The organism is Streptomyces sp. NPDC014733 (assembly GCF_043083385.1).
Classification (GTDB): domain Bacteria; phylum Actinomycetota; class Actinomycetes; order Streptomycetales; family Streptomycetaceae; genus Streptomyces.
In genome coordinates, this window is record NZ_JBIBYO010000021.1 from 1 (window position 1) to 56,510 (window position 56,510).

Consider the following 56,510-nt stretch of genomic DNA (forward strand, 5'->3'; position numbering starts at 1 on the left):
GTTCGTCCATGAGGAGGACGGGTGGGTCGGCGGCGAGGGCGCGGGCGACGCCGACGCGTTGGCGCTGGCCGCCGGAGAGCTGGTCGGGGTAGCGGTGTCCGTAGACGGTCGGGTCGAGGCCGACGAGGTCGAGGAGTTCGGCGGCCCGCTCCCGGCCCTTCTTCCGCGGGATGCCCAACAGGTGGGGAACGGTCGCCGTGTTGTCCAGCACGGTCTTGTGCGGGAAGAGCCCGGTCTGCTGGATGACGTAGCCGATCCGGCGGCGCAGCTCCACGGGGTCGGTGTCCGCGATGTTCTCGCCGCCGACGTGGATGGTGCCCTCGGTGGGGTCGATGAGGCGGTTGACCATCTTCATCGTGGTGGTCTTGCCGCAGCCCGACGGGCCGACGAGGGTGACGAGTTCGCCCTCCGCGACCTCGAAGGAGAGATCGTCGACGGCGGTCGTCCCGTCCGGGTAGCGCTTGGTGACGTGCTCGAAGCGGATCATGCATTCCCCCGTTGTGGACGGTCCCCATTGTGGGCAGCGGCGCGTGAACGCGGTGTGGCGGACGTATGGCGGGCCGGTCCGGATGTCAGTGCCGGGGGATAGGGTCGCAGACAGTCACCGAAAATGTGAGCGACAGGGCGGGGGAGGTGACGGCGGATGAGCGTGCCGTGGAGCCTGACGGCGGCCGCCTGGCCGTCCGGACAGGTGCCGGCGGATCCGGGCGGTCCCTGGGTGCCGCAGGCCGCGGCGCCGGGCGGCGCCGACTGTCTGGTGGCCAACGACTGGATCTGCGGCGCCTATCTGCGCACCCGCAGCCATGAGTTGCTGGCAGCCACCGTGCAGCACATCGGCATCACCGTGGCGTCCGTGGCCCTCGGGCTGCTGATCGCCTTCCCGCTCGCGCTGCTCGCCCGGCGGCGGCGCGCGGTCGCGGGCGCCGTGCTGGGGCTGACGACGGTGCTCTACACCATCCCGTCGCTGGCCATGTTCGCGCTGCTGACCCCGGTCTTCGGCGTCTCCGTCGCGGTCGTCGTCACCGGCCTGGTGCTCTACTCCCTGACGATCCTGGTCCGCAACATCCTCGCCGGGCTCGACGCGGTGCCCGCCGAGGTCCGCGAGGCGGCCCGCGGCATGGGATACGGCCCGGCCCGGCTGCTGTTCGGGGTGGAACTCCCGCTGGCGCTCCCGGCGCTGGTCGCCGGGGTACGCATCGCCACGGTCTCCACGGTCGCGATGACGACGATCGGTTCCGTCGTCGGCTTCGGCGGTCTGGGCAATCTCATAGCCAGCGGGCTGGAGGGCTTCTTCAAGGCCGAGGTGCTGACCGCCTCCGTGCTCTGCGTGCTGCTGGCCGTCGCGGCGGACCTGCTGCTGATGGCGGTGCAGCGGCTGCTGACGCCGTGGACCCGGCCGCACGCCGGTTCCCGGCCGGGCGGCCGGCGCACCCGGGCGACGAAGGCGGTGGCCTGACGATGGACGCGCTCACAGGTGCCTGGCAGTGGCTGACGACGGCCGCCAACTGGGCGGGCGACAAGGGCGTCTGGCACCGGCTGGCGGAGCATGTGCAGATCAGCGCGGTCTGCCTGGCACTCTCCTGCCTGATCGCACTGCCGGTGGCGCTCTGGCTGGGCCATATCGGCAAGGGCGGGGCCCTGGCGGTCAACCTCTCCAACATCGGGCGGGCCGTCCCCACGTTCGCCGTGCTGGTGCTGCTGACGCTCGGTCCGCTCGGCAGTCAGGGGGAGTGGCCCACGGTCATCGCGCTGGTGCTGTTCGCGATACCGCCGCTGCTGACCAACGCCTACCTCGGGATACGCGAGGCCGACCGGGACGCCGTGGAGGCGGCCCGCGGCATGGGCATGTCCGGCCCGCAGCTCCTGTTCCGCGTCGAACTTCCCCTCGCCTATCCGCTGCTGATGACCGGAGTGCGCTCCGCGGCCGTCCAGATCGTCGCCACGGCCACGCTCGCCGCGATGGCCGGCGGCGGCGGACTGGGCCGCGTCATCACCGCCGGATTCGGCAACTACGACACCGCGCAGGTCGTCGCCGGGGCCGTCCTGGTGGCCGCGCTGGCGCTGGCCGTCGAAGGCGTGATGGTCGCCGTCGACCGGCTCTGCGACCCGGCCCGTGGCCGCCGCCGGGCCGCCCGGGCAGCCCGGAGCGGCCGCGCGCCGGGGGAGCGGCGCGGTGCGCGGGATGACGATGCGGTAGCGATCGGCGGCGCGGCCTGATGCGCGGCGCCGCCGCCCGCGTACCCTGCACCGGCCCGCCCGGCGCTCCGGGCCCGGCGGCACCCGCGGGGCCCCGGCCCCGCACCCGTACCGGACAGATCCGAGCACGGCACTCCGAACCGACGAAGCGAAGGACGATTCCATGAGCAGCACGTCGCGTGGGGCGCGCACCGCGCTCGCCGCGGGCACGGTGGTCGCGCTGGCGGCGACGCTGGCCGCCTGCGGGGGCCAGAGCCTGGAGGACAAGGGAGCGGCGCACGGAAAGGGCGGCGGCAAGGGCGAAATCGTCGTCGGCTCCGCCGTTTTCACCGAGTCGAAGGTGCTCGCGCAGATGTATTCCCAGCTGCTGGGAGCCGCCGGATACGACGCCCGCATCCAGACCCTCGACAATCGTGAACTGTATGAACCGGCCCTGGAGAAGGGCCAGATCGACGTCGTCCCCGAATATGCCTCCACCCTCGCGGAATTCCTCAACGCGAAGACCAACGGCGCGAAGGCGAAGCCCGTTGCCTCCGGTGACATCGACAAGACCGTCAGCGCGCTGAAGAAGCTCGCAGGTCCGCGCGGACTCAAGGTGCTCCCGGCCGGCGCCGCCGCAGATCAGAACGCCTTCGCGGTCACCGCCGAATTCGCCGCGAAGCACAAGCTGAAGACCCTGTCCGACCTCGGCGCCTCCGGCCAGAAGGTCACCCTCGCCGCCGGTGAGGAGTGCGAAACCAGGCCGTTCTGCAAGCCCGGGCTGGAGAAGACGTACGGCATATCGGTCGCCGGTATCGACCCGAAGGGCGTGGGCTCCCCGTCGTCCAAACAGGCCGTCAAGGAAGGTACCGATCAGGTGGTTCTGACGACCACCACCGACGCCACCCTCGACAACTTCGGGCTGGTCCTCCTCACCGACGACAAGAAGCTGCAGAACGCCGACAATGTGCTGCCCGTCGTGAATGCCAAAAGCGCAGGTGACAAGGGAATCGAGGCGGCGCTCGACAAGCTCACGGACGTCCTCACCACCAAAGATCTGATCAACTTGAACCGTAAGGTCGACGCCGAGCGGCTCAAGCCCGAGGAGGTCGCGCGGACTTATCTGGAGGCCAAGGGCCTGCTGAAGAAGTAACCACCGGGAAACGGATTGGTGGGCGGCGCCCCATCGGCCTCGGGCGCACGGTAAGTTTCTGGCCATGCCACGAGGACGCCACCGCCATTCACCACCCCTCCACCGGCTGCTTCCTCCCTCCTCGGTCGCCGGCGCGTCGATCGCCTGCGCCGCCGGGACCTGGTTCGTCGGCGACGACCTGGTGCAGCGGGTGCTCGCCGCCGGGGCCGCGGGTGCCGCGGTCACCGGCGCGGCGCTGCTGCGCGCCTGGGACCGCAAGGCCGGCAAGCGCGTCGCCGAGCTGGGCCGCGCCCGCGTCCGCGACGAGTGGCGCACCGAGGAGCGGATCGCCGAACTCGAGTCGGACGCCGAGGAGTCCCGCGAGATCCGCGCCGCCCTGGACACCAAGCTCCGCGCCAAGCGCGCCGAGCTGGCCAGACTGCGCACCGAACACGCGGACCTGCTGCGCCGCTACGCCACCTCCGAGACCGAGCGGGCCGGTGTCCTGGAGCACCGCCGTCAGCTCGCCATAGGGGCGACGGCGCCCGCCGCGGCGCTGCCCGCACCCGCCGGCGCCCCGGCGGCCGAGCGCACCGCACCGGGCGCCACCGGCGGCACGCCCCGTCAGGACGTCGCGGTGCGCCGCGGATCCGGCGTCGCGGCCGGGCCCGGTCGCCCCGCCCCGGCGACGTTCGCGCAGGCCGACCGCGCACTCCGGGAGCTGGCCCGCAACGCCGCCCGGCAGCGCGCCGCCCGCACGGAGCCGCCCGGCGGCGACCGCCCACGCGGCAGGCACGCCGCCCCGGCCGCCGCCGGCCCCGAGGCGACCCCGCCCGCCGGGCCGTCGCTGCGGCCCGTCCCGGCAGCCGCGGCGGCCGTCGCCCCGCCCGCCGCGCCCCGGCCCCCGGCCTCCCGCGAGATCGGCGGCTTCGACTTCTTCGGCAACGCGACGCCCCCGGCGCTGCCCGCGCCCATGGAGGAGGACCTGGCCGATGTCGTCGGCGACGAGGCCATAGCCGAGCAGACCGTCCGCGCCGCGGCCCGGCTCCGTCCGGCGGAGTCGGAGACGACCGGCGGCACCGGAGCCCACCGTTCCCCGGCCGAGGCCCCCGTGACCGGCCCGCAGGGCGCCGAGGCCACCGCGGAAACCACCGCTCCCGGGGCCGAGGCCCCGGCCCCGGGCACCGCCGTCGACGCCGCTCAGGACGCGGAGCCCGAGGACACGGCCACGGACGGCCCCGCCACGGAGCGCCCGGCTCCGGAGGCCACCGCCCCCGAGGCGACGGCCACCGACGACACGGCCCCCGAAAGCGCCTCCGACGAGGGTGGCGCCGAGCAGGGCACCGCCGACCCGGACGCCACCGGCAAGGACGCCACCGGCAAGGACGGCGTGGGTGAGGTCATCGACCTCACCGCCCACGACGAGACGGAACAGCTCGACCTGGCCGGCCTCCGCACCGCCATCTCGTAACCCGGACCCGTCACCCCGGCCCGTACAGCGGAAACACCGGCCCCTTCCCGAAACTCCGGGGAGGGGCCGGTGCCGTGGGCGCGCGATGCGCGCGGGGCTACTTGTCGATGTCGCCGACGACGAAGAAGAGCGACCCCAGGATCGCCACCATGTCCGCGACGAGCGTGCCCGGCAGCAGCTCCGTCAGGGCCTGGATGTTGTTGAACGAGGCGGAGCGCAGCTTCAGGCGGTACGGGGTCTTCTCGCCCTTGGAGACGAGGTAGTAGCCGTTGATGCCGAGCGGGTTCTCCGTCCACGCGTACGTCGCGCCCTCGGGGGCCTTCAGCACCTTCGGCAGCCGCTGGTTGATCGGGCCCGGCTCCAGTTCCGCCAGCCGGTCCAGGCACGCGTCGGCGAGGTCGAGGGAGTTGTGGCTCTGCTCCAGCAGGCACTCGAAGCGGGCCAGGCAGTCGCCCTCCTCCCGAGTGACGACCTTCAGCGTGTCCCGCAGCTCCGCGTAGGCGAGGTACGGCTCGTCGCGCCGCAGGTCGAAGTCGACGCCGGACGCCCGCGCGATCGGCCCCGACACCCCGTACGCGTGCACCGCCTCCCGGGAGAGGACACCGATGCCGCGGGTGCGGCCGCGGAAGATCTCGTTGCCCAGCACCAGATCGTCGAAGACGGCCATCCGCGACCGCACCTGCGCCACGGCGTGCCGCGCGCGGCCCGGCCACCCCGCGGGCAGGTCCTCCTTGAGGCCGCCGACGCGGTTGAACATGTAGTGCATCCGGCCGCCGGAGATCTCCTCCATGACCGTCTGCAACTCCTCCCGCTCCCGGAACGCATGGAAGACCGGCGTGATCCCGCCCAGCTCCAGCGGGTACGAGCCGAGGAACATCAGATGGTTGAGGACGCGGTTCAGCTCCGCCAGCAGCGTCCGCGTCCACACGGCCCGCTCGGGGACCTCCATGCCGAGCATCCGCTCGACGCCGAGGACCACCCCCAGCTCGTTGGAGAACGCCGACAGCCAGTCGTGACGGTTGGCGAGCATGATGATCTGGCGGTAGTCACGCGCCTCGAACAGCTTCTCCGCGCCGCGGTGCATATAGCCGATCACCGGCTCCGCGTGCTGGATCCGCTCGCCGTCCAGCACCAGACGCAGCCGCAGCACGCCGTGCGTGGAGGGGTGTTGCGGGCCGATGTTCAACACCATGTCGGTGCTCTCCGCCGCGCCGCCGATGCCGACCGTCGTCTCCGTCATGGGAACAGTCTCGCGCACGCCGCACGACGGCCGGAAACGCGGGCCCGCCCCGGCCCGTACCGCTCACGCCTGCGGACGCAGCAGTTCCGCACACTCCCGACCGACCGGCTCGACGAGCCAGCCGAAGCCGCCCAGACCCGCCGGATCGGTCAACTCCGCGGCGGCCCCCGCGGCCGACAGCGCCCGTACGTAACCGGCCGGATCGGTCGAGGCCAGCGTGAGCGGCGGACGGCGGCCCGTCACACCCAAGGAGCGCAGGGCCGCCCGCTGGGACAGCAGATGGCCCGTCGGACCGGCGCACGCGTCGAGCGCCACATGGGCGGTCACATCCGCCGACCCGTCCGGGACCGGCGCCACCTCACGGCCCGCACGGAAACCGGTGAGCGTCCCGAACGGCGGGCGGTCGGCCCGCGTGTGCGCATAGTCGGCGGCGACCGCCAGCCCGGCGCGCAGCGAACGGACCGCCCGCGCCCACGCCGCGTCCCGGGGCCGCCCGATCTCCCCGCGCGTCCCCGGCGCGGGCGGCGCCGCCCCCGGCGGACGCAGCGCCTCCGGGGCCAGCGCCGGCCACCACCGCGCGAGCCAGTCGGCGTCCGGCCCCTCGACCGGCCCGCCCGGCCGCTCCGCACCGTCCGCCCGGACCAGCACCCGCCGCACCCCACCGTCCGCATCCGCCGCCACGACATCGACGGGAACGTTGTCCAGCCACTCGTTCGCGAAGAGCAGCCCCACCACCGAACCCGGCTCCGGCAGCCGCGCCGACCAGCGGATCCGCCCGTCGAGACCGGCGGGGCGACCGGCGCGCTCCACGGCGTACGGGCACAGCCGCGCCGACAGACCGCGGTCCGCGTCCAGGGCGGCGAGCACACCGGTCAGCAGCTCACCGCGGCCGGCGCCGACGTCGACGAGCGCCAGCTCGTCCGGGTGCCCGAGCGCCCCGTCCACCTCCCGCAGCAGCCGCGCGACCGCCCCGGCGAACAGCGGCGAGACATGCACCGACGTGCGGAAATGGCCCGCGGGGCCGGGGCCGCCGGGCCGGGTGTAGAAACCGTCGGGCCCGTACAGGGCCGCCTCCGCCGCATCCCGCCAGCCGCACCACTCACTCGTCACGGGGCCACGGTACGGGGCACCGCACGGCGCACCGGCAGGGCCGGGCGGGGCGTGCGCGGCAGCCCGCGCGCCCCGCGGCCGGTTCGGTCTCCTCCCCGCCCGCGCCCCGTCTCCACCTTCCGGAGTAGGGCGGTCCGGCAGGATCGCTCCTCCGGTTGACCTCACCGGCGACCCGCCCTGCCTACGCTGGGTGACGTGCAGCGTCTCTACGACTTCTTCCGCCGGCACCCCACGGGGGTGGACACCTTCTGGGCTGTCTTCTTTCTGGCGTTCAACGGTCTGTGGGTCGTCTCGCCGCACGAGGGGACGTCGACCCTCACCGCCGTCCTCATCACCTTCGCCCTCTGCACCGTCATCGCGCTGCGCCGCAAATGGCCCGAGCGGATGCTGCTGTTGTCCGTCCTCGTCGGCCTCGCCCAGCTGATCCTCGACGTGGGCTTCAACCCGGCCGACTTCGTGATGCTCGTCATCGTCTACACCGCCGCCTCCGGCACCACCCGCTGGGCGTCCCGGCTGGCGCTGACCGGTGCCTGCCTCGCGCCGAGCCTCTTCCTGATGCGCTTCGGCGAGCCGACCCCCGCGCGGCCCGTCTGGGAGGCGGCGTTCGTCACCGTCCTGTTCACCGCCCCCTTCATCCTCGCCTGGGTGCTCGGCGACTCCGTCCGCACCCGGCGCGCGTACTGGGCGCAGGTCCAGGAGAAGGCGGACCGGCTGGAGAAGGAGCGTGAGGCGCAGGCCCGCATCGCCGTCGCCGCCGAACGCGCCCGCATCGCCCGCGAACTCCACGACGTCGTCGCCCACAACGTCTCCGTCATGGTCGTCCAGGCCGACGGCGCCGCCTACGTCCTCGACAGCGCGCCCGACCAGGCCCGGCAGGCGCTGGAGACCATCTCCGGCACCGGACGGCAGGCCCTGGCCGAGATGCGGCGGCTGCTCGGCGTGCTGCGCACCGGCGAACAGCCCGAGGGCGGCGAGTACGTACCGCAGCCCGGTGTGGAGCAGCTCACCGACCTCATCGAGCAGGTGCGCGGCGCCGGACTGCCGGTCGACTTCCGCGTCGACGGCACCGCGCGCCCGCTGCCCAGCGGCGTCGCGCTCACCGCGTACCGCATCGTCCAGGAAGCGCTCACCAACACCCGCAAGCACGGCGGCCCGGACGCCGGCGCCACGGTCCGCGTCACCTACGGGGACGCCGAACTGGAACTCCTCATCGAGGACGACGGCCGCGGCGCGCAGAGCGAGCTGTACGAGGAGGGCGGGGCGGACGGTCTCGGCCACGGCCTCATCGGTATGCGCGAGCGGGTCGGCATGGTCGGCGGCAGCCTGGAGGCGGGGCCGCGCGACGGCGGCGGCTTCCGTATCGACGCGGTGTTGCCGCTGCGGCCCGAACGGTGAGGCCCGTGGCCGGATGCCGGTGGTGAGCTCCACCGGTGAGTTCCGGGGGGCCGCCGCGGCGGCCGCCGCCCGGGGCGTGGTTCCATGCGTCCGTCCCCTCCCGTTCCTGCGCTCCGCGCCCCGTCGTTCCGCGCCCTCTCCTTCCGCGCACTTCCGTTCCGCGCCCCGCCGTTCCGCATCCGAAGGGAACCCCCTGCCATGACCATCCGCGTGATGCTCGTCGACGACCAGGCGCTCTTGCGCACCGGCTTCCGGATGGTGCTGGCGGCCCAGCCCGACATGGAGGTCGTCGCCGAGGCGGGCAACGGTGTGGAGGCGCTGGAGGTGCTGCGGGCCACCAAGGTCGACGTGATCCTCATGGACGTCCGGATGCCGCACCTGGACGGCGTCGAGGCGACGCGGCGGATCTGCGGCGACGGCCGCGCCGCGGACGCGCCGAAGGTACTGATCCTCACCACCTTCGACCTGGACGAGTACGCGTTCTCCGCGCTCAAGGCCGGGGCCAGCGGCTTCATGCTCAAGGACGTGCCGCCGGACGAACTGCTCACCGCGATCCGCGCCGTGCACAGCGGCGACGCGGTCGTCGCGCCGTCGACCACCCGCCGGCTGCTGGACCGCTTCACGCCGATGCTGCCCGCCACCCACGCCGAGCCGACCCGCCCCGAACTGGGCCGGCTGACGGAGCGGGAACGGGAGGTCCTGCTACTGGTCGCCCAGGGCCTGTCGAACGGGGAGATCGCGGCGCGGCTGGTGCTCTCCGAGGCCACGGTCAAGACCCATGTCGGCCGCATCCTCACCAAGCTGAACCTGCGCGACCGCGTCCAGGCCGTGGTCCTCGCGTACGAGTCGGGGCTGGTGCGGGCGGGGGGCGGCGGAGCCGCGGGCTGAGGTGCGGGTCGAGGGGTGGGGACACCGCGTCGTGGGAGCGTGCGGGCCCGTCCGCCGGGCGGGCTGCGGGCCGTGCTCCGGGCGGGCGCCGACGCGTGCTCCGGGCGGGCGATCCTGGCGGGCCGGCCGACGGCGCCCCGTGCGACTCCTTGACGGGGACACGTAAACGGGAGCAGATTGGGCCCGCTCGGTAAGGAAACTTTCCTAATCGAAGGGTTCCCCAGTGCGGACAAGAAACCTTGCCCTCGCCACCGTCGCCGGCGCCGCGCTGCTCACCGCAGCCGCCCTGCCGGCCTCCGCCCAGGCCACCGCGCCCACCGCCGCAGCCCGGGCCCACCCCGTCCAGGAAGGCAGCGTCAGCGCCGCCGACCTGCTGGCCAAGCTCAAGGACTGCCACCAGATCTCCAACGGCAAGTACCGCACCGACGCGGAGACCTCCGCCACGGTCCCCGTCTGCGGCACGAACGGCGCGGTCTTCTGGAAGGCCGACATGGACATCGACTGCGATGGCCAGATCACCGACCAGTGCAACGAACGGACCGACCCCTGGTTCCAGGACGACACCCGCTTCCACCAGTCGGACGGCAAACCGCTCAGCGCCGCCGAACTGCCCTTCGTCGTCGTCCCCAGCTCCAGCAGCATCTGGGACTACACCAAGGACGGCATCGACGGCGGCGGCGTCGTCGCCGTCATCTACAACAACCAGGTCGAATACGCCGTCGTCGGGGACACCGGACCCGACAAGATCATCGGCGAGGCGTCCTACGCGACCGCCAAGAGCCTGGGGATAGACCCCGACCCGGAGACCGGCGGCGCCGACTCCGGCGTCACCTACCTCCTCTTCAAGAACTCCAAGGCGTCGCCCATCGAACGCCACTCCCCGGCCTACACCGGGGGGGACGCGGTGCCAAACATGTTCCGGCTGCATAACTGGGGGGGGGGGGGGGGGGGGGGGGCTCCCCCTCCCCCCCCTGCCCCCCACCCCTCCCTCCCCACCACCCCCTACCGCAGGACCCCCTCCAGGAAGTCGCTGCCGAGGCGTGCGACCACCTGGAGGTCCAGCTGGTGCAGCACGTAGCGGCCGCGGCGCCGGGTCTGGATGAGCCCGGCCTTCTTGAGCGTCGCGATGTGCCGGGACACCTCGGGCGACGTGATGCCGAACGCGTTCGCCAACTCGCCGGTCGTGTGCGGTCCGCGCGACAGCGACCGGCACAGCTTCATCCGCATCGGGTGCGCCAGCGCGTCGAGCCGCTGGTGGACGAGTTCCAGCGTGGCCGGCGCCGGCAACTCGGGGCTCGCCACCGGGTACTGGATCACCGGCCGCCAGCCCGGCGCATGGCTGACCAGCAGATGAGGCCAGCCGAACGACGTCGGGACGAACGTCACCCCCGGGTCGTCGCCGTCCTCGAACGCAGTGGTGCGGCCCCCGGCGAGCTTGTCGACGAGGATGCGTGCGGTGCCGCCCGGCCCGCTCTCCAGGGAGAGCGCGGTCGAGGTGGCAGGCAGGGTCTCGGCGAGGCCCTTGCGGCGCAGCAGCTCCGTCTTGTGCCGGGCGTCGGCGGTGAGCTGTATGCCGACGCGTCGCCAGATGTCTCCGAAGAACGCCTCCTCACAGTCTTCGAACAGCCTCCTGAGCCAGATCCGCAGCCCGTCCGGGTCGGTGAGCATCCGGTCGGTGAACGCTGCCTGCCGCGGTCCGCGGGCCGCGGCCATCTCCCGTACGCGGGCGCGCTCCTCCGCGTCCACGAGGGGCGACGGTGTGCAGCGGGCGTACGAGGTGGAGCAGGTGATCTCGAAGGCGGCGGCCACGAACCGTTCGTCGTCGATCGTGTCCATCGCATCGAGGTCGTCGGCCAGCGTCGCTCCCGGGCGGGCCGGCAGCAGCAGGTCCGAACGGGCGGACCGCCACAGGAAGTCCGCCTCGCAGAGCCGGTCGGCGAGGTCGGTCTTCAGCGCGGACGAGGTCGCCGTGACCCAGCCGTGCAGCCCCGGGTGATGGCCCGGTTCGGACAGCGCGTGGAGCGCGGCGCCCAGCTCCGCGAGCGGCGACGGCGAGAAGACGATGCGCTCGGGCGGCAGCCCGGTGATGTCGATGACGTTGGCCATGTCCTCATCATGCGTCCGCCCGGGACCTGCGGGAACGTCGTTTGACCGCTTCCGTCAATCGATGCGCGCCACCGCCCGGGGCGGCCCCACAGTGAAGCCATGAACGCCAACCAGCAGCACCTTCTCGACGCCTACCGTGCCGCACAGCGGGGCGAGGCCCCGCCCGTCCAGCCGGGCGCCGGCACCGTCCGCGCCGTCCGCGAGGTTCTCCTGTGGAGACGGTTCGCCTCCGTCGTCACCGACCCCGCCGATCGCTTCCCGGCCCGCGCCCTGCGCGCCGTCCGGAGCCTGGGGGCGTCCCTCCGCCGTCCCCGTCCGCTCCACCGCGATCCGTCCGCGTCCGGCGCCGTCGTGCGGCCCGCGGCCGGGCACCCGGTCCGCACCGGGCGACCCGCCGGGACCGATGCCCGCCGCGCCGCCTCCCCGTGCAGCTGAGGGGTGCCACCGACGCGGGCCCGGCGCCGTACCCTGCCGCCCACCGGACCGGGCCCGGACCGGACCAGCCCGGACCGGCCGCTCAGGCGGCGCCTATCCGCGTGATGAACTCCGCCGACGCCGTCCGTATCTCGTCCGCCGTCCACTCCAGTGCGGGTGCCTGCACCGTCACCTCCGTGGTCGCCAGGCCCGGGGTGGCGTCCTCGAACCAGGTCGGGAAGAGGCTCGTCCCCGTCTCCCGCGCCTGCCGCAGACCGGCGTCGTTCAACGCCTGCGCCGGATAAGGCAGCCACAGCCGGAACTGATGGGTGTGCGGTTCCTGCGGATGTATGCGGAACCACGGCGCGGACGACCCGGACAACCCCTCCGCCAGGGCCTGTGCGACGACCTTCGCCTGCGCGACGTAGCCGGGCAGGCGCGGCAGTTCGGTGTCCAGCCCGATGAGCGCGGTCAGTGCCGTGGGCCACTGCTGGAAGAGCTGTCCGCCGTAGCGGTGCCGCCAGGCGCGGGTCTCCTCGATGAAGCTCTCGCTGCCCACCAGGGCGGCTCCGCCGATGCCGCCGAGCGACTTGTAGAACGAGACGTAGACGCTGTCGGCGAGGGCGGCGATCTCCGGGAGCCCGCGCCCGAAGTGGGGCGTGCACTCCCACAGGCGCGCCCCGTCGAAGTGGACCACCGCGTCCCGCTCCCGGGCCGCCTCGACGGTCGCCGTCAGCTCCTCCCACTCCGGCAGCACGAATCCCGCGTCCCGCAGCGGCAGTTCCAACGCCAGGGTGCCGAACGGCTCCTGCAGGGCGTGGATCTCGTCGGCCGTCGGGGGGCGCGGATCCGCGGTCGGGTGGATCATCCGCAGGCCGCTGACCGTGGCGTACGCGTCGCGCTCGTGGACCTCCAGGTGGGACAGCGGGTGGCCGGCGACGGTGGCGTTGCCGGTGCGCCCGGCCCAGCAGCGCAGCGCCACCTGCTGCGCCATCGTCCCGGTGGGGAAGAACGCGGCGGCCTCGCCGCCCAGGGCTTCGGCGGTGCGGCGCTCCAGCTCGCCGACGATGCCGTCGTCGTTGCCGTACTGGTCGGGCCAGGCGTCGAGGTCGTAGGCGCCCGGGGCGCTCGCGGCGAGGGCGTCGAGGCGTTCGCGGAGGGTCTGCGGCCGGGCGGCCAGGGTCCGCCGCGCGCCGTGCGCCGCCGTGAGCCGGCGGTGCCGGCCGGCACCGGGCCCTCCGCCAGGGCCGGTGTCCGCCTCGGGAGGTGTGTGCCGGTCGGGCTGCCGGGTGGGCTGGTCGTGGTCGTGCCGGGTGTTGCCATGCATGGTGTCCCCCGTCCGTGCCGGTCTCCGCCGAGCCGGTGCTCCGCGGCGTTGCCTCGATGATGTCGTACGCGGCGCTGCCGCCGCCCGGCCTGTGGACAAGTCTCCGGAGAGCACCGACGACACGTCTCTGACCTGCGGGAATCGTCCGTCAAGGGTGTTGCGGAAAAATGGTGGGGCGGGCGTCGCGGGCTCGCGGGCGGCGCCCGTCGGCGGGTCCGGCGGCGGCCGGGCGGTGCCGATCGCCGGGCCCGGGCCGGGCGGAGACACTCGCGTAGCATGGCGATGAATCGTCCGGTACCCCCTGAGGACTGGAACGGAAGGCCATCGCCACGTGAACGCAATCCCGCCCATCGAGGCCCAGGACCGCCCGGCCCGACTGACCGTCGGCGTTGTCGGAGCCGGTCGCGTCGGCCCCGCTCTCGCCGCGTCGCTACAGCTCGCCGGGCACCGTCCGGTCGCTGTCTCGGGGGTCTCCGACGCCTCCGTACGGCGCGCGGCGGCCCTGCTGCCCGAGGTGCCGCTGGTGCCGCCGGCCGAGGTGCTGGCCCGCGCCGACCTCGTCCTGCTGACCGTCCCCGACGACGCGCTGGCCGGGCTCGTCGCGGGCCTCGCCGAGACCGGAGCCGTACGCCCGGGGCAGCTGCTCGTGCACACCTCGGGCCGCTACGGGACGGCGGTGCTGGACCCGGCCACCCGGGCGGGCGCGCTGCCGCTCTCGCTGCACCCGGCGATGACGTTCACGGGTACCCCCGTCGACGTGCAGCGGCTGGCCGGTTGCTCCTTCGGGATCACCTCGCCCGAGGAGCTGCGGATGGCCGCCGAGGCCCTGGTCATCGAGATGGGCGGGGAGCCCGAGTGGATCGCGGAGGAGTCCCGTCCGCTCTACCACGCGGCGCTGGCGATCGGCGCGAACCACCTGGTCACGCTGGTCGCGCAGGCGATGGAGCTGCTGCGCACCGCCGGGGTCGGGGCGCCGGACCGGATGCTCGGCCCGCTGCTCGGCGCGGCCCTCGACAACGCCCTCCGCTCCGGTGACGCGGCCCTGACCGGCCCGGTGGCGCGCGGCGACGCCGGCACCGTGGCCGCGCACGTCGCCGAGTTGCGCAGGCACGCGCCGCAGGCCGTCGCCGGCTACCTGGCGATGGCCCGTACGACGGCCGACCGGGCACTGGCGCACGGCCTGCTCAAACCGGAGCTGGCCGAGGACCTGCTCGGCGTCCTCGCCGACCCCGCGCCCCGTGGGGACAAGGGCTCCCAGAGTGAAGAAGGACCTGAGGGAGACGACGCCCGATGACCACCGCCACCCCGGGCCCGCACCCGGCTTCCGCCCCAGCTCAGGGCGGTGTCCCCCGCCTCCTCCACACCGCCGCCGCACTGCGCGCCACGGCGCGCGGCGACGGTCCGCGCGCCGTCGTCATGACCATGGGCGCCCTCCACGAAGGGCACGCCACCTTGGTGCGCGCCGCCCGGGACCGGGTGGGGCCGCGGGGCCAGGTGGTCGTCACGGTCTTCGTCAATCCGCTGCAGTTCGGCGCGGGCGAGGACCTCGACCGCTATCCGCGCACCCTGGACGCCGATGTCCGCATCGCCGCCGCGGCGGGCGCCGACGTCGTCTTCGCCCCGTCCGTCGAGGAGGTCTACCCGGGTGGCGAACCGCAGGTCAGGATCGCCGCCGGGCCCATGGGCACGCTCCTGGAGGGCGCCAGCCGCCCCGGGCACTTCGACGGTGTCCTCACCGTCGTCGCCAAGCTGCTGCATCTGACCGGCCCGGACGTGGCGCTCTTCGGCGAGAAGGACGCACAGCAGCTCGCCGTCATCACCAGGATGGCCGCCGACCTGAACTTCCCGGTGGAGATCGTCGGCGTCCCCACCGTCCGGGAGGACGACGGGCTGGCCCGCTCCAGCCGCAACCGCTACCTCTCCGCCGATGAGCGCCGTACCGCCCTGGCGCTGTCCACGGCGCTGTTCGCGGCCCGGGACCGGCTCACCGCCGAGGAGGCGCTGCGCGCCCGCGCCGGGTCCGACGGGCCCCGCTCACAGCGCCGCTCCGAGGCGCTCGCCGCCCTCGGCGAGGAACGGGCCGCCGCGGACGCCCACGCCGTCGCCCGGGCCGCCGCGAGGCGCCCGGGTCCCGCCGTGGCGCGCGCCGCCGCCCACGCCGTCCTCACCGACGCCGCCCACCTCGAACCGCCGCTGGAGCTGGACTACCTCGCGCTCGTCGACCCGTCGGACTTCACCGAGGTCCCCGAGGGCTACGAGGGCGAAGCGGTCCTGGCGCTCGCCGCCCGGGTCGGCACCACCCGCCTCATCGACAACATCCGCCTCCACTTCGGGCCCCGCACCGCCCCGGCGGACGCGCACACCCCGGGCGCGGGCGAGGGGGCCGTGCGCCCCCGCGGCGGGACGGCCGTAACCTCACCGCAGGCCCCCGGCGGGGCCCCGTCCGACAAACCCCAAGGCCCCCTCGGAGCGTCCTGATGACCGCCACCGGAACAGGCACCGTCCCCGGCCCCACCGGCATACGGCTGACCGCGCCCGCCCCGGGCTGGGCCATCGACGCCGATGTGGTCGTCGTGGGCTCCGGCGTCGCGGGCCTGACCGCCGCGCTGCGCTGCGCCGCCGCCGGACGCCGCACCGTCGTCGTCACCAAGGCGCGCCTGGACGACGGCTCCACCCGGTGGGCGCAGGGCGGCATCGCCGCCGCCCTGGGGGAGGGCGACACCCCCGAGCAGCACCTGGCGGACACCCTCGTCGCCGGCGCCGGACTCTGCGACGAGGAGGCGGTCCGCACCCTCGTCACCGAAGGGCCCGCCGCCGTGGGCCGCCTGATCGAGGCGGGCGCCCGGTTCGACACCACCCCGGGGGGCGAGGACATCGCGCTCACCCGGGAGGGCGGCCACCACCGGCGCCGTATCGCGCACGCCGGGGGCGACGCGACGGGCGCGGAGATCTCCCGGGCGCTGGTCGCCGCGGTCCGCGAAGCCGGGCTGCGCACCATCGAGAACGCGCTCGTCCTCGACCTGCTGACCGACGGGCGGGGCCGGACCGCGGGCGTCACCCTGCATGTGATGGGCGAGGGCCGCCACGACGGCGTGGGCGCCGTGCACGCCCCCGCCGTGGTCCTCGCCACCGGCGGCATGGGCCAGGTCTTCTCCGCCACCACCAACCCGGCCGTCTCCACCGGCGACGGCGTCGCCCTCGCCCTGCGGGCCGGGGCGGAGGTCTCCGACCTGGAGTTCGTGCAGTTCCACCCGACGGTCCTCTACCTGGGCGCGGAAGCGGAAGGGCAGCAGCCGCTCATCTCCGAGGCGGTCCGCGGCGAGGGCGCCCACCTGGTCGACGCGGACGGCCACCGCTTCATGGCCGGACAGCACGAACTCGCCGAACTCGCCCCGCGCGACATCGTCGCCAAGGCGATCATGCGCCGCGCCCACGAGTCCGGCAGCGACCACATGTTCCTCGACGCCCGCCACTTCGGTGCCGCCATGTGGGAGACCCGCTTCCCCACCATCCTCGCGGCCTGCCGCAGCCACGGCATCGACCCCGTCACCCAGCCGATTCCGGTGGCCCCGGCCGCCCACTACGCCTCCGGGGGCATCCGCACCGACCTGTGGGGCCGCACGACCGTCCCCGGGCTCTACGCCTGCGGTGAGGTCGCCTGCACCGGCGTCCACGGGGCGAACCGCCTCGCCTCCAACTCCCTCCTGGAGGGCCTGGTCTTCGCGGAACGCATCGCGGCGGACCTCACCCGGGGCGAGCCGGGCCCCGCCCCCCGGGGAGCGACGGCCCCCGACACCTCCCCGGAGGCCACCGCCCTCCCCCTCCTCGCCCCTGAGGCACGCGTCCAGGTGCAGCGCGTCATGACGGAGGGCGCCGGGGTGCTGCGCAGCGCCGGCAGCCTCGCGAGGGCCGCCGCCGCGCTCGACCGGCTCCACCGGGACGCGGCCACGGCGACCGGAGACGCCGCCGCCGACCTCAAGACGCCCGAGCCCGGCGTCGAGGCGTGGGAGGCCACCAACCTGCTGTGTGTCGCCCGGGTCCTCGTCGCCGCGGCGCAGCGCCGCGAGGAGACCCGCGGCTGCCACTGGCGCGAGGACCACCCCGGACGCGACGACGCCACCTGGCGCCGCCACTTCCGCATCACTCTCGGCACCGGCCGCACCCTGTCCGTCCACACCACGGAGACCGCCGCCTTCCCGCCGACGGCCCCGGGCGCACCGGGCACGAGCGCGCCCACCCCCGGCGCACCGACCGCCTGACGCGCCCCCACCGACCGCCACACCACCCGCCACCACCCGCCTCTTCCCGATTCGGAGCCACCCGTGAGCAGCACCCCCGACGACCTCCCCCTCCTCCAGATCGGCATCGGCAGGCCGTCGGCCGAGACGCCCGCCGGTGGCGGCTGCGGCGACGCCTGCGGCTGCGGCGGGCCCGACGAGGGCTATGAACTCGACCCGCTGACCTGCGGTCTCGACCCGGACCTCGCCGCCCTTCTGGTGGCCTCCGGGCTCGACCCCGTCCAGGTGGAGGGCATCGCCCACCTCGCCCTGGAGGAGGACCTCGACGAGGGCGTGGACGTCACCACCGTCGCGACCGTCCCCGAGGAGTCCGTCTCCACCGGCGACTTCACCGCCCGTCAGGCCGGTACGGTCGCCGGGCTCCGGGTCGCCGAGGCGGTGCTCTCCCTGGTGTGCACCGAGGAGTTCGAGGTCGAGCGGCACGTCGAGGACGGCGACCGCGTCGAGGCCGGCACCACCCTCCTCAGCGTCACCACCCGCACCCGCGACCTGCTCACCGCCGAGCGCAGCGCCCTCAACCTCCTCGGCCGCCTCTCCGGCATCGCCACCGCCACCCGCGCCTGGGCCGACGCCCTGGAGGGCACCGGCGCCAAGGTCCGCGACACCCGTAAGACGACCCCGGGGCTGCGCGCCCTGGAGAAGTTCGCGGTGCGCTGCGGCGGCGGCGTCAACCACCGCATGTCGCTGTCGGACGCCGCGCTCATCAAGGACAACCACGTCATCGCGGCGGGCGGCGTCGCCGAGGCGTTCACCGCCGTCCGCGACGAGTTCCCCGGCGTGCCGATCGAGGTCGAGGTCGACCGCCTCGACCAGATCCCGCCGATCCTCGCCGAGGGCGCCGACCTGATCCTCCTGGACAACTTCACCCCGGAGCAGACCGAGGAGGCCGTCGCCCTGGTGGCGGGCCGCGCGATCCTGGAGTCCTCCGGTCGCCTCACCCTCGACAACGCCGCCCGGTACGGCCGCACCGGCGTCGACTTCCTCGCCGTCGGCGCCCTCACCCACTCGGCGCCGGTCCTCGACATCGGCCTCGACCTGCGCGAAGAGGCCCCCGCCACCGCCCCGGCCGACGACGAGCACGAGGACCGCTGACCGCCATGCTGCTGACCATTGACGTGGGCAACACCCACACCGTCCTCGGGCTCTTCGACGGCGAGGACATCGTCGAGCACTGGCGGATCTCCACCGACGCCCGCCGCACCGCCGACGAGCTCGCCGTCCTGCTGCACGGCCTGATGGGCATGCACCCGCTTCTGGGCGACGACCTCGGCGACGGCATCGACGGCATCGCCATCTGCTCCACCGTCCCCTCCGTCCTGCACGAACTGCGCGAGGTCACCCGCCGCTACTACGGCGACGTCCCGGCCGTCCTGGTGGAGCCCGGCGTCAAGACGGGCGTGCCGATCCTCATGGACAACCCCAAGGAGGTCGGCGCCGACCGGATCATCAACTCGCTGGCCGCCGTCGAGCTGTACGGCGGCCCCGCCGTCGTCGTCGACTTCGGCACCGCCACCACCTTCGACGCGGTCAGCGCCCGCGGCGAGTACGTCGGCGGCGTCATCGCGCCCGGCATCGAGATCTCCGTCGACGCCCTCGGCGTCCGGGGTGCCCAGCTCCGCAAGATCGAACTGGCCCGGCCGCGCAGCGTCATCGGCAAGAACACCGTCGAGGCGATGCAGTCCGGCATCCTCTACGGCTTCGCCGGCCAGGTCGACGGCGTCGTCCGCCGGATGGCCCGCGAGCTCGCCGACGACCCGGACGACGTGACCGTCATCGCCACCGGTGGCCTCGCCCCGATGGTCCTGGGCGAGGCCACCGAAATCGACGAGCACGAACCGTGGCTCACCCTCATCGGCCTCCGCCTCGTCCACGAGCGCAACGTCGCCCGCTCCTGACCCGGCCGGTGCGGGCCGCCTCCGCCGCCCGCACCCCGCCCGAACGGCCCGCACGGCCCCGGGACGCGCCACCAGGCGCCCACCCCGGGGCCGCGCCCTTCTCCGCACTCCCCGAAGACTCCACCCCACGCCACCTAAATCCCATTAAGCGGCTTTTGTCCTAGTTACACGTAAAGTCCGCTGTATGCCTATGCCATACGGAACCCGCGGCGGCATGGTGTTCAGCGCCGACGAACTGCGCGTGCTCCGCCGCGCCCTCACCCACGCCCGCCGGTCGGCGTCCGCCGCCCCGCCCGGCCCCGAGCGCCCCGTGGAGCCGCAGGAGTACCTCCGGCTGGCCGAGGCCGTCGACGAGGCGGAGCGCGAGGGTGACCGGCTGCGCGCCTTCCTCCTCGCCGACCTCGCCCGCTACCGCGCCGCCCTCCCCGGCGCGGCCCCCGGCTACCTCGCCCGCCTCGACGAGACGCTCGCCGCCGGCTGCGCCCCCGGAGCCGACGACCTCGCCGCCCTGCACGCCCTCACCCCCAGGGCCGCCGGGGCCGCCGAGGGTGCCCGCCGCACCGGACTGCTGCACCGCTGCGAGGCGCGCGCCGGGCACCCCGCCCCGGCCCGCCCGGTGGACGCCCCCCGGCTCACCCTGCCGGGCGCCCGCAGCGCCGACGAGCCCCGCCCCGCGCCCCGCCGCCCCGCGCCCGACCCCGCCTCCAAGCCCGCCCCGCGCCCCGCCCCCAAGGAGCCGCGGCCCGACCGCCCGGTGCCCACCCCGGGCGAGGTCTTCCCGCGTCGCCGTCGCCCCGCACCGCCCCCCGCGGCCCGTACGGTCTGAGTGCTGCGTACCCTGGAATCCTCACGCCCCGAGGAGGCTCCCGCCATGGATTACGTCGCCGCGCTCTTCCCGCCCGCACTAATGGCCGTGGCGTTCACCGCGCTGATTGTGGTCATGGTCAAGAGTCAGGGCGGTGCGAACAAGGCCAAGGAAGATGCCGCGGTGGATGCCGCACTCGCCGAATCGACCGCCTCCGGCCAGGAGCCCACCACCCGCGGCGCCTGACCTTCCGCACAATCCGGCGACACCGCCATCCGCACTTCGTACGGCCCGGGATTCCCTCCCGGGCCGTACCTCGTTTTTCCCGTGCAAACGCACCCGATGAACCGGCAATCGCGACATCTCGCACTATTCTTCAAGTGTGCCGAGACCATTGGGTGAGCTGGAAGACGCCGTCATGACGCGGGTCTGGGAGTGGAACCGCCCGGTCACCGTCCGGGAAGTTCTGGAAGACCTGCAGAAGGAACGGTCGATCGCGTACACGACCGTCATGACGGTATTGGACAACCTTCACCAGAAGGGCTGGGTCCGGCGCGAAGCGGAAGGCCGCGCCTATCGATATGAGGCGGTCTCCACACGGGCCGCATACTCGGCCGCACTGATGAACGAAGCCTGGTCCGCGAGTGACAACCCGGCGGCCGCTCTTGTCGCGTTCTTCGGCATGATGTCGCCCGAACAACGCAACGCTCTGCGCGATGCCGTCCGTATGGTGCAGATCGACGCCACGACCCCGCCCGCGGAACTCCCCGACACCGCGGAAGCCCCCACCGCCCCCGAACAGGCATCTGCCGGAACCGCCACGGAAGCGGAGGACGCCCCGCGGGAAGCCCCCCGCCGGAACACCGCCCGGGCGCGTGGTGGGGCGGCGGAAGAAGTCACCGAAGAGCCCCGCCGCACCGTCCCGGCGGAAGGCGAAGAACCCGGAGCGGACCCGCGCACCACGGAGCGATAGCGTCGCCGCATGCCTCCGCATTCAAAAGGGCTGACGATCCGCCGCGCCAGGACCGCCGATGTGCCCGCCGTGCGTCACCTCATCGACTCGTACTCCCGTGACGGCATCCTGCTCGACAAAGCCACCGTCACGCTTTATGAGGACATCCAGGAGTTCTGGGTCGCCGAGCGCGACGAGGACGGCGAGGTCGTCGGCTGCGGCGCACTCCACGTGATGTGGGAAGACCTCGCCGAGGTCCGCACCCTCGCCGTGGATCCGCAGCTCAAGGGCTCCGGAGTCGGCCATCAGGTCCTGGACAAGCTGCTGCGGACCGCGAGCTGGCTCGGTGTGCGGCGCATTTTCTGTCTCACCTTCGAAGTCGACTTCTTCGCCAAGCACGGCTTCGTCGAGATCGGTGAGACCCCCGTGGACGGTGATGTCTACAGCGAGCTGCTGCGTTCCTATGACGAGGGAGTGGCGGAGTTCCTCGGTCTCGAACGAGTGAAGCCCAACACCCTGGGCAACAGCCGCATGCTTCTGCACCTCTGACCGGCGTTCTATGTCCGAATCGCGCCCCTATCCCATGGCCAGGACACGACGTGTTCCCCGGTGCGCGGGCAAGTGAACCCTACCCGGGGGTTTGTGTTTTTCCGGGAAAAGCGGTTTGCTTTCCGTCGTAATCCGCATTCGATGAAAGGGAAACCCGGTGGCACAGAAGGTTCAGGTTCTTCTTGTCGACGACCTCGACGGCGGCGAGGCCGACGAGACCGTGACGTTCTCTCTCGACGGCAAGTCCTACGAGATCGACCTCACCACCGCCAACGCGGACAAGCTGCGTGAGTCTCTTGCCGACTTCGTGAAGGCCGGCCGTCGTACCGGGGGCCGTTCCGCTTCCGGTCGCGGCAAGGCGCGTGCGGCTTCGGGCGGCAGCCAGGACACCGCGAAGGTGCGTGCTTGGGCCAAGGAGAACGGCTACAACGTCAATGACCGCGGCCGTGTCCCGGCCGACATTCGCGAGGCATACGAGAAGGCCAACGGCTGATCGCCTCCGGCGCGATCCGTTTGGTCATTACGAGCACGCAGCAACCGGGCCCGGTGGCATTCCGTCGCCGCCGCGCTCACGAGCCGTACGAGGTCGGGGACGCGACCGCGCTCCCCGAAACCTGCCCCGATCCCCGTGACGGGCAGGGAATTCTCGGCCTCGTATCCCGGTTCGGGAGGCCGCACCCATACCGCGGCCTCCCGCGAGCCGATTGCGCATGATGACGGTCCGGAAGTGGGGAATGACGGAGCGGGCATCCGTTCTCCGGCGCCCCGCGCCGTGAGATCGGGCACGAGAGTGCCCCACTCCAGCCATTCCAGGATTCCGGGCAGTTCCTCGGCGCAGCCCGCCGCCACGAGCATGAGTATTTTCGGCCGATCGACGCGGGAAATCCCGTCGGCCCCGGGCGGAACGCTCCCGGCGCGGCAGCCCGCCGTCCCGGGGCCGTACGGCGCACAGAGATGACCGCCCAGGAGCGCGGCCGGTCCGGTGCCCGGCACCCGCCGCAGCACCGCCCAGCCGGCCTCCGCGGGCATCTCCAGGACGTCGAACGCCACCCCCGTCAGCAGCTCCACCGGCTCCCCGCGGGCCGCCGGCCAGCCGAATTCCCGCTCGTACCAGCGGCGTACGGCGGCGAGGGGCGCACGGGGACGCGGGGGCGCGCTGACCATGCCCGGTGCAACTGCCGGAATCCCCGAAGGTTACGTTGGGTCGGGGCGGCGGGACGCTCCGTGTCCGCCCGGGTGGCGGGCGCCGGTCCGGATCGGTCCGGCGGTGTTCGCCCGTAGCGGATGGAAGGGGCCCGTGTCGCATGGAGTGTCAGTGGCGGCGGGTAAGACATTCATCATGGGAAAAGACGGTGTGACGGCGTTCGGCGCCCGGATATCGGCATCTCGGCCGGTTTCCCGGACGGCGCGCCGGATCGGGCCGCGTTCGCCACGGGCGTAGTGGTGGTGGGCGTATATGCCTGGCCTGCGGGAACATCGTCTCGCACCATCGGGTTGGAGCAGTTGTCGGCTGTTCGGGGCAGGTGACGTCCCTACGAGAGTGGGGTGAGCCGCGTACGGGTGTCGGCAGTTGGAATGAGCTGTCCCGCCCTGCGGGACTAGCATGCGGAAGGACAGGGAGGGGACCGCCCCCTTCACTGCCCGACCGCTCTGAGGAGCGATTTACGATGTTCGAGAGGTTCACCGACCGCGCGCGGCGGGTTGTCGTCCTGGCTCAGGAAGAAGCCCGGATGCTCAACCACAACTACATCGGCACCGAGCACATTCTCCTGGGCCTGATCCACGAGGGTGAGGGTGTCGCCGCTAAGGCCCTGGAGAGCCTCGGGATTTCGCTCGAGGCGGTCCGCCAGCAGGTGGAGGAGATCATCGGGCAGGGCCAGCAGGCTCCGTCCGGTCACATTCCCTTCACTCCCCGTGCCAAGAAGGTCCTGGAGCTGTCGCTCCGCGAGGCCCTTCAGCTCGGCCACAACTACATCGGCACCGAGCACATCCTGCTCGGCCTGATCCGCGAGGGCGAGGGCGTCGCCGCCCAGGTCCTCGTGAAGCTGGGCGCCGATCTCAACCGGGTGCGGCAGCAGGTCATCCAGCTGCTCTCCGGCTACCAGGGCAAGGAAGCCGCCACCGCGGGCGGCCCCGCCGAGGGCACGCCCTCGACCTCCCTCGTCCTGGACCAGTTCGGCCGCAACCTCACGCAGGCCGCCCGGGAGACCAAGCTCGACCCGGTCATCGGGCGCGAGAAGGAAATCGAGCGGGTCATGCAGGTGCTGTCCCGCCGCACCAAGAACAACCCGGTCCTCATCGGCGAGCCCGGCGTCGGCAAGACCGCCGTCGTCGAGGGCCTGGCGCAGGCCATCGTCAAGGGCGAGGTGCCCGAGACCCTCAAGGACAAGCACCTCTACACCCTCGACCTCGGCGCGCTGGTCGCCGGCTCCCGCTACCGCGGTGACTTCGAGGAGCGCCTGAAGAAGGTCCTCAAGGAGATCCGCACCCGCGGCGACATCATCCTGTTCATCGACGAGCTGCACACGCTGGTCGGTGCGGGCGCCGCCGAGGGCGCGATCGACGCCGCCTCCATCCTCAAGCCGATGCTGGCCCGTGGTGAGCTGCAGACCATCGGCGCCACCACGCTCGACGAGTACCGCAAGCACCTGGAGAAGGACGCGGCCCTGGAGCGCCGCTTCCAGCCCATCCAGGTCGCGGAGCCGTCGCTGCCGCACACCATCGAGATCCTCAAGGGCCTGCGGGACCGCTACGAGGCGCACCACCGGGTGTCCATCACGGACTCCGCGCTGGTCGCCGCCGCGACCCTCGCCGACCGCTACATCTCGGACCGCTTCCTGCCGGACAAGGCCATCGACCTCATCGACGAGGCCGGATCCCGGATGCGCATCCGCCGGATGACCGCGCCGCCGGACCTCCGCGAGTTCGACGAGAAGATCGCCGACGTGCGCCGCGAGAAGGAGTCCGCGATCGACTCGCAGGACTTCGAGATGGCCGCCGGTCTCCGCGACAAGGAGAAGCAGCTCCTGGCCGCGAAGGCGAAGCGGGAGAAGGAGTGGAAGGCCGGCGACATGGACGTCGTCGCCGAGGTGGACGAGGAGCTGATCGCCGAGGTCCTGGCGACGGCCACCGGCATCCCGGTCTTCAAGCTCACCGAGGAGGAGTCCTCCCGGCTGCTGCGGATGGAAGACGAGCTGCACAAGCGCGTCATCGGCCAGAAGGACGCCATCAAGGCGCTCTCGCAGGCCATCCGCCGTACCCGCGCCGGTCTGAAGGATCCGAAGCGTCCGGGCGGATCGTTCATCTTCGCCGGCCCGTCCGGTGTCGGTAAGACGGAGCTGTCCAAGACGCTCGCCGAGTTCCTCTTCGGCGACGAGGACGCGCTGATCTCCCTCGACATGTCGGAGTTCAGCGAGAAGCACACCGTCTCGCGGCTGTTCGGCTCGCCTCCCGGCTACGTCGGCTACGAAGAGGGCGGTCAGCTCACCGAGAAGGTGCGCCGCAAGCCGTTCTCCGTCGTGCTCTTCGACGAGGTCGAGAAGGCCCACCCGGACATCTTCAACTCGCTGCTGCAGATCCTGGAGGACGGTCGCCTGACCGACTCCCAGGGCCGGGTCGTGGACTTCAAGAACACCGTCATCATCATGACGACGAACCTCGGCACCCGGGACATCTCCAAGGGCTTCAACCTGGGCTTCGCCGCCCAGGGCGACGTCAAGACCGGCTACGAGCGGATGAAGAACAAGGTCAACGAGGAGCTGAAGCAGCACTTCCGCCCCGAGTTCCTCAACCGTGTCGACGACACCGTCGTCTTCCACCAGCTCACCGAGGAAGACATCATCCAGATCGTCGATCTCATGATCGCCAAGGTGGACGAGCGGCTGAAGGACCGCGACATGGGCATCGAGCTGAGCTCCGAGGCCAAGTCGCTGCTCGCCAAGCGCGGGTACGACCCGGTGCTCGGCGCCCGTCCGCTGCGTCGCACGATCCAGCGCGAGATCGAGGACACCCTCTCGGAGAAGATCCTCTTCAACGAGCTGCGCCCCGGTCACATCGTGGTCGTCGACGTCGAGGGCGAGGGCGACGCTGCCGCCTTCACCTTCCGCGGCGAGGAGAAGTCGGCCCTGCCGGACGCGCCGCCGATCGAGTCGACGGCCGGTGGGTCGGGTCCGACGAATCTGAGCAAGGACGCGTAGCGCGCAACGGCCTGCGCCTGGCGTAGTGGCCGTGGCACCGCCCCGAACCGTTTCTTACGGTTCGGGGCGGTGGTGTTTTGGGGATCAGGTGCGGGGCTCGGGGTGGAGGGTGAGTTTCACGCCGGGGGGCAGGGCGGTTCCTGGGGTGGGTCGGGCGTAGGAAAGGACTACCTCTTCGAGGTGGGGAAGGCCGGTGAGGGGCGGGAGGCCAAGCAGGCAGCCGCCGGAGAAGTGCATGCTGAACACCTTCAGGGTCCGGATTCCGGGAAAATGGGGGAGGGCCGCATGCAACTGGGCGGCGAGGGCTGTTCCCTGGACCTTTGCGTCATTGACGAGACCAAGCGTCGTCACCTGGGGGAGCCGCAGTTCGGTCGGAATGTGGAGCGAGGCGTTGTCGTGCAGCCCGAAGGTGAAATCTGTTAGCTCCGGGCAGCGGGCAAGGACGTTCCACTGCTCGTAGCCGAAGCCGGATGTTAGGCGGCGGAGCTGGACTGAGCGCAGCAGCGGCCAAGATGACGCCTGGCTGAACGCGGCACCGAGAGGGAAGCCGAGAGTCAGGCGGATCAGCGGAGCGTCCGCCGGGCAGGCACCCAAGCCTTCCGGCGGTAGAGGTGTGGTGAGGCTCAGACCATCGAGGCGGCGGAGTGTGGGGAGCCCATGGGGGAAGTGGGCGGGATCGCCGTCGCCGTTGAGATTGAACGCGTGAAGGGCCGTGAGTCCGCTCAGTGGGGTGAGGTCGGAGACCTTGGGACAGGCGTCCAGGGTCAGACTCCTTAGCCGCTGTGAATTGCGGAGGAAGCCAAGGCCGTCGAGGGCCGGATTGTTCGTGAGGAACAGCACTTCGAGATGTTCCAGGTCCAGGGCGTCGATCAGTTCTTCTTCGGTGAAGGCACCGGTGATCCACAGCCGAGGACGGCCGCCGAGTGCTTTGAGAGCCTGAAGTTCGGCGGTGGAAGCGACCCGGAACATGGAGCGTGGGTCGAGATGTCGGATGATCTCCTCGGCGTACCGTTCGGTGTCGAAGGAGGACCAGGACTGAGCGATTCGCCCGCCGACTCCGGGCGCCGGATGGTCCCGGAACCGCTTGATGACCTCCAGTGCGCCCTCCGTCCCGATCTCTGCCGCGGTGTTCACCACTTCCTGAGCCTCGTCGTCCGTCAGGCCGTCCTCCGGCCCTGGCAGTAACTCGACGACGAACGGGCCAACACTGGAGAGAAGGCGGGATTCCTCGGCGTACCGCGGCGGCAAAATCACCCCTGCCCGCTCCTCCACCGCCTCCCGAACCCCCGGATCCAACTCCGTCGCATGCTCCAAGCAGGCCAGCGCCAGGAGGTGGACGCGAAGGCGGCTTGGCTCCTTCTCGATGCCGTCTCCGTACACGACCATCTCCGTAAGCAACTCCGCCCGCTCCCGAGGCCGCGCATGCGCCACCGCCATCCGGATCACGTCCTCCCACTGGGAGTCGGCGGAATGCTGTACGAGCAGCCCCAGATCGCCCTCCTCGATCGCCGCCTTGGCGCCCAGGTAGTCCTGGAAGGTGCGGTGGACGAAGTCGACGGAGCCGGGGGTGGGTTCGCGGAGGAGGCCGCTGCGGAGGAGGAGGTGGCGGAAGATCTGCGGGGCGTCGCCCTGGGCGGCGGCGACGGGGACCGAGGGCAGGGCCTGGGCGATGAGGCGTTCGGCGTGGGGGCGGTCGAGTTCGGTGCGGCCGTTGCGGATCAGCCAGTAGGCGAGGCGTTGCAGGAGCTGGATCTGCGGTTCGTCGCTCAGCTCGATGCCGTCGGGGCCGCGCATGTCGCGCTCCCGGTCGCGGCGGGCGAGCAGCATGGTCAGCGCGGCGTCGTACAGCTCCTTGCGGCCGGTGGGGAGGTAGCCGCGGCGGTCGCGGTGGAGGGCGCAGAGCAGGCCGCACATGAGGGGGTTGGTGGCGAGCCGGGCGAGGTCCTGCTTGGTGCGGACGGCCGTGAGCAGGGACGTCTCGTACGCGTCGAGGAGGTCCGGGTCGGGGGCGTCCGGGCGGGCGGCGGCGTGCCAGCGGGCGATGAAGGACGCGACCTCCTCGCGGCCCATCGGGGCGAGGGTCTGTTCCGTGAAGTTCTCGGCGGCGAGCCAGTCCTCGCGGACGGCGGAGGGGCGGGTGGTGACCAGCCACAGGTTGGGGGCGTCCGGGAAGGAGTCGAGGAGGTCGCGGAGCCAGTCGAGGGTGCGGCGCCGGTCGGCCTCGGGGATCTCGTCCAGCCCGTCGACGAGGAGGAGGCCGCGGCCGTCGGAGAGGACGCGCCTGGCCCAGCCCTCGGGGCCGCTGAGGTGGCAGCCGACGGCGTCGAGGAAGCGGTCCGCGGTGGGCAGGGCGGCCGCGCGGTGCAGGGTGCGCAGCGGCAGGACGAAGGGGATCCGGCCGTAGAGGTGGGGGAGCGGGGTCTCGGCGGGCGGGCGGGTGCAGCCGACGGCGAGCCACTGGACGAGGGTGGTCTTGCCGGAGCCGGCGACGCCGCGCAGCAGGACGCGGTCGAGGTGGGCGAGGGCCCGGTCGGCCGGTTCGAGGGGCGGCGGGGCGGGTTCCGCGCCGAGGCCGTCGGGGCCGGTGAGGCCGCTGGGGCCCGGGTGGTGGCGCGGGGCCGCGCGCAGGCTCAGGTAGGCGGCGTCGAGGGGCCAGCGGTCGGGGGAGTTGGTGAGGTCGATGCCGTAGATGGTGAGGCGGCTGTGCTTGCGGGCGATGTAGCGGAGGTAGTCGCGTTCGAAGGCGGCGTCGGCGGCGTGGAGGGACGGCCGGCGGGCGATGAGGGTGTCGACGCGGTCGATCAGGGTGTTCAGGCGGCGGCTCTGCTCGACGAGGGTGCGGTCGGTGAATGTCGACCGCTGGCTGAAGAAGTGGACGATGTGCAGGCAGGACGTGGTGAGGAGGGTGCGGTGCAGCTCCTCGGCGTCCTGGCTGAGGCCGCGGGTGGCGCCCGGGGCGGCGGCCGTGAGGCGGGCGGCGAGTTCGGTCGCGCCCAGGTGGACGGCCTGGACGTCGTCCATGTCGAGGTCGCCGAGGGCGCTCAGGGAGGCGGCCAGCGCGTCGGCGACGGCGGTCTCCTCGTCGGCGGGGACGGGGCGCTCGCCCGGGCCGGCTGCGCCGACCGCCCGGCGGACCAGCTCGGCGGCGAGTCTGCGCAGGTCCTTCGCGGTGAGGGTGCGTTGCTCGCCGCGGAACGAGACCAGTGCGGAGAGCCGGACCGGGGCGTCGGTCAGACCGGCGCCCGGTCCCTCCCGGACGAAGAGCTTCCGGACCAGCGGTCCGACCACGGCTGAGGCGAGGCGGACGCCCGCGGCGGATGGATCCATGAGTGGTGGCCCCCAGTTCCCTTGTCTTCCCTTGTCCCCTCGGCGCCGCAGCCTTACCGGCCCGGGCAGGGATGGCCCGGCCCCGGCGTACGCGGCGGGGCGCCGGGCCCTCGCCGTCCCGGGCGCGGATAGGGCTACGGGTGCAGCTACCGGTGCAGCTACGGATACGGCGCCCGGGCGTGATCAACGCTAGGGGTGTACGGGGCGCCGGGGAGCCGTTTCGGACGGTTCCGCGGGGACGGGCCCTGGCGGGGGCGCCCCGTGGCGGGCCCCGCCGTCTCGCCCCGGACGCCCGACAAGGACGGCGGCAAGGCAGTCAGCAAGGGAGGCGGCCAGGAAAGACGGCCAGGAAAGACGACATGGGAAGGTAACCGCCGTCACATTACCCCCGTCACATTCGCCCAATTCCAAGTAACCGCGGTCACATAAAACCCCGGAAATGATGAAGGGCAGGGGGCGCGGCCCGCCCGTGAGTAACCCCGGTCACAGGGGGCCGATGGTCCCGAGGCGGGCATCAAAAGTCCCACCGAAAGGGCTGAGAAGGCGCTCTCCGGTGACGTGCCGCACAGCCGAATTCGGGCCTACTAGAGGAATTAGGGGGAGTTTCGCGGGGGACTGGAGGGGGGCGGGGAGGGCGTCGCGGGGGCCGTCGTCCGGGGGTGGGGTGCGGCCCTCAGGGGTTGGGTGACGTAAGCCCATATGTCCAGTTCAAGCACGGTATGGCGACCGCTCGCGCCTGGGCGGGATGGGGTGATTTGGGGGATTGATCCACCGGCTGTTCGGGGTGTCCTGCCGACATCCGGGCCCGTCCGTGCTTACGGTCCCGGCTAGTAGGAAGGCCCCTTGGCAGCACGGCAATGGCGGGTTACCAAGGAATGGCGATGCCGGTCCGCAGCCGGAACGCAGATCCCTTTCCCTTCCTTTCCGGAGGTACAACCCGCATGTCGAAGTTCGCCAAGCTCCGCAATTCCAAGAAGTCCGTTCTCCGTACCCGTGCGGTGGCCGTCACCGTCGGTCTCGGCGCCTCCGTCGCGCTGGGCGCGGGTATCGCGAACGCCGCGGATTCCGGACTGACGAGCCTCACCTCGAATGTGAGCTCCACCGTCGCCAAGCAGGCCGACGCCCAGACCAAGGCCGTCCAGAGCGCCAAGAAGGCCGCGAACGCCTGGGTCAAGCCGGTCGACAACTACACCCTCGGCTCCACCTTCGGTCTCGCCGGTAGCCACTGGTCGCACAACCACAGCGGTCAGGACTTCGTCGTGCCGACCGGTACCGCCGTCAAGGCCGTGCACAACGGCACCGTGGTCAAGGCCGGCCCGAACGGCGGCGGCGACGGTCCCGCGTACGGCAACGCCATCGTGATCAAGCACCCGAACGGCATGTACACCCAGTACGCCCACCTGTCGCAGATCAAGGTGAGCGTCGGCCAGACGGTCAAGACCGGTGAGCTGATCGGTCTGTCCGGCTCCACCGGCAACTCGACCGGTCCCCACCTGCACTTCGAGGTCCGTACCGGTCCCAACTACGGGTCGGGCATCGAGCCGACCGGATTCCTGCGGGCTCACGGCGACGCCGTCTGAGCTGAGTCCGGCCGGGCTGGCCGGCGGTACGGCGGGTTGGCCGCCGTGACCAGTTCCGTGGCGACCTCGAGGACGGCCTTGCGCTTCTCCTCGGGGTCGCCTTCGACGTGCTGCATCGTGAACTGACCCGCGTGCAGGGAATGGACCGCGGTCAGGCACCGCATCTGCGCGACCAGATCGGCGTCCGGGTCCTTGAGCAGGTCGAACAGCTCCATCACCCGCTGCTTGAAGATCTCGCCGATGCTGAGGTCCCGTACCGTCGCCTGGTTCTCGTGGACGAACCGGAACAGCGCCTCGGCGTGGCGCAGCGCCATGCCGTAGCGGCGGATCAGCTCGACCCTGGTCTCCGTGGTGGGCGGCTGCTCCCGTCCCCAGGCGAGGAGGTCGTCGATCGGCTGCGCCGCGTCCTCGAAGAGCCCGATGACGATGTCTTCCTTGGTCTTGAAGTGGTAGTAGAGCGCCGCCTTGGTGACGTCGAGCTGTTCGGCGATCTCGCGGAGCGAGGTCTTCTCGTAACCGTGCGCGGAGAAGAGTTCCAGTGCGGCGTCCTGGATGCGTCGGCGGGTGTTGCCCCTACGCGCCTGACCTGTGCTCATGGTGCTCTCCTGCGTCCTTGGTGCGGTGCTCCCCGGCGCGTCAGGAAAAACTTACTTGACGACCGGCTAGTGACGTCTTACCTTTCCTCACTGTACTGAACTAGCCGGGCGGCAAGTAAGTGGGAGTAAGTGAGAGTGATGGGGATGTCGCGGAGAGCGACCCCGACGGGGGGCGGCATGACAACGGCCGATGAGGGCAAACCGGCGCAGGCGGACCAGCCGGAGCAGGGCAAGCAGTCCGCCAGCGTGCGCGTGGTGCTCTTCGCGCTGATGATCGCGATGTTGCTCGCGATGCTCGACAACATGATCGTCGGCACCGCGATGCCCACGATCGTCGGCGAACTGGGCGGCCTTGAGCACCTGTCCTGGGTGGTCACCGCCTATACGCTCGCCACCGCCGCGTCCACCCCGATCTGGGGGAAGCTCGGCGACATGTACGGACGCAAGGGCGTGTTCCTGGCGTCGATCGTGCTCTTCCTGATCGGCTCGGCGCTGTCCGGCGCCGCCCAGGACATGGGCCAGCTCATCGGCTTCCGCGCCGTGCAGGGGCTGGGCGCCGGCGGTCTGATGGTCGGCGTCATGGCGATCATCGGTGATCTGATTCCGCCGCGGGAGCGCGGCAAGTACCAGGGCATGATGGCCGGTGTCATGGCCATCGCCATGATCGGCGGTCCGCTGGTCGGCGGCACCATCACCGACCACCTCGGCTGGCGCTGGAGCTTCTACATCAACCTGCCGCTGGGCGCCGTGGCCCTCGCCATGGTCACCGCGGTGTTGCACCTGCCGAAGAAGCGGGCGCAGGCGCGCATCGACTACGTCGGCGCCGCGCTGCTCACCGTCGGCATCACCGCGCTGGTGCTGATGACGACGTGGGGCGGGACCGAGTACGACTGGGCGTCGCCGCAGATCGTCGGGCTGGGTGCGGGCGCGGTCGTCGCGCTGGTGCTGTTCGTGCTGGTGGAGCGGAAGGTCGCGGAGCCGGTGCTGCCGCTGCACATCTTCCGCAACGGCAACTTCTCGCTGGTCACGCTGATCGGTTTCCTCGTCGGTTTCGTGATGTTCGGGTCGATGACCTTCCTGCCGCTGTTCCAGCAGACGGTCCAGGGCGCCTCGGCCACCAACTCCGGGCTGCTGCTGCTCCCGATGCTGCTGGCGATGATGGCGGTGTCGCTGTTCGCGGGCCGGGTCACCACCACGACCGGCAAGTACAAGGTCTTCGTGGTCGTCGGCGGCGGGCTGATCACCGTCGGTCTGGCGCTGCTGTCCCTGATGGACGTCGGCACCACCCGTTTCACCTCGGGTCTCTACATGGCGGTGCTCGGCGCCGGTATGGGCTTCCTGATGCAGACGACGATGCTGATCGCGCAGAACAGCGTGGAGATGAAGGACATGGGCGTCGGCTCGTCGTCCGCCACGCTCTTCCGGACGATCGGCGGTTCCTTCGGTGTCGCGGTCTTCGGCGCGATCTTCACCCAGCGGGTGACGGACACGATGAGCGAGCGGCTGGGCGCGGCGGGCGGCAAGCTGTCGTCCGGCGGTGCCACGCAGCTCGACCCGAAGGGGCTGGCGCAGCTGCCGCCGGTGGTGAAGGACGCGTATCTGCACGCGGTCTCCGCCGGTACGCACCAGGTCTTCCTGTGGGGCGCGCTGGTCAGCATCGTCGGGTTCGCCGCGGCGTGGTTCCTCAAGGAGATCCCGCTGCGTGGCGGTCCGGCCCGTCCCGCCGCCGCGCAGGACGAGGCCGCCCCGGCGCCCGTCGCCGAACCGGTCTGAACCGTCTCACCGGCCTGACCTGCGTAGACGAACAGCGGCCCCCGCTTCGGCGGGGGCCGCTTCGTGCGTTCCGGGAACGGGACCGGCGGGCGTTCCATGGCCAAGGGCTCCGGGCCGCTGCCCGCATTCCATGACCAAGGGTCGGGTCGATTGCTGCGTTCCATGGCCAACGGTCCGGGGCGTGCCCGGCGTGCGGTGGATCAGCCGTCGCCCCACCACTTCGCGGGGTCGCCGCCGTACGTGTAGATCGTCTTGCCGGCGGCGCCGCTGGTGCGGAACGGGCGGCCACCGTCGTCGATACGGAGGGTGCCGCTGCGCTTGCCGCTGCTCCAGTCCAGCTCCAGGTACCAACTGCAGTCGCAGGAGACCGCGTCCGCCTGGATGGCCAGCGCCTCCGGTTCGGTGGAGCTGACCGTGCGCGGGAACGGCTTGGCCGGGACCGTCTTCCCCGCCTGCTCACCGGGGACCGGCTTGACGACCGGGCTGGTGTTGTCGAGGGCGATGGAGTACGAGGACGGGGTCAGTCCGCCGCCGCAGCCGCCCGACGGGTTGTAGTGCTGCCAGCCCAGCGCCGGACCCCGGCCCACGACCTGGACGCGCAGCGCCTCCAGGACCACCGGTTCCTTCTCCGTGCCGCGGACCACCACACCGACGCGTGAGTGCTCCGCGTCGACGCCGCCGAGGGAGCGGGCCCAGCCGACGGTGTCCCCCGACTGCGGGGTGCCCGGCATGTTCTCCGGGGGCCGGTTGATCAGAAAGGTCTGGAAGCAGGGCAGTTCATCGCCCCAGACGTACGGGCGGACGTTGGCCGTCAGCGGGGTGCCGCCGGAGTGGCCGGCGCCCGGCCCGGCGGACGGATCGCCGGACGGGTCCTGGCCGCCCTTGCCGGGCGGGGCGGACACGTCCGTCTTCCCGTCCTTCTCCTTGCCGTCCGCCTTCTTTCCCGTCCCCTTCTCCTTCGCGGTTGCCGACGGTGTGCCGTCGCCCGGGGCGTCGTCGCCGTTCTGTCCCTTCCCGTCGCGGGCGGTGGTGACGCGGTTCGCGGCGCTGTCCGCCGAGAAGCTGTACGTCACTGTGACCGCGAGCGCGGCGACGACGGCCACCGCCGCCGTGATCAGGAGCGGGCGCCGCTTCCGGGGTGCCTTCGCCCCGATGGTGAACGCGGCGTTCTCCGCCGCCTCTTCGTCGGCGCGGGCGGCCGGGCGCGGGGGCCGGTCCGCCGGAACGGGATCGGCCGCGTTCCGGGCGGCGTGCTCGTCCGGCTTCCGGTCGGCCGGCACCGGAGCGGGGCGCGCCGCGCTCTCGGCGGCGGCTTCGTCCGGGTGGGCGGCGGGCGGTGTGTACATCAGCTCCGGTAGCGGCGGCTCCGTGTCCGTCGCCGACGCCTCGGCGCTCCGCGCCCACTCCGGCCGGCGTCCCGCGGTGCCCCCCGGCACCGGCTCGGACGTCGGCCCGGCTGCCGCCTCCGGCGTCGGAGCGGGCGCCGGGTCAGGCTGCGGGGTGCCCGCCTCCGGCGCGGGCGCCGCCTCCGTCTCCGGCGCGGACACCGCGCCCGCCGCCTCCGTCTCCGGCGCGGACACCGCGCCCGCCGCCTCCGTCTCCGGCGCGGACACCGCGCCCGCCGCCTCCGTCTCCGGCGCCTCGTCCCGGTCCCGCTTCTTCCCGCTCCGGGCGGCCGACGCCAGGATCCATCTCCGGTGCAGCTCGACCAGTTCGTCGGGGTTCGCGCCGCAGAGCCGCCCGAGGCGTTCCGCGGGTGCGAACTCGGCGGGTACCGCGTCGCCGTTGCAGTAGCGGTGCAGCGTCGAGGTGCTCACGTGCAGCCGCTTCGCCAGCGTGCCGTAGCTCTGTCCCGAACGCCCCTTCAACTCCCGCAGCATGGCCGCGAAGGAGCCCTCCCCATCGTCCTTCGTCATGCCTCAACTATTCCACCCGTTCCAGGCAGGCGTTCCAGGCTGTGGACAACCCCGCAGGTCAGGTGGGTTGGAATCATTCCGGCGTCCCGTATGAGCTGGGATTCCTTGCAGTTGGCGGGCTGGAACGGCGAATGTGATGACCACGCCGCAGCGTTGAGGTTCTCCGCCGCGGCCACCCACTTCCACCACGTCACAGAGGTTCGTCATGTCTGCTCTTCGCCGTGTCCGCAAGCCCGCCCTCTTCGCCGTCACCGCCCTCGCGGCCCTCTCCCTGACCGCCTGCGGCCCCGCGGACGGTAAGGACGACGCGCTCAAGTCCGTGCCCACCTCGTCGGAGGAGCAGGGGCAGAACACCACCGACGTCAAGGGCGGGGAGAGCGGCGGTAAGGGGGAGGCGCGTGCCTCCACCGAGCGCGGTGACAGCGCCGGCCAGGGCCACTCCGGTCAGAACGGCGGGGGTCAGCAGAGCGCCTCCGGCGGCGGCACCGCCGCGGAGGACGCCCCCTGCACCGGTGCGACCGTCAAGGCCGAGGTCTCCCAGCCCTCGCGTCCGATCAACCACCTGCTCATCAAGATCACCAACACCGGCAGCAAGCGCTGCAACGCGTACTACGCACCCGCGCTCCGCTTCGACGAGGACCAGGCCGCCACCCGCGAGCTGGAAGACTCCCAGCCGCAGGCCGTCGTCAGCGTCGAGCCCGGTGAGTCCGCGTACGCCGGTGTCGGGCTGACGGGTGAGCCGGGCGAGGACACCCACCTGCGCGACGCCAGCAACCTGGAGGTCCACTTCAAGGGCCTGGACGAGAACGAGCCCGACGCCGGCCACAGCGTCAGCCTCGCCCTGCCGGACGGCACGAAGATCGACGACAACGCCTTCGTCACCTTCTGGCAGACCGACCCCAATGTCGCGCTCTCCTTCTGAGCCGATGGGGTCCCCCGACCTCCGTGCCCGGCGGTGTTCTTCCCCCGTCCCGCCGGGCACGGAGTCCGTACCCGGCACCGGTCCGGCGCACCTCGCGCCGGGCCGCGCCCGCGCTTCCTCAGTGCCCTGCCACGCCATGGCAGGCGCAGACACACACTTCGTGCCGCACCCCGGGCACCGCACGCGGCTCCACCCGTCCCTTGTCGCACCACGGATGCCGTCCGACGTGGCAGGCGGGCGAGAGATACGGCTCGGTGGCGTGCGGCCGCAGGGTGCCCGCGCCGCCGCGCCGGACGACGCTCACGAGGTACGGCCGGACGGTGCTCATCACATAGAGGTCGCGTTGCCCGCTCATCCGGCCGCCCCGCGGAGGACGGCGGTCAGCCGCCGTGCGGTGCCGAGGTTGCAGCGCCCCAGCTCGATCAGGACGACGGGCAAGGCGCAGCGTTACGACAGCGGGTCGACGGCCAGCGACGGCAGGGCCACTCCCAGCGCCCTGAGCGCGCGGTCCAGCTCGTCGCACACGGTCTCGGCGTCCTCGGTCTGATCCGTCCCCATGACCCACTCCTGAGTTTTCGGTGTTCGAATGCCGGGACGCGCCAAATCAACTACCGTGCGTATTCCGGGTGTTACGAGAATGCACCCGCGATGGAGCCCCCATTCCGCATGTCGGAGTCCCTTCGGTGCTCCAGAACCAATGTCCAGATCTTCTTCGAGAAGGTCGTTATGCCACCGAGGCGTGCGGTCACAGGTCGAAGTCAGGAGCCACGGCAACGCTTTGCGGAGGAGTTGCGTTTACTGCGGGCGAAGAAAGGGGTCAGTCTGAGGGAGATGGGGGATGCGTTGGGATGGGACCCGTCCCTCTTCGGAAAAATGGAGGGAGGGCAGACGATCGGCAGCCCGGAAGTTGTGGAAGCACTGGAGATCTACTACGAGACGCCGCCGGGGCTGCTGATCGCCATGTGGGAGATGGCGCTGGGCGATACCTCGCAGTTCAAGGAGCGCTACCGGCAGCTCATGGCGTTGGAGGTGGAGGCGGCGGGGATTCAGCAGTATTCGCCAGCCGTCGTGCCCGGGCTGCTTCAGACCAAGGCATACGCCCGCAGGCTGCTGCTCCTCGGTGGCCTCGCTCCTGGCGAGAAGCTCGATCAGCAGGTTGATGCGCGAGCGGCCCGTGGGGAGATCCTCAGCCAGGAGTACGGTCCGCAGTTCCGCGCGATCCTCGACGAGGCCGTCCTGCGCCGCACGCTACTGGACCCCGAGGAGTGGCGGGAGCAGTTGCAGCATCTCTGCATGATGGCGCAGCTGCCCAACGTGAACATCCAGGTGCTTCCGTTCGCGGCCGGGCTGCGGGAGTTGACCAATACCGACACCGCGCTTCTGCGGCTGCCTGAGGGGCGTACTGCTGCCTGGGTCGAGACGGGCTTCGACGGGCAACTGGTGTCTGATATCGCCGAAGTTGAGCGGCTGCAATTCAGTTACGATCGGCTGCGCGACCACGCCTTGACCCCGCACGAGTCCATCGAGTTCATACAGCGTCTTCTGGAGGAATTCCCATGTCCGTCCGCAGAGTCGAACTGAGCGCTCTCCAGTGGCGTAAGTCCAGCTACAGCAACCAGGACGGCGGCAACTGCATCGAGGTGTCGGACGACCTTCTCTCCGCCCTCTCTTGGCGCAAGTCCAGCTACAGCAACCAGGACGGCGGCGCCTGCATCGAGGTCTCCGACGACCTCGCCGCGGTCGTTCCCGTCCGGGACAGCAAGGTTCCGGCGGGTCCGGCGCTCGTCTTCGGGGCGCCGGTGTGGGCGTCGTTCGTCGGAGCGGTGAAGGGTGGTGCGCTGTCCGGGAATTGAGGTCCGGGGACGGAAGCGGGCGGCGGCGCGACAGGCTGATCAGGGTCGCGGTCGCGGCGGCGATCGGTGTGGCCGCCCTCTTCGGGCTGTTCTGGTTGACCGGCAAAGGGACGCCCCTGGCGGACCGGTCGGAGGCGCTCGCCACGGCACAGAAGCAGGTCCGGGCGGTGGCCGCCGATGCGGGTATCGGTATCAGTGGGCGGTACAACCCGAGTGCGTCCTACGAGGCGTGCGGCCGGCGCGGTGTCCCGGCGCCCGCCGGAGGCCAGTTCACCCTGACGTACACCGCCTATGCGGACCTGCCCGACCGGATGCACATCGCCGCACTGCGGCGGCTGCGGTCGGCGCTGGAACGGCAGGACGGCGTCAAGGTCACCGCGTACGAGGAGCGGCCGCAGGTGCAGGAGGCCCAACTCGACGCCGACGGGCCGGATCGCCTCCACATACCTCTCCACATCGCCGTCGCCTCCGCCAAACCGCCGCACACGGTCCGGCTGGCGGTCACCACGGATTGCCTTCAGCCGCCGACGGGGCGGTGACGCAGCCGGGTTCCCGTCGCGCTCACCCCTCGCCCGCCATATGGGCGAGGAGATGCGCGGCGCCGTCCGGGGAAGACATGGCGGGCACGGCGCTCGCCCACCCGGAAACCGGTCGTGCGCCGCAGGTCGCCTGGCTACGGTGACCCGATGACGGAATTCCTCGTACTGGACGGAACGACGGCCGAACGCGCGGCCTGGCAGCGGGACTTCGAACGGCGGTCGCGGGACGCGTATGTCGCCGCCGGGCTCGGGCCGGAAGCGGCGGCGGTCCAGGTGGGCAAGGCGCTGGAGCGGGAGAAGACGGCGGAGTGGACCGTCGCGGAGATCAGCCACGGCGGGGCCCGGATCGGGTACGTCGCGGTGGGCGTCACCGCCGACCACGACGTCTGCGCCGGTCGGATCGGCGACCTCTGGGTTGACGCCGAACACGCAGGTCAGGGCCATGAACAGGCCGCCCGGGGCTGGGCCGAGGCATGGTGCGCCGAGCGCGGCGCCCGGCGGATCAACGTCCGGGTCGCCGGGCCCGACGGCGGACTCTTCGCGGACTACCCGGTCGAGGGGCAGCTCCGGATACGCGTCTTCGACGGCCCGCCGTCGTCGTCCGCCGCGGTCACCGCACGGCCGATGACCGCGGACGAGTACCCGCACTGGCTCACCGCCGAGAAGGACGCATACGTCTTCGGGATCGTCCGCGCCGGTGCCCTGACCAGGGACGAAGCTCTCCGTAAGGCGGATAAGGACTTCGCGGAACTGCTGCCCGGTGGCCTGGCCACCCCCGGCCATGCCGTGCTCGCCCTGGAAGCCGCGGACGCCCGGATCGGCACCGCCTGGCTCCACCACCGCCATCTGCCCGGCGTCACCTACGGCTTCAGCCTCAACGTCGACGCGGAGCAGCGCGGCAAGGGATACGGCCACGGCGCGATGGTGGTGGGGGAACAAGCCACCCGCGCCGCCGGGGACACGGCGCTGATGTTCACGGTCTGGGGCGGGAACGACGTGGCGATGGGGCTGTACGACAGCGCCGGATACCGGGTTCTGGAGAGCAGCCGTTCGTTGCCCGTTTCCGGCTGAACTCCCGAAGAATTTCCGGAAGTTGCGCCGGGTGTACGGAGGGGATGCGGAAGGAGCGCCGCCCGAGGAGGGAGGCGTCGTACCCCTTCGGAATTCCGGAAGGTATTCCCCGTTCCATTCGGCCGGAGTGCCTGACGACTTTTCGTACCAGGGAAATTTCAGGTCGCCCTGGGGTGACGGAGTGCCGGAGAAGCCCGAACGCCCCGCCGTGTGACCTCATTTCACCCGGTCGGGGCGCGGAATTTCCGTTGAAGATGCCTCCGCCGTCACGCAGTCACATTCGAACACTCCGTAAAGGAGACTCCGGGCGCCGGGCGTCCCGGAATGCCGTGTGGGCCCCCGCCGTCCGGCGAGGGCCCACACGTACAGGATCCGCGTCCCGGATCCACCTACCGGATCCGCCTACGGACCCGGGCAGTTCAGCCCAGCTTGCTCACATCGCGCACCGCGCCCTTGTCCGCGCTGGTGGCCATCGCGGCGTACGCCCGCAGCGCCTGGGAGACCTTGCGGTCGCGGTCCTTGGGGGCGTAGGCGCCGCCGAGGGCGAGGCGGCGGGACTCCAGCTCCGTGTCGGGGACGAGGAGTTCGATGGAGCGGTTCGGGATGTCGATGCGGATGCGGTCGCCGTTCTCGACGAGGGCGATGGTGCCGCCGGACGCCGCCTCCGGCGAGGCGTGGCCGATGGAGAGGCCCGAGGTGCCGCCGGAGAAGCGGCCGTCGGTGACGAGCGCGCACGCCTTGCCCAGACCGCGTCCCTTCAGGAACGACGTCGGGTACAGCATCTCCTGCATGCCCGGGCCGCCCTTGGGGCCCTCGTAGCGGATGACGACGACGTCACCCTCCTTGACCTGCTTCTTCAGGATCGCGTCGACCGCGGCTTCCTGGGACTCGCAGACCACGGCGGGGCCCTCGAACGTCCAGATCGACTCGTCGACACCGGCGGTCTTCACGACGCAGCCGTCCACGGCGAGGTTGCCGTAGAGGATCGCCAGGCCGCCCTCGGTGGAGTAGGCGTGCTCGATGTCGCGGATGCAGCCGTTCGCCGCGTCGGTGTCCAGCGACTCCCACCGCTCCGACTGGGAGAACGCCTTCGCGGAGCGGACGCAGCCGGGCGCCGCGTGGAACAGCTCGGTCGCCTCCGCGGAGGGGGAGCCGCCGCGGATGTCCCAGTTCTTCAGCCAGTCGGCGAGCGAGGGGGAGTGGACGGTGTGGACGTCCTCGTTGAGCAGCCCGGCGCGGTACAGCTCGCCGAGGATGGCGGGGATGCCGCCCGCGCGGTGCACGTCCTCCATGTAGTACGCGCCGTTCGGGGCGACCTTCGACAGGCACGGCAGCTTCCGCGACAGCTCGTCGATCTTCTTCATGTCGAAGTCCAGCTCGGCCTCCTGCGCGGCGGCGAGCAGGTGCAGGATCGTGTTGGTCGAGCCGCCCATGGCGATGTCGAGCGCGACGGCGTTCTCGAACGCGGCGCGGGAGCCGACGGAGCGCGGCAGGACGGTGGTGTCGTCCTGCTCGTAGTGGCGCTTGGTGATCTCGACGACGGTGCGGCCGGCGTTCTCGTACAGCGCCTTGCGGGCGGTGTGGGTGGCGAGGACGGAGCCGTTGCCGGGCAGGGCCAGACCGATCGCCTCGGTCAGGCAGTTCATGGAGTTGGCGGTGAACATGCCGGAACAGGAACCGCAGGTCGGGCAGGCGTTCTGCTCGATGCGGAGGATGTCCTCGTCGGAGACGTTCTCGTTGACCGCCTCGGAGATGGCGTTGACCAGGTCGAGCTTGCGGACCGTGCCGTCGACCAGCGTCGCCTTGCCGGCCTCCATCGGGCCGCCGGAGACGAAGACGGTGGGGATGTTGAGGCGCATCGCGGCCATCAGCATGCCCGGGGTGATCTTGTCGCAGTTGGAGATGCAGATCAGCGCGTCCGCGCAGTGCGCCTCGACCATGTACTCGACGGAGTCGGCGATCAGATCGCGGGACGGCAGGCTGTAGAGCATCCCGCCGTGGCCCATCGCGATGCCGTCGTCGACGGCGATGGTGTTGAACTCCCGGGCGATGCCGCCCGCCGCGTGGATCGCCTCGGAGACGATGCGGCCCACCGGCTGGAGGTGGGTGTGGCCCGGCACGAACTCCGTGAAGCTGTTGGCGACGGCGATGATCGGCTTGCCGAAGTCCTCCCGCGCTACGCCGCTGGCCTGCATAAGGGCTCGGGCGCCGGCCATGTTGCGGCCATGGGTAACGGTGCGGGACCTCAGCTCGGGCACGATGGTCACTCCCTAGGGGATCGTCTCGGACGACCGCCGCTGCGGCGCCGGAAGGGGGCGTCCGCCCCGCTCCGTACCGGCGGCGTCGTACATCAGCCGTCCTGTATCAGCTCATCCCGAGAGTACGCTGCCGATCCGCGATCCGGACACGCCCTCCACATGGTGAGACGGCTGCCCGGAGTGCGGACGCCGTGCGGGGCGGGCCCTCAGAGCGATTCGCCGGGCCGCAGATAGCGGTAGCCGTGGTCGGTCTCCTGGGTGAGCCAGCCGTTGACGCTGTGCAGACCGCGCGCGTTGAGCTGCCCCTCATGGATCGCGAACGCCCGCCGCGGCCGGACCGCGTGGACGAAGCCGATCGCCTCCGACGTCCGCAGCCACGACCCGTGGACGGGCACCAGCAGCGTCTCGACGGGGCGGTCGGGCACATGGAGCGCGTCGCCGGGGTGGTAGACCGACCCGTCGACGAGGTAGCCGAGGTTCGCGCAGTCCGGTCGGCCGTCGTACACCGTCGCATGGCGCCCGCCGACCGCCCGGACGTGGAAACCGGCGGCGGTGAACTCCGCACCGGGGGACACCCCGATGACGTCCAGCCCCGGAAGGCCGGCGCCGACCGGGGCATGGACCGGCACGCCCAGTCCCTTCAGCCGCAGGACGTCGGCGTGATCCCCGTGCTCGTGCGTGACCAGCACGGCGTCCGCGCCGTTCAGGGCGGCCGGTTCGCTCCACACACCGGGATCGATGACCAGCACCCGGCCGTCCCGCTCCAGCCGCACACAGGCGTGGGTGTACTTCGTGATCCGCATGACGCCCCAACGTACTGCCGGTACGCACCGGGCGCCCGGCGATCACCCACCGGCCCGGCGGCGGCCTCACGCCCGCGGGCTGCCCGGGGGCGACGCCAGATGGAGGCGGGTGAAGGCCAGCGCCTCGGCGAGATCGGCCTCGCGTTCCGCCGCGGACATCGCGCGGCGGGTGTTGACCTCGACCACGACATGGCCGTCGAAACCGGTCACCGCCAGCTGCTCCAGCAGCTCCGCACAGGGCTGCGAGCCGCGCCCCGGCACCAGGTGCTCGTCCTTGCCGGAGCCGCTGCCGTCGGCGAGATGGAGGTGGGCCAGCCGGTCGCCCATCCGCTCCACCATCTTCAGCGCCTCGCTGCGCGACGTCGCGGTGTGCGAGAGGTCGATGGTGAAGTGGCGGTAGTCGTCGTTGGTCGGGTCCCAGTCCGGCGCGTACGCCAGCATCTCGCGGTCGCGGTAGCGCCACGGATACATGTTCTCGACGGCGAACCGGACGTCCGTCTCGTGCTCCATCCGCCACACCCCGCGCACGAACTCCCGCGCGTACGACCGCTGCCAGCGGAACGGCGGGTGGACGACGACGGTGGAGGCACCGAGCTTCTCCGCGGCGTTCTTCGCCCGCTGGAGCTTGACCCACGGATCGGTCGACCACACCCGCTGCGTGATCAGCAGGCACGGCGCGTGCACCGCCAGGACCGGCACACCGTGGTAGTCGGACAGCCGCCGCAGCGCCTCGATGTCCTGGCTGACCGGGTCGGTCCACACCATGACCTCGACACCGTCGTACCCCAGACGCGCGGCGATCTCGAACGCCGTCGCCGTCGACTCCGGGTAGACCGAGGCCGTGGACAGCGCGACCTTCGCATCGGGGATGCGCACCACTGGCTCTGTCACGAAGGACAGCGTACGGGCCACGCCGCTCAGGGCGTGGGCAGGTGGTCGAGCCGCCGCAGGATCACGCCCTCGCGCAGCGCCCACGGGCAGATCTCCAGCGAATCCACCCCGAACAGGTCCATCGCCGCCTCCGCCACCAGCGCCCCCGCCAGCAGCTGACGCGCGCGGCCCTCGGAGACGCCGGGCAGCGCGGCACGCTGCTGCGCCGTCATCCCGGCCAGCTTCGGCACCCACTCCTCGACCTTCTTGCGCTCCAGCTCCCGCTGGACGTACAGCCCGTCCGAGGCCCGGGCGGCGCCGGTGATCCGGGCCAGCTGCCGGAAGGTCTTCGACGTACCGACGACGTGATCGGGGCTGCCGTAGCGGGTGAAGTCGCTCACCACCCGCGCGATGTCGGCCCGCACCCGGCGGCGCAGCGCCCGCACGTCGTCCGTGCCGGGCGGGTCACCGGGCAGCGCGCCGCTGGTCAGCCGGCCCGCGCCGAGCGGCAGCGACGTCGCCGCGTCCGGCTCCTCGTCCAGCCCGTACGCGATCTCCAGGGAGCCGCCGCCGATGTCCAGGAGCAGCAGCCGCCCGGCCGACCAGCCGAACCAGCGGCGGGCGGCGAGGAAGGTCAGGCGCGCCTCGTCCTCCCCGGACAGCACCCGCAGCGTGACGCCGGTCTCCTCGGTGACGCGGCGCAGCACCTGCTCGCCGTTGGTGGCCTCGCGGACCGCGGACGTGGCGAACGGCAGCACGTCCTCGACGCCCTTGTCCTCGGCCACCTCCCCGGCCTCCCGGACGGTCGCGACCAGCCGCTCCACGCCCGCGTCGCTTATCGCGCCGTCCGCGTCGAGCAGCTCGGCGAGCCGCAGCTCCGCCTTGTGCGAGTAGGCGGGCAGCGGGCGTGCGCCCGGGTGCGCGTCGACCACCAGGAGATGGACCGTATTCGAACCCACATCGAGGACACCGAGTCTCATACGGGGAAACCTACTGCGGCGCCCGGGGCCGCCGGGGGCGCGGGGGCGCCCGCGGCGGTGCGCGCGCCCGGCGTCCGGATCCGGGTGCGCCGGGCCCGTACGCTGGAGTCGTGGCTAAGACGAACAAGGCGAAGCGCGGGAAAGCCGCGGAGAAGGGCGCAAAGCGCCAGGCGGACGCCCCGGCCGACGAGGTCGGCCTCGACTTCGCCCGCGCCTGGGTCACCTTCCCGGACCCGGCCGACGACGAGCAGCTCTTCCGCTGCGACCTGACCTGGCTGACCTCCCGCTGGACCTGCGTCTTCGGCAGCGGCTGCCAGGGCATCCAGGCGGGCCGCGCCGACGACGGCTGCTGCACGCTGGGCGCGCACTTCTCCGACGAGGAGGACGAGGAGCGGGTCGCCGGGCACGTGGCACGGCTCACGCCGGAGCTGTGGCAGTTCCACGACGTCGGCACGGAGAGCGGCTGGACCGAGGAGGACGAGGACGGCGACCGCCAGACCCGCCGCTGGCAGGGCTCCTGCATCTTCCAGAACCGCCCCGGCTTCGCGGCGGGCGCCGGCTGCTCCCTGCACCTGCTGGCGCTGCGCGAGGGCCGCGAGCCCCTGGAGACCAAGCCGGACGTCTGCTGGCAGCTCCCGGTGCGCCGTACCTACGACTGGATCGACCGGCCCGACGACACCCAGATCCTCCAGGTGACGATCGGCGAATACGACCGCCGCGGCTGGGGCCCCGGCGGCCACGACCTGCACTGGTGGTGCACCTCCGCCACCTCTGCCCACGGCGCCGGCGACCCGGTCTACGTCTCGTACGAACCGGAACTCACCGAACTCATGGGCAAGGAGGGCTACGCCAAGCTCGCCGAACTCTGCGAGGAACGGCTGGCCGCCACCCTTCCGCTGGCCCCGCACCCGGCCGACCCGGCGACCCCGCCGGAGTCCGCCCGCTCGGGCAAGGCCGTGAAGCTGGAGATCCCGGAGGCCGGCCGGAGCTGAGCGCGGCCCGGGGCGACGGCGCCGTTCCACCCCGTCGTTCCCGCCTCTGACCTGCGCGTTCCAGCCTCTGGCCCGCTATCGCACGGTGGCCACCGGCGTCGACGAATCCGCCGGCGCCGGCCCGGTGGGCGTGGGATCCGGTGACGTCGGAGATGTCGGCGACGGGCGGGTCGGCCGGGGCGAGGGGGTGGCCGGCCGGGCCGGTGTGGGCGCCGGAGGCGTGGGGCGCGGGCGGCCCGGGGTGTCGGCGCCCCGGCCCTCCATCGTGACGGCGGTGGCGCCCGGTCCGATGACGATGCGGGTCCGCCACGGCCCGCCCGGCTCCCGGTCGTGGTCGACGGCGACGATCACCGCCGTGGTCCGCCCCGGCTCCAGCTCCCCGGCCGTCCGGCTGAGCTGGAGCCACGGGGCACCCGCCGCCGCCGTCCAGCGCACCGGGGTGCCGCCGGACGCACTGAGCGTGATGACGGTCGTCGCCCCGCGCGGCTGCGCCGCCACGGTCAGCCGCCCGGGACCGGTCGACCGGCGCGCGCGCCCGCCGTCCGCGCCGGTCACCCGCGCCGTCACCTCCCCCGGCACCTCGGACGCCGACGCCGTGGAACGCGGCGTCGTCCCGGCGTTGCCGGCGTTCTCGTACGGGCGGCCGTCCAGCCGCCCGCTGTCCGGGCCGACGGCCGTCACCGGGGGCGTGCTCTCCGCCTCGACCGGTGCGGGGGCGCTCCGGTACGCCGCCCACAGGGCCAGTACCGGGGCGGCCAGCACGGTGGCGACGATCGTGGTCGTCATCGCGCGGCTGCGCAGCCGCATCCGGCGGGCCGCCAGATCCGTCGCGCGGACCGGGAAGCCCCGGCGGTCGTAGCGTGGAGAACCGTTTGCCCCACCGCTGCGGCCCGTTCGGCGCGCACCGCTCGGCACACCCGAACCGGCCACCCCCTCGGCCCGCCCCGACCGCGTCCGCCGGGCCGCCGCCAGCGCCCCGAACACCGCCTCCCGGGGCGCCGCGACCAGCGGCAGCGTCCCCCGGGCCGCGGGCGCGGTGCCCGGCCAGGGACCGGCGGCCGTCGCGCACTCCGCGGTGCCGCGGCACTCGGCGCAGTCGTCGACGTGCCGCACCAGCTCCCGCCGCAGTACCGCCCCCAGCAGCATCCGGGCGCCGCCGGCCAGCCGCGCCACGTCCGGGCAGTGACCGCGCTCCACCACGGCCAGCGCCGCGCGGGTCCGCTCGACCTCGCAGGACGCCGTGGCCAGCAGCGCCCGGGTGGCGACCGGGTCGGTGCCGAGCACCGCGGCCACCTCCGCCGCGGGCAGCCGGTGGCGGACCGACAGCTCCAGCGCCTCGCGCTGCTCCGGCGGCATCCCCGCCGCCTCGGGCCACGCCAGCCGGGCCAGCTCGCGCCGCCCGGACTCCGGGTCCGCCGCCGGGTCCGGCGCACCGGGGTCGGCCAGCCGCCGCAGACACGCCCAGCGCGCGAGGGCGTAGAGCCAGGGGCGGTACAGGCCCGGATCGTCGGGGCGTCTGCCGTGCTGCCGCTCGGCGAGGGCCAGCGTCTCCCCGAGCACCGCCGCTGCCGCGTCGTGCGCGCACAGCACGGACAGGCAGTACGTGAACAGCCCGTCCAGATACGGCTCGTAGCCCGCGGCCCGGACGGGATGCCCGGGACGGCCGGGGGGACCGGGACGCGCGGTGTGCGACTGCCCGCCCGGAGCGCCCGGGGCCCCCGGGGGCGGGGCCAGGACGGGCCAGGCGACGCGGACCGACCGCTCGGGGCGGACGGCCTGCTCGGGACGGTCGGAGGGCACCGGTCGGCCGGGGTGCTGCGGCCTGCTCCGATGCGAAGCGCCGCTGCGCGACCGGTGTGCGCCGGTGGTGTGCGTGGGGTGCTCGGGCCTGCTCATCACCCCGGCGACGGTAGGGCGATGATCCAGCCGCTCTTACCGTCTGGCCGCACATTCAACCCTTACGAGTGAGCATCTCACTCAAAAGGGGACATGAACCACCCGTTCCGCCCAAGCCTCCCGAACGCGGCGGGGGCCGGGACGGGGTTCTCGGGCCGTACCCGGGCAGGGCCGGGGCCGGGCGGTCCGCCGTCGCCCCGGCCGGCCGGCCGCCTCCGGCCCCCGCTGTCACACCCCGCCGTTACGGTGACGTCATGGCAACCCGTAAAACGTCGGCCAAGGAGCGTCCCTCCTACCGATGCACCGAGTGCGGCTGGACCACCGTGAAGTGGCTCGGGCGCTGTCCCGAATGCCAGGCGTGGGGCACGGTCGAGGAGACCGGCGGCGCCGGGGCGGTCCGCACCACCGCGCCCGGCCGGGTCACCACCGCGGCCGTCCCGATCGGCCAGGTCGACGGCCGCCGGGCCACCGCCCGCTCCACCGGGGTGCCCGAGCTGGACCGCGTGCTCGGCGGCGGCCTCGTCCCGGGCGCCGTCGTGCTGCTCGCCGGGGAGCCCGGCGTCGGCAAGTCCACCCTCCTGCTGGACGTCGCCGCCAAGGCCGCCTCCGATGCGCACCGCACCCTCTACGTCACCGGCGAGGAGTCCGCGAGCCAGGTCCGGCTGCGCGCCGACCGCATCGGCGCGCTCAGCGAAGACCTCTATCTGGCCGCCGAGACCGACCTCTCCGCCGTCCTCGGCCACCTCGACAGCGTCAAGCCGTCGCTGCTGGTCCTCGACTCCGTGCAGACGGTCGCCTCCCCGGAGATCGACGGCGCCCCCGGCGGCATGGCGCAGGTCCGCGAGGTCGCCGGGGCCCTCATCCGCGCGTCCAAGGAGCGCGGGATGGCCACCCTCCTCGTCGGCCACGTCACCAAGGACGGCGCCATCGCGGGGCCGCGGCTGCTGGAGCATCTCGTCGACGTGGTCCTGCAGTTCGAGGGCGACCGGCACGCCCGGCTGCGGCTGGTCCGCGGCGTCAAGAACCGCTACGGCACCACCGACGAGGTCGGCTGCTTCGAGCTGCACGACGAGGGCATCACCGGGCTCGCCGACCCCTCCGGCCTCTTCCTGACCCGCCGCGCCGAGCCGGTGCCCGGCACCTGCCTCACCGTCACCCTGGAGGGCCGCCGCCCGCTCGTCGCCGAAGTCCAGGCGCTCACCGTCGACTCGCAGATCCCCTCACCGCGGCGGACCACCTCCGGCCTGGAGACCTCCCGCGTCTCGATGATGCTCGCCGTCCTCGAACAGCGCGGCCGCATCAGCGCCCTGGGCAAGCGCGACATCTACAGCGCCACCGTCGGCGGGGTGAAGCTCACCGAGCCCGCCGCCGACCTCGCGGTGGCGCTCGCCCTGGCCAGCGCCGCGAGCGACACCCCGCTGCCGAAGAACCTCGTCGCCATCGGGGAGGTCGGGCTCGCCGGTGAGGTCCGCCGGGTCACCGGCGTCCAACGGCGGCTCGCGGAGGCGGCGCGGCTCGGCTTCACCCACGCGCTGGTGCCGTCCGATCCGGGCAAGATCCCCGACGGTATGCGGGTCCTGGAGGTCGCCGACGTCGGTGAGGCGCTGCGGGTGTTGCCCAAGCGGCCCCGGCGAGCGGCCCCGCAGGAGGAGGAGGTCCGCCGGTAGACTCTGCCCCGGTCCCGCCCGCCCCTCCGCAGTCCCGCCGCCGGGACACGTACGCTCCCTGGTACGCCGCAGGACACCACGGCAGGGGCCGGGCGGCTGCGGACCGACAGACCTTGCGACGGAGGAGTGCAGTGGCAGCCAACGACCGGGCATCGTCTCCCGGCAGGTCCGGCGGGGGTTCCGGTACCGACGCCCTGATGCGCGCCTCGCTGAGCGCGGTCGCCCCCGGTACGGCCCTGCGTGACGGACTCGAACGCATCCTGCGCGGCAACACCGGCGGACTGATCGTCCTCGGCTTCGACAAGACCGTCGAGTCGATGTGCACCGGCGGCTTCGTGCTGGACGTCGAGTTCACCGCCACCCGCCTGCGCGAACTGTGCAAGCTGGACGGCGCGCTCGTGCTCGACAAGGACATCAGCAAGATCTTGCGCGCCGGGGTGCAGCTGGTGCCGGACGCCTCCATCCCCACCGAGGAGACCGGCACCCGCCACCGCACCGCGCAGCGCGTCTCCATCCAGGCGGGTTTCCCCGTCGTCTCGGTGAGCCAGTCGATGCGGCTGATCGCCCTGTATGTCGACGGGGAGCGGCGCGTCCTGGAGGAGTCGGCGGCGATCCTCTCCCGCGCCAACCAGGCGCTGGCGACGCTGGAGCGGTACAAACTCCGTCTCGACGAGGTCGCCGGCACCCTCTCCGCCCTGGAGATCGAGGACCTGGTGACGGTCCGGGACGTCTCCGCCGTCGCCCAGCGCCTGGAGATGGTCCGCCGGATCGCCACCGAGATCGCCGAGTACGTCGTCGAACTGGGCACCGACGGCCGCCTCCTGACGCTCCAGCTGGACGAGCTGATCGCCGGTGTCGAGCCGGAGCGCGAGCTGGTCGCCCGCGACTACGTCCCCGAGCCGACCGCCAAGCGCTCCCGCACCGTCCCCGAGGCGCTCGCGGAGCTGGACGCGCTCACCCACACCGAGCTGCTGGAACTGCCGACCGTCGCCCGCGCGTTGGGGTACAGCGGCTCGCCGGAGACGCTGGACTCCGCCGTCTCGCCGCGCGGCTTCCGGCTGCTGGCGAAGGTGCCGCGGCTGCCCGGCGCGGTCATCGACCGCCTCGTCGACCACTTCGGCGGCCTCCAGAAGCTGCTGGCCGCCAGCGTCGACGACCTCCAGGCGGTGGACGGCGTCGGCGAGGCCCGCGCCCGCTCGGTCCGCGAGGGCCTCTCCCGCCTCGCCGAGTCGTCGATCCTCGAACGGTACGTCTGACGGGCGCGGGCCCGGAGCCCGCGCCCAGGTGACCGGCCGGGCGTACGGGCTTCCGCTCGTCCGCCCGGCTGCTGTCACACGCGGCGGCCCGTCCGGCCGCCCGTCACTTAGCCCAGAAGGCCGCCTCCTTCTCGGGGGACAGCCCCGGCGCGGGCCGCCCCGGTCGCTCCGGGACGGCGCCTCCGATCGACCGCAGCCACTCCCAGGTGTCGGCGACCGTCTCTGCCACCGGACGGCACCGCAAACCGGTGGCCAGCGCCTTCGACACATCGCCGCGGTGCAGCGTGTCGTGCGGCTCGCCCGGCGGCAGCCACACCGGCAGCTCCGTCCACGGCTCGATCCCGGCAGCCGTCACCGCGTCCGGATCGGCCCAGCGCAGTTCGGCGTCCGAGCCCGTCACCCGGACGCAGGCGTCGAGGAGTTCCCCCATCGTGGCGTGACCGGTCGGGCTGACGAGGTTGTACGCCCCGCCGGGGATCCCGTCGCGCAGCGCGTCCAGCGCCCATACGGCGAGGTCACGGGCGTCGATGTACTGGAGCGGCAGCTCACGCGGCCCGGGGGCGAGGACCGGCCCGCCCCGGGCGATGCGGCCCAGCCACCACGGCAGCCGCCCGACGTTCTCGTACGGCCCGAGCACCAGACCGGCGCGGGCCAGCACCGCCCGGTCGCCGAACGCCTCCTGGACCGCCAGCTCGGCGCCCCGCTTGGCGCGTGCGTAGTCGTCGGCGGAGGTGTCGTCGGGGGAGCCGTCGACCACCGGGCCGCTCTCGTCGAGTCCGGCGGCGGACGGGAAGGGGTGGACCGAGCGCGAGGAGACGTAGAGATGGCGCCCGACGCGGCCCGACAGCAGCCGCGCGACGTCCCGGGCGGCGGCCGGCGCCCCCTTCCAGGTGTCGACGGCCGCGTCCCAGCTGCCGTTCTCCAGTGCGGCGAGCCCGCCCGGGACGTTCCGGTCGCCGATCCGCACCTCCACCCCCGTGGGCGGCGCGGAACGCCCGCGATGGAAGACCGTCACCTCCCAGCCCCGGCTCAGCGCCTCCTCGACGACCGACCGGCCGACGAACTCGGTCCCACCCAGCATCAGAAGCTTCATGCGGCGACTGTGCCCCGCAGCGCCGTGCCCCACCAGGGGCGCATGCTCTCAGCGAATCCTCTGTGGGCGGAACAAGCGGAGCAGGGACGTCCGAGAGGGGACGGGCGGGCCGCGGTGAACGCCGAACGGGACCTGGAACGCGCAGGTCAGAGGCTGGAACGCGGGAGACGGGAGGCGCGGGCGGGACGGCCGGGGCAGCGGCCCGGCCGTCCCGTGGCGGGTCAGTCCTTGGCGAGCGTGAACTCCGTGTGCACCGCGGTGAGGCCCGGGACGGCGGCCTCGACGCGGTACTTGCCGGCGGGTACGGAGGCGGCGCTCGGGGTGGCGCACCCGGGGCCGCCGGCCCGGCGGTCCCAGGTGACGGTGCGGGTGACGGCGGCGTGCGCGGGGATCTTCATCAGGGCGGCGGTGGCGCTCTTGGGGCAGTCGTCGGAGGCCCATACCGGGTCGTCGGCGGTGGTGTCGGTGATGGTCAGCACCGCGGCCTTGGCGCCGAGGTCGACCTTGCAGTCGCCGCCACCGGTGTTCTTGACGGTCAGCTCGAACTCGGGCTTCGTACCGGGGTGGTAGGAGTCCTTGACGCTGCGCAGCGTCAACTCGACGCTGTCGCCGGAGCAGTTCGGCAGCGAGGAACCGGCCGCCACCGGCGCGCCGCCGGTGCCCGTGCCGATCGGGCCCTTGCCGGAGCCGCCTGAGCCCGCGTCATCGGCGCCCGAGCCGCCCGAACCGGAGCCCCCGGAGCCGGCGCCCGAGCCGGAATCCGACCCCGAGCCACCCGCACCGTCGCCGCCGCTTCCGCCACCGGCGCCCGACTCGTCGCGGCCGCCCGGCTTCTGACTGATCGCAGGGCCGGTGGAGGACGGGCCCGGGGTGATGGCGTCGGCCGGGCCGTGGCCCGCGGCGCCCTTGCCCTCGTTGTCGGTGGGGCCCTTGCCGCCGCCCCAGTTGAGGATCCACACCACCAGGAGGGCGAGCAGCGCGAAGATGCCCAGCGCAACGGCTCTCCGCCGCCAGTAGATGGAGGAGGGGAGCGGACCGATCGGATTGCGCAGAGATCCCACGCGGAAACTCTACGAGAGATCACCCCCGGCACCGGCCAGTACCCGCCGCACGAAACGGCAACTTTTCTCATGATCGTTCCGGCGGCGGGGCGGGAAGCGGGACCGGGACGCCGCCGGAGGCGGTCCCAGGACGTGCCGCGGGCGGTCCGCCGGGCCGCCGCCGGGGCCGTTCCAGGGGCGTGGCCAGGGCGTTCCCCGGGCGCTCCCCTGCCGTTCCAGGGGGCCGCCCCCGTATCGGGGCCCGCCCGTGCCCGGGACGGACCGCGCCCCGCACCGTCCGGCGTCCGCCGCGGCCGCCCGTCCCGCGCCGTTCCCGAACGGTCACCGAACGGGCGCCCCGCGTTGGCCGGAGGGTCCCGGAGCTGTACGCCAGATGCGCTAAGGGCCCGGCATTACGTACCGTCTGCCCTCATGAACAGCACCGACCTCTATCGCGATGTCACCGACTTCGCGCACGGCACCCCTGGGTGGGTCCATTCCTTCGCCGACGCCGGTACCGAAGGCGGGATCCTGCTCCTGATGGCGGTGGCCGTCCTCGGCTGGTGGCGGGCGCGGCGCCTCGAACCGCGTGCGGTCGCGCTGGCCGTGCTGGTGCCGGTGGGCACAGCCGTCGCCTACCTCCTGAGCGAGATCCTCAAGAGCTTCGTCCAGGAGGAGCGGCCGTGCCGGGCGGTGGCGCTCGCCGCCGCGTCGATCGCCACCTGTCCGCCCGAGGGGGACTGGTCCTTCCCGAGCAACCACTCGGTGATCGCCGCCTCCCTCGCCGTCGGGATCTTCCTCGCCTGGCGGGCGGCGGCCTGGCTGGCGGTGCCGGTGGCGTTGCTGACCGGCTTCTCCCGGGTCTTCGTCGGCGTGCACTACCCGCACGACGTCGCCGCCGGGCTGCTCTTCGGCGCCGTGATCGCGGCGGTCTGTGTGCTGTCGCTGACCGGTCCGATGACCGCGCTGGTGGTCAAGTTGCGCACCGGGCCGCTGAAGCCGCTGGTCGAGGCGCGCCGGGGGTCGCACGCGGCCGGCTGACCGGCGGAACGGGGGAGCGCCCCGAGTGGCGGCACAGGGCTACGGGCCCTGGGGCCGCCACTCCTGTGTCGCGGGCCGTAGGGGCGCCCCTACGCCCGCCACTCCTGTTTGTGGCCGAAGCCCCGGCCGTTGTCGATCAGACGCAGCCAGTCGGGGCGCAGCTCCCACAGCGCGGTCCGTTCCAGGGCCGCCCGCAGCCGCGCGTCCCCGGCGACGAACGGGAACCGTCCGGTGTACGCGGCCCAGCCCGCCGCCCGCGCGGCGCCGGTCAGCTCCCGGCACCCGCCCCGCCCCTGGAGCCCGGTGAGCCCGCTCCACTCCTGGCCGTCACGCTGCGCCGTGAACGCCACCCGGGCGCCGGGCCGGGCCAGCGCCCGCCCGTGCCGGGTGGAGTGCGCGGTGACGAAGTACAGCAGGGGCGTGGCGGCGTCCCCGCCCGGCGCGTAGAGCACCGCGCACGCCTGCGGACCGTCGTCGTCCGTGTACGCGAGCGTCAGCGTCGTATGGGCGGCCAGCGCCTGCCGGATCCCGGCCGGGCAGTCCCCGGCCGCCCCGCCGCCCCCGGGCGCGCCGCCCTCGGGCCCGTCCGCCTCGTACGTGGTCATCGTCGCCGTCTCCTGATCCTGGTACCGCACCTGCCGGGCGGCGGTGCGCCGCCGCCCGCCCCTCCACTCTGCCGCCCCGGGCGCACCGCCCGCGGGCGGGGGCGCGCCCCTGGGGGAGCCGCCCTCGCCGGACGGCCGGAGCCTTCGCGGCCGGGCCGCCGCCCCCAGGGGCCGTACCCGGCAAACGGTCCCGTGCCCCGGTCCGGCGACAGCCCCTACCCCCGGTAAGCCGCCACCCGTACGTACCGAGCCTCCCGCGTGCGGGTGGGCGTGCGGTGGTGCGGGCCCGGCGCGTTTCCCGGGCGGGTGCGCCCGTGCCAGGATCGTCGGGCCATGACTTCCATCCCCGCCACCACCCCCACGGTCCCGCCCTCCGCCGCCTCCCTGCCCTCCGCCGCCGTACCGGCCTCGGAGGGGTCCGACGGGTCCCAGCTCCACGCCCCCGTCACCGACTGGTTCGACGCACACGCCCGCGACCTGCCCTGGCGCCGCCCCGAGGCGGGCGCCTGGGGCGTGATGGTCAGCGAGTTCATGCTCCAGCAGACGCCGGTCAGCCGCGTGCTGCCGGTCTACGAACAGTGGCTGGCCCGCTGGCCGCGCCCCGCCGACCTGGCCGCCGAGGCGCCCGGCGAGGCGGTCCGTGCCTGGGGCCGGCTCGGCTACCCGCGCCGGGCCCTGCGCCTGCACGCCGCGGCGCTGGCCATACAGGAACGCCACGGCGGGGACGTCCCGCGCGAGCACGGCCAGCTGCTGGCGCTGCCCGGGGTCGGTGAGTACACCGCCGCCGCCGTCGCCTCCTTCGCGTACGGGCAGCGGCACGCGGTGCTGGACACCAACGTGCGGCGGGTCTTCGCCCGCGCCGTCACCGGTCGCCAGTTCCCGCCGAACGCCACCACCGCCGCCGAGCGGAAGCTGGCGCGGGCGCTGCTGCCGGACGACGAGCGGATCGCCGCGAAGTGGGCGGCGGCCACGATGGAGCTGGGCGCGCTGGTGTGCACGGCGCGCGGCCCGGAGTGCGGGCGCTGCCCGATCGCCGCCCGGTGCGCCTGGAAGCTGGCAGGGTCCCCGCCCCACGAGGGCCCGGCCCGCCGCACCCAGACGTACGCCGGCACCGACCGGCAGGTCCGCGGCAAGCTCCTCGCCGTGCTGCGCGAGGCGCTGGCGCCGGTGCCGCAGGCGGCGCTGGACGCGGTGTGGGACGAGCCGGTGCAGCGGGCCCGCGCGCTGGACGGCCTGGTCTCCGACGGTCTGGTCGAACCGCTGCCCGGCGGCCGCTACCGCCTGCCGCGCACCTGACGGCCGCCTGATCCGGTCGCCGCACGGAGGGACGCGTCCCGGGGCGCGTCCCTCCGCCGTTCCCGGGAGGCCGCTCCGGGCACGCCCGTCCGACGTTCCCGGGAGGCCGCTCCGGGCACGCCCGTCCGACGTTCCGGGGGCGGCCCCGCACCGTTCCGGGGACGGCCGCCGGGCCCCGGCCGACGCAGGTACCGCGCCACGGCCCGCACCCCGCCGTCCCGGCCCGTTCGTCCCTCCGGAGGCCCCCGTCCGTCGGGAGGATGACGCAATTCGGACCCGCCGTCCGTCCCTGGTAGGACCCCCGGCCCGCTGTTACACAACCGACGGATTTCCGTGCACTGCCTGTGGTGCCGACGCACATTGCGCCGCAACACCCCCTCCGTAGCGTCCTCCTCGTGCCGGAGATGACCACCGGCACGGTCAACGTGGGGAATCGCAAGCGGAGCGGAGGCGTCGGGATGGCGACCAGCGGCGGCAAGGTACTGGACTTCGAGGAGTACGTACGGACGCGGCAGGAGGCCCTGCTGCGCAGCGCCCGGAGGCTGGTGCCGGACCCCGTGGACGCCCAGGACCTCCTGCAGACGGCGCTGGTGCGCACCTACGGCCGCTGGGACGGCATCGCGGACAAGTCGCTGGCCGACGCCTACCTCCGCCGCGTCATGATCAACACCCGTACCGAGTGGTGGCGGGCGCGGAAGCTGGAGGAGGTGCCCACCGAACAGCTGCCCGACGCCAGCGTCGACGACGGCACCGAGCAGCGCGCCGACCGCGCCCTCCTCATGGACATCCTCGGGGTGCTCGCACCCAAGCAGCGCAGCGTCGTCGTGCTGCGACACTGGGAGCAGATGAGCACCGAGGAGACGGCTGCCGCGCTCGGCATGTCGACAGGTACCGTCAAGAGCACGCTGCACCGGGCCCTGGCCCGGCTCCGCCAGGAGCTGGCCGACCGTGACATCGACGCGCGCATGCTGGAGCGCGGCGAGACGGAGCGGGACCGGTGCGCGGCCTGACCGGTACGGCAGCAGGAACGGCGGCTGTGCGAACAGCGCGGTGAGCAGGAGCGGATTGACCAGGAACAGGTTGACCACGGGCGGGTTGACCACAGGCGGCGCGGCCACGGCGGGGGTGGCCGCGCTCGGTCTGCTGCTCGCCGGCTGTCACCCCGGCAGTGAGGGCGTCCGCA

The 56,510-nt window shown here is 72.8% G+C and carries 50 protein-coding genes and 1 pseudogene (1 of these 51 running past the window's edge); 33 read left to right on the forward strand and 18 right to left on the reverse strand.

The window, feature by feature from the left end:
- Positions 1–487 (reverse strand): ATP-binding cassette domain-containing protein (locus tag ACF1BH_RS29255; RefSeq protein ID WP_391647365.1); only part of this gene is annotated, 487 nt, incomplete at its 3' end.
- 156 nt (positions 488–643) lie between these two features.
- Between ACF1BH_RS29255 and ACF1BH_RS29260 the strand changes: the two genes are divergently transcribed.
- The 4 genes from ACF1BH_RS29260 (at position 644) to ACF1BH_RS29275 (ending at position 4,778) form a co-directional block, all read left to right on the forward strand.
- Positions 644–1,456 carry an ABC transporter permease gene (locus tag ACF1BH_RS29260; protein WP_391647367.1) on the forward strand — a complete coding sequence of 271 codons (813 nt, stop codon included), beginning with the start codon at positions 644–646 and terminating at the stop codon, positions 1,454–1,456.
- Positions 1,457–1,458: 2 nt separating this feature from the next.
- Positions 1,459–2,217 carry an ABC transporter permease gene (locus ACF1BH_RS29265; protein ID WP_391647369.1) on the forward strand — a complete coding sequence of 253 codons (759 nt, stop codon included), beginning with the start codon at positions 1,459–1,461 and terminating at the stop codon, positions 2,215–2,217.
- A gap of 142 nt (positions 2,218–2,359) precedes the next feature.
- Complete coding sequence (locus ACF1BH_RS29270; RefSeq protein WP_391647371.1) at positions 2,360–3,328, forward strand: ABC transporter substrate-binding protein; 969 nt, start codon at positions 2,360–2,362, stop codon at positions 3,326–3,328.
- Positions 3,329–3,392: 64 nt separating this feature from the next.
- On the forward strand, positions 3,393–4,778 hold the full coding sequence (locus ACF1BH_RS29275; protein ID WP_391647373.1) for a hypothetical protein: 1,386 nt from the start codon (positions 3,393–3,395) through the stop codon (positions 4,776–4,778).
- 97 nt (positions 4,779–4,875) lie between these two features.
- Here ACF1BH_RS29275 and ACF1BH_RS29280 read toward each other — a convergent pair whose 3' ends face one another.
- Positions 4,876–6,018: an NADH-quinone oxidoreductase subunit D gene (locus ACF1BH_RS29280; RefSeq protein ID WP_391647375.1), complete on the reverse strand. Its 1,143-nt coding sequence runs from the start codon at positions 6,016–6,018 to the stop codon at positions 4,876–4,878.
- 63 nt (positions 6,019–6,081) lie between these two features.
- Complete coding sequence (locus tag ACF1BH_RS29285; RefSeq protein ID WP_391647377.1) at positions 6,082–7,128, reverse strand: SAM-dependent methyltransferase; 1,047 nt, start codon at positions 7,126–7,128, stop codon at positions 6,082–6,084.
- A 195-nt stretch (positions 7,129–7,323) separates the two neighbouring features.
- On the opposite strand from ACF1BH_RS29285, the gene ACF1BH_RS29290 reads away from it, so the two are divergent.
- From ACF1BH_RS29290 to ACF1BH_RS29300, 3 genes and pseudogenes are all read left to right on the forward strand, one after another.
- Positions 7,324–8,523 carry a sensor histidine kinase gene (locus ACF1BH_RS29290; RefSeq protein WP_391647379.1) on the forward strand — a complete coding sequence of 400 codons (1,200 nt, stop codon included), beginning with the start codon at positions 7,324–7,326 and terminating at the stop codon, positions 8,521–8,523.
- A gap of 198 nt (positions 8,524–8,721) precedes the next feature.
- Positions 8,722–9,411, forward strand: coding sequence for a response regulator (locus ACF1BH_RS29295; protein ID WP_391647381.1), 690 nt, complete (start codon positions 8,722–8,724; stop codon positions 9,409–9,411).
- Positions 9,412–9,634: 223 nt separating this feature from the next.
- Positions 9,635–10,342: pseudogene (locus tag ACF1BH_RS29300) on the forward strand (glycoside hydrolase family 75 protein); the annotation flags it as partial.
- 71 nt (positions 10,343–10,413) lie between these two features.
- Here the strand turns inward: ACF1BH_RS29300 and ACF1BH_RS29305 are convergent.
- Positions 10,414–11,517, reverse strand: a complete 1,104-nt coding sequence (locus ACF1BH_RS29305; protein WP_391647383.1) for a DUF5937 family protein — start codon at positions 11,515–11,517, stop codon at positions 10,414–10,416.
- Positions 11,518–11,616: 99 nt separating this feature from the next.
- Between ACF1BH_RS29305 and ACF1BH_RS29310 the strand changes: the two genes are divergently transcribed.
- Positions 11,617–11,952, forward strand: a complete 336-nt coding sequence (locus tag ACF1BH_RS29310; RefSeq protein WP_391647385.1) for a hypothetical protein — start codon at positions 11,617–11,619, stop codon at positions 11,950–11,952.
- Between the two features lie 82 nt (positions 11,953–12,034).
- Here the strand turns inward: ACF1BH_RS29310 and ACF1BH_RS29315 are convergent, their stop codons facing one another.
- Positions 12,035–13,258: a threonine aldolase family protein gene (locus ACF1BH_RS29315; protein WP_391647387.1), complete on the reverse strand. Its 1,224-nt coding sequence runs from the start codon at positions 13,256–13,258 to the stop codon at positions 12,035–12,037.
- 331 nt (positions 13,259–13,589) lie between these two features.
- Between ACF1BH_RS29315 and ACF1BH_RS29320 the strand changes: the two genes are divergently transcribed.
- The 10 genes from ACF1BH_RS29320 (at position 13,590) to ACF1BH_RS29365 (ending at position 22,250) form a co-directional block, all read left to right on the forward strand.
- Positions 13,590–14,552: a Rossmann-like and DUF2520 domain-containing protein gene (locus ACF1BH_RS29320; protein ID WP_391647389.1), complete on the forward strand. Its 963-nt coding sequence runs from the start codon at positions 13,590–13,592 to the stop codon at positions 14,550–14,552.
- Positions 14,549–15,736 carry a pantoate--beta-alanine ligase gene (gene panC / locus ACF1BH_RS29325; protein WP_391647391.1) on the forward strand — a complete coding sequence of 396 codons (1,188 nt, stop codon included), beginning with the start codon at positions 14,549–14,551 and terminating at the stop codon, positions 15,734–15,736. The genes ACF1BH_RS29320 and panC overlap by 4 nt, the downstream gene beginning before the upstream one ends.
- On the forward strand, positions 15,736–17,517 hold the full coding sequence (locus ACF1BH_RS29330; RefSeq protein ID WP_391647393.1) for an L-aspartate oxidase: 1,782 nt from the start codon (positions 15,736–15,738) through the stop codon (positions 17,515–17,517). Before panC ends, ACF1BH_RS29330 begins: the two co-directional genes overlap by 1 nt.
- Positions 17,518–17,580: 63 nt before the next feature.
- Positions 17,581–18,648: a carboxylating nicotinate-nucleotide diphosphorylase gene (gene nadC / locus ACF1BH_RS29335; RefSeq protein ID WP_391647395.1), complete on the forward strand. Its 1,068-nt coding sequence runs from the start codon at positions 17,581–17,583 to the stop codon at positions 18,646–18,648.
- A 5-nt stretch (positions 18,649–18,653) separates the two neighbouring features.
- Complete coding sequence (locus ACF1BH_RS29340; protein ID WP_030289391.1) at positions 18,654–19,451, forward strand: type III pantothenate kinase; 798 nt, start codon at positions 18,654–18,656, stop codon at positions 19,449–19,451.
- Between the two features lie 184 nt (positions 19,452–19,635).
- Positions 19,636–20,277 carry a hypothetical protein gene (locus ACF1BH_RS29345; protein ID WP_391647397.1) on the forward strand — a complete coding sequence of 214 codons (642 nt, stop codon included), beginning with the start codon at positions 19,636–19,638 and terminating at the stop codon, positions 20,275–20,277.
- A 45-nt stretch (positions 20,278–20,322) separates the two neighbouring features.
- Positions 20,323–20,502 (forward strand): hypothetical protein, encoded by a 180-nt coding sequence (locus ACF1BH_RS29350; RefSeq protein WP_391647399.1) that lies wholly within the window; start codon positions 20,323–20,325, stop codon positions 20,500–20,502.
- A gap of 172 nt (positions 20,503–20,674) precedes the next feature.
- Positions 20,675–21,229, forward strand: a complete 555-nt coding sequence (locus ACF1BH_RS29355; RefSeq protein ID WP_391647467.1) for a BlaI/MecI/CopY family transcriptional regulator — start codon at positions 20,675–20,677, stop codon at positions 21,227–21,229.
- Positions 21,230–21,238: 9 nt separating this feature from the next.
- Positions 21,239–21,757, forward strand: a complete 519-nt coding sequence (locus ACF1BH_RS29360) for an amino-acid N-acetyltransferase (RefSeq protein WP_051740001.1) — start codon at positions 21,239–21,241, stop codon at positions 21,755–21,757.
- 157 nt (positions 21,758–21,914) lie between these two features.
- Positions 21,915–22,250 carry an Lsr2 family protein gene (locus tag ACF1BH_RS29365; RefSeq protein WP_030289381.1) on the forward strand — a complete coding sequence of 112 codons (336 nt, stop codon included), beginning with the start codon at positions 21,915–21,917 and terminating at the stop codon, positions 22,248–22,250.
- On the opposite strand, the gene ACF1BH_RS29370 is transcribed toward ACF1BH_RS29365, so the two are convergent.
- On the reverse strand, positions 22,181–22,921 hold the full coding sequence (locus tag ACF1BH_RS29370; protein ID WP_391647402.1) for an SCO3374 family protein: 741 nt from the start codon (positions 22,919–22,921) through the stop codon (positions 22,181–22,183). The genes ACF1BH_RS29365 and ACF1BH_RS29370 overlap by 70 nt on opposite strands.
- A 503-nt stretch (positions 22,922–23,424) precedes the next feature.
- Between ACF1BH_RS29370 and ACF1BH_RS29375 the strand changes: the two genes are divergently transcribed.
- Entirely contained in the window at positions 23,425–25,953 is a 2,529-nt protein-coding gene (locus ACF1BH_RS29375) for an ATP-dependent Clp protease ATP-binding subunit (RefSeq protein WP_391647404.1), read from the forward strand.
- 84 nt (positions 25,954–26,037) lie between these two features.
- Here the strand turns inward: ACF1BH_RS29375 and ACF1BH_RS29380 are convergent, their stop codons facing one another.
- Positions 26,038–29,280 (reverse strand): NACHT domain-containing protein, encoded by a 3,243-nt coding sequence (locus tag ACF1BH_RS29380; RefSeq protein WP_391647406.1) that lies wholly within the window; start codon positions 29,278–29,280, stop codon positions 26,038–26,040.
- Between the two features lie 941 nt (positions 29,281–30,221).
- Here ACF1BH_RS29380 and ACF1BH_RS29385 point away from each other — a divergent pair.
- On the forward strand, positions 30,222–30,860 hold the full coding sequence (locus ACF1BH_RS29385) for a M23 family metallopeptidase (protein WP_391647408.1): 639 nt from the start codon (positions 30,222–30,224) through the stop codon (positions 30,858–30,860).
- Here ACF1BH_RS29385 and ACF1BH_RS29390 read toward each other — a convergent pair.
- Entirely contained in the window at positions 30,842–31,456 is a 615-nt protein-coding gene (locus tag ACF1BH_RS29390) for a TetR/AcrR family transcriptional regulator (protein ID WP_391647410.1), read from the reverse strand. The two genes, ACF1BH_RS29385 and ACF1BH_RS29390, sit on opposite strands and share 19 nt — an antisense overlap.
- Before the next feature lie 177 nt (positions 31,457–31,633).
- Between ACF1BH_RS29390 and ACF1BH_RS29395 the strand changes: the two genes are divergently transcribed.
- Positions 31,634–33,229 (forward strand): MDR family MFS transporter, encoded by a 1,596-nt coding sequence (locus tag ACF1BH_RS29395; RefSeq protein ID WP_391647412.1) that lies wholly within the window; start codon positions 31,634–31,636, stop codon positions 33,227–33,229.
- Positions 33,230–33,429: 200 nt separating this feature from the next.
- On the opposite strand, the gene ACF1BH_RS29400 is transcribed toward ACF1BH_RS29395, so the two are convergent.
- A complete protein-coding gene (locus ACF1BH_RS29400) occupies positions 33,430–35,145 on the reverse strand; it encodes a helix-turn-helix domain-containing protein (RefSeq protein WP_391647414.1) in 1,716 nt (571 codons plus the stop codon).
- Positions 35,146–35,350: 205 nt separating this feature from the next.
- On the opposite strand from ACF1BH_RS29400, the gene ACF1BH_RS29405 reads away from it, so the two are divergent.
- A complete protein-coding gene (locus ACF1BH_RS29405; RefSeq protein WP_391647416.1) occupies positions 35,351–36,067 on the forward strand; it encodes a DUF4232 domain-containing protein in 717 nt (238 codons plus the stop codon).
- 118 nt (positions 36,068–36,185) lie between these two features.
- On the opposite strand, the gene ACF1BH_RS29410 is transcribed toward ACF1BH_RS29405, so the two are convergent.
- Positions 36,186–36,422, reverse strand: a complete 237-nt coding sequence (locus tag ACF1BH_RS29410; RefSeq protein ID WP_391647418.1) for a hypothetical protein — start codon at positions 36,420–36,422, stop codon at positions 36,186–36,188.
- A 371-nt stretch (positions 36,423–36,793) separates the two neighbouring features.
- On the opposite strand from ACF1BH_RS29410, the gene ACF1BH_RS29415 reads away from it, so the two are divergent.
- The 4 genes from ACF1BH_RS29415 to ACF1BH_RS29430 all read left to right on the forward strand — a co-directional run bounded on the left by ACF1BH_RS29415 (position 36,794) and on the right by ACF1BH_RS29430 (position 39,530).
- Entirely contained in the window at positions 36,794–37,648 is an 855-nt protein-coding gene (locus ACF1BH_RS29415; RefSeq protein WP_391647468.1) for a helix-turn-helix domain-containing protein, read from the forward strand.
- Positions 37,624–37,920: a DUF397 domain-containing protein gene (locus tag ACF1BH_RS29420; protein ID WP_391647420.1), complete on the forward strand. Its 297-nt coding sequence runs from the start codon at positions 37,624–37,626 to the stop codon at positions 37,918–37,920. Before ACF1BH_RS29415 ends, ACF1BH_RS29420 begins: the two co-directional genes overlap by 25 nt.
- Before the next feature lie 68 nt (positions 37,921–37,988).
- A complete protein-coding gene (locus ACF1BH_RS29425; protein WP_391647422.1) occupies positions 37,989–38,459 on the forward strand; it encodes a hypothetical protein in 471 nt (156 codons plus the stop codon).
- Positions 38,460–38,606: 147 nt separating this feature from the next.
- Positions 38,607–39,530 carry a GNAT family N-acetyltransferase gene (locus ACF1BH_RS29430; protein WP_391647424.1) on the forward strand — a complete coding sequence of 308 codons (924 nt, stop codon included), beginning with the start codon at positions 38,607–38,609 and terminating at the stop codon, positions 39,528–39,530.
- A gap of 419 nt (positions 39,531–39,949) precedes the next feature.
- Here ACF1BH_RS29430 and ilvD read toward each other — a convergent pair whose 3' ends face one another.
- The 4 genes from ilvD to ACF1BH_RS29450 all read right to left on the reverse strand — a co-directional run bounded on the left by ilvD (position 39,950) and on the right by ACF1BH_RS29450 (position 44,441).
- The gene (gene ilvD, locus ACF1BH_RS29435) at positions 39,950–41,788 is read right to left on the reverse strand and encodes a dihydroxy-acid dehydratase (protein ID WP_391647426.1); all 1,839 of its coding nucleotides are present in this window, start codon (positions 41,786–41,788) and stop codon (positions 39,950–39,952) included.
- Between the two features lie 206 nt (positions 41,789–41,994).
- Positions 41,995–42,591, reverse strand: coding sequence for an MBL fold metallo-hydrolase (locus ACF1BH_RS29440; RefSeq protein ID WP_391647428.1), 597 nt, complete (start codon positions 42,589–42,591; stop codon positions 41,995–41,997).
- A gap of 66 nt (positions 42,592–42,657) precedes the next feature.
- Positions 42,658–43,470 (reverse strand): sugar phosphate isomerase/epimerase family protein, encoded by an 813-nt coding sequence (locus ACF1BH_RS29445; protein WP_391647469.1) that lies wholly within the window; start codon positions 43,468–43,470, stop codon positions 42,658–42,660.
- 38 nt (positions 43,471–43,508) lie between these two features.
- Positions 43,509–44,441, reverse strand: coding sequence for a Ppx/GppA family phosphatase (locus ACF1BH_RS29450; protein ID WP_391647430.1), 933 nt, complete (start codon positions 44,439–44,441; stop codon positions 43,509–43,511).
- Between the two features lie 110 nt (positions 44,442–44,551).
- Between ACF1BH_RS29450 and ACF1BH_RS29455 the strand changes: the two genes are divergently transcribed.
- On the forward strand, positions 44,552–45,433 hold the full coding sequence (locus ACF1BH_RS29455) for a hypothetical protein (RefSeq protein WP_391647432.1): 882 nt from the start codon (positions 44,552–44,554) through the stop codon (positions 45,431–45,433).
- Positions 45,434–45,508: 75 nt separating this feature from the next.
- Here the strand turns inward: ACF1BH_RS29455 and ACF1BH_RS29460 are convergent, their stop codons facing one another.
- Entirely contained in the window at positions 45,509–47,329 is a 1,821-nt protein-coding gene (locus ACF1BH_RS29460; protein ID WP_391647434.1) for an RNA polymerase sigma factor, read from the reverse strand.
- A 254-nt stretch (positions 47,330–47,583) separates the two neighbouring features.
- Here ACF1BH_RS29460 and radA point away from each other — a divergent pair, with 254 nt between their 5' ends.
- Together radA and disA are read left to right on the forward strand one after the other, a co-directional pair.
- On the forward strand, positions 47,584–48,996 hold the full coding sequence (radA, locus tag ACF1BH_RS29465; RefSeq protein ID WP_345077337.1) for a DNA repair protein RadA: 1,413 nt from the start codon (positions 47,584–47,586) through the stop codon (positions 48,994–48,996).
- Between the two features lie 131 nt (positions 48,997–49,127).
- Positions 49,128–50,252, forward strand: a complete 1,125-nt coding sequence (gene disA, locus ACF1BH_RS29470; RefSeq protein WP_030288727.1) for a DNA integrity scanning diadenylate cyclase DisA — start codon at positions 49,128–49,130, stop codon at positions 50,250–50,252.
- Between the two features lie 103 nt (positions 50,253–50,355).
- Here disA and ACF1BH_RS29475 read toward each other — a convergent pair whose 3' ends face one another.
- Complete coding sequence (locus ACF1BH_RS29475; RefSeq protein ID WP_391647437.1) at positions 50,356–51,345, reverse strand: NAD-dependent epimerase/dehydratase family protein; 990 nt, start codon at positions 51,343–51,345, stop codon at positions 50,356–50,358.
- Between the two features lie 221 nt (positions 51,346–51,566).
- Complete coding sequence (locus ACF1BH_RS29480; RefSeq protein WP_391647440.1) at positions 51,567–52,406, reverse strand: hypothetical protein; 840 nt, start codon at positions 52,404–52,406, stop codon at positions 51,567–51,569.
- 411 nt (positions 52,407–52,817) lie between these two features.
- On the opposite strand from ACF1BH_RS29480, the gene ACF1BH_RS29485 reads away from it, so the two are divergent.
- Positions 52,818–53,426, forward strand: coding sequence for a phosphatase PAP2 family protein (locus ACF1BH_RS29485; RefSeq protein WP_391647443.1), 609 nt, complete (start codon positions 52,818–52,820; stop codon positions 53,424–53,426).
- 89 nt (positions 53,427–53,515) lie between these two features.
- Here ACF1BH_RS29485 and ACF1BH_RS29490 read toward each other — a convergent pair whose 3' ends face one another.
- Entirely contained in the window at positions 53,516–54,031 is a 516-nt protein-coding gene (locus tag ACF1BH_RS29490) for a pyridoxamine 5'-phosphate oxidase (protein ID WP_391647445.1), read from the reverse strand.
- A gap of 333 nt (positions 54,032–54,364) precedes the next feature.
- Here ACF1BH_RS29490 and ACF1BH_RS29495 point away from each other — a divergent pair, with 333 nt between their 5' ends.
- From ACF1BH_RS29495 to ACF1BH_RS29505, 3 genes are all read left to right on the forward strand, one after another.
- Entirely contained in the window at positions 54,365–55,327 is a 963-nt protein-coding gene (locus ACF1BH_RS29495; RefSeq protein WP_391647447.1) for an A/G-specific adenine glycosylase, read from the forward strand.
- A gap of 404 nt (positions 55,328–55,731) precedes the next feature.
- The gene (locus ACF1BH_RS29500; protein ID WP_386460620.1) at positions 55,732–56,337 is read left to right on the forward strand and encodes a SigE family RNA polymerase sigma factor; all 606 of its coding nucleotides are present in this window, start codon (positions 55,732–55,734) and stop codon (positions 56,335–56,337) included.
- An 85-nt stretch (positions 56,338–56,422) separates the two neighbouring features.
- On the forward strand, positions 56,423–56,510 hold the 5' portion of the coding sequence (locus tag ACF1BH_RS29505) for a hypothetical protein (protein ID WP_391647449.1). The gene runs 554 nt beyond the window's last position; the window shows 88 of its 642 coding nt (coding positions 1–88); it begins with the start codon at positions 56,423–56,425; its stop codon lies off the right edge, out of view.

Coding starts and splice junctions, on each gene's coding strand:
- ACF1BH_RS29410 (WP_391647418.1), bottom strand. CDS start 36,422: ATGAGCGGGCAACGCGACCTCTATGTGATGAGCACCGTCCGGCCGTAC.
- ACF1BH_RS29400 (WP_391647414.1), bottom strand. CDS start 35,145: ATGACGAAGGACGATGGGGAGGGCTCCTTCGCGGCCATGCTGCGGGAG.
- ACF1BH_RS29280 (WP_391647375.1), bottom strand. CDS start 6,018: ATGACGGAGACGACGGTCGGCATCGGCGGCGCGGCGGAGAGCACCGAC.
- ACF1BH_RS29380 (WP_391647406.1), bottom strand. CDS start 29,280: ATGGATCCATCCGCCGCGGGCGTCCGCCTCGCCTCAGCCGTGGTCGGA.
- ACF1BH_RS29500 (WP_386460620.1), top strand. CDS start 55,732: ATGACCACCGGCACGGTCAACGTGGGGAATCGCAAGCGGAGCGGAGGC.
- ACF1BH_RS29260 (WP_391647367.1), top strand. CDS start 644: ATGAGCGTGCCGTGGAGCCTGACGGCGGCCGCCTGGCCGTCCGGACAG.
- ACF1BH_RS29330 (WP_391647393.1), top strand. CDS start 15,736: ATGACCGCCACCGGAACAGGCACCGTCCCCGGCCCCACCGGCATACGG.
- ACF1BH_RS29430 (WP_391647424.1), top strand. CDS start 38,607: ATGACGGAATTCCTCGTACTGGACGGAACGACGGCCGAACGCGCGGCC.
- ACF1BH_RS29265 (WP_391647369.1), top strand. CDS start 1,459: ATGGACGCGCTCACAGGTGCCTGGCAGTGGCTGACGACGGCCGCCAAC.
- ACF1BH_RS29415 (WP_391647468.1), top strand. CDS start 36,794: ATGCCACCGAGGCGTGCGGTCACAGGTCGAAGTCAGGAGCCACGGCAA.
- ACF1BH_RS29405 (WP_391647416.1), top strand. CDS start 35,351: ATGTCTGCTCTTCGCCGTGTCCGCAAGCCCGCCCTCTTCGCCGTCACC.
- ACF1BH_RS29305 (WP_391647383.1), bottom strand. CDS start 11,517: ATGGCCAACGTCATCGACATCACCGGGCTGCCGCCCGAGCGCATCGTC.
- ACF1BH_RS29270 (WP_391647371.1), top strand. CDS start 2,360: ATGAGCAGCACGTCGCGTGGGGCGCGCACCGCGCTCGCCGCGGGCACG.
- ACF1BH_RS29495 (WP_391647447.1), top strand. CDS start 54,365: ATGACTTCCATCCCCGCCACCACCCCCACGGTCCCGCCCTCCGCCGCC.
- ACF1BH_RS29420 (WP_391647420.1), top strand. CDS start 37,624: ATGTCCGTCCGCAGAGTCGAACTGAGCGCTCTCCAGTGGCGTAAGTCC.
- ACF1BH_RS29490 (WP_391647445.1), bottom strand. CDS start 54,031: ATGACCACGTACGAGGCGGACGGGCCCGAGGGCGGCGCGCCCGGGGGC.
- ACF1BH_RS29475 (WP_391647437.1), bottom strand. CDS start 51,345: ATGAAGCTTCTGATGCTGGGTGGGACCGAGTTCGTCGGCCGGTCGGTC.
- ACF1BH_RS29385 (WP_391647408.1), top strand. CDS start 30,222: ATGTCGAAGTTCGCCAAGCTCCGCAATTCCAAGAAGTCCGTTCTCCGT.
- ACF1BH_RS29370 (WP_391647402.1), bottom strand. CDS start 22,921: ATGGTCAGCGCGCCCCCGCGTCCCCGTGCGCCCCTCGCCGCCGTACGC.
- ACF1BH_RS29440 (WP_391647428.1), bottom strand. CDS start 42,591: ATGCGGATCACGAAGTACACCCACGCCTGTGTGCGGCTGGAGCGGGAC.
- ACF1BH_RS29375 (WP_391647404.1), top strand. CDS start 23,425: ATGTTCGAGAGGTTCACCGACCGCGCGCGGCGGGTTGTCGTCCTGGCT.
- ACF1BH_RS29275 (WP_391647373.1), top strand. CDS start 3,393: ATGCCACGAGGACGCCACCGCCATTCACCACCCCTCCACCGGCTGCTT.
- ACF1BH_RS29395 (WP_391647412.1), top strand. CDS start 31,634: ATGACAACGGCCGATGAGGGCAAACCGGCGCAGGCGGACCAGCCGGAG.
- ACF1BH_RS29350 (WP_391647399.1), top strand. CDS start 20,323: ATGGATTACGTCGCCGCGCTCTTCCCGCCCGCACTAATGGCCGTGGCG.
- ACF1BH_RS29340 (WP_030289391.1), top strand. CDS start 18,654: ATGCTGCTGACCATTGACGTGGGCAACACCCACACCGTCCTCGGGCTC.
- ACF1BH_RS29355 (WP_391647467.1), top strand. CDS start 20,675: ATGACGCGGGTCTGGGAGTGGAACCGCCCGGTCACCGTCCGGGAAGTT.
- panC (WP_391647391.1), top strand. CDS start 14,549: ATGACCACCGCCACCCCGGGCCCGCACCCGGCTTCCGCCCCAGCTCAG.
- ACF1BH_RS29460 (WP_391647434.1), bottom strand. CDS start 47,329: ATGAGCAGGCCCGAGCACCCCACGCACACCACCGGCGCACACCGGTCG.
- ACF1BH_RS29390 (WP_391647410.1), bottom strand. CDS start 31,456: ATGAGCACAGGTCAGGCGCGTAGGGGCAACACCCGCCGACGCATCCAG.
- ACF1BH_RS29345 (WP_391647397.1), top strand. CDS start 19,636: ATGCCTATGCCATACGGAACCCGCGGCGGCATGGTGTTCAGCGCCGAC.
- radA (WP_345077337.1), top strand. CDS start 47,584: ATGGCAACCCGTAAAACGTCGGCCAAGGAGCGTCCCTCCTACCGATGC.
- ACF1BH_RS29485 (WP_391647443.1), top strand. CDS start 52,818: ATGAACAGCACCGACCTCTATCGCGATGTCACCGACTTCGCGCACGGC.
- ACF1BH_RS29310 (WP_391647385.1), top strand. CDS start 11,617: ATGAACGCCAACCAGCAGCACCTTCTCGACGCCTACCGTGCCGCACAG.
- ACF1BH_RS29295 (WP_391647381.1), top strand. CDS start 8,722: ATGACCATCCGCGTGATGCTCGTCGACGACCAGGCGCTCTTGCGCACC.
- ACF1BH_RS29450 (WP_391647430.1), bottom strand. CDS start 44,441: ATGAGACTCGGTGTCCTCGATGTGGGTTCGAATACGGTCCATCTCCTG.
- ACF1BH_RS29315 (WP_391647387.1), bottom strand. CDS start 13,258: ATGCATGGCAACACCCGGCACGACCACGACCAGCCCACCCGGCAGCCC.
- ACF1BH_RS29360 (WP_051740001.1), top strand. CDS start 21,239: ATGCCTCCGCATTCAAAAGGGCTGACGATCCGCCGCGCCAGGACCGCC.